Source organism: Candidatus Pelagibacter sp. (assembly GCF_052049855.1).
Classification (GTDB): Bacteria; Pseudomonadota; Alphaproteobacteria; order Pelagibacterales; family Pelagibacteraceae; genus Pelagibacter.
Map to the genome: position 1 here is coordinate 113,426 of NZ_JBNGZE010000001.1, position 57,671 is coordinate 171,096.

Annotated in this window: 61 protein-coding genes (2 of these 61 running past the window's edge); 31 read left to right on the forward strand and 30 right to left on the reverse strand. The window is 28.4% G+C overall.

Going from position 1 to position 57,671, the window contains the following annotated elements; all coding sequences use genetic code 11:
* The 3 genes in view from ACTT9X_RS00610 to ACTT9X_RS00620 are tightly spaced (at most 2 nt apart) and all read right to left on the reverse strand, a layout consistent with a single transcriptional unit that may run on beyond the window.
* On the reverse strand, positions 1-65 hold the 5' portion of the coding sequence (locus ACTT9X_RS00610) for a C40 family peptidase (RefSeq protein ID WP_440933766.1). It extends 682 nt beyond the left edge of the window; only the first 65 of its 747 coding nucleotides appear in the window; its start codon is at positions 63-65; the stop codon falls past the left edge of the window.
* On the reverse strand, positions 55-1,431 hold the full coding sequence (locus tag ACTT9X_RS00615) for an AmpG family muropeptide MFS transporter (RefSeq protein WP_440933767.1): 1,377 nt from the start codon (positions 1,429-1,431) through the stop codon (positions 55-57). Before ACTT9X_RS00615 ends, ACTT9X_RS00610 begins: the two co-directional genes overlap by 11 nt.
* A gap of 2 nt (positions 1,432-1,433) precedes the next feature.
* The gene (locus ACTT9X_RS00620; RefSeq protein WP_440933768.1) at positions 1,434-2,873 is read right to left on the reverse strand and encodes a TrkH family potassium uptake protein; all 1,440 of its coding nucleotides are present in this window, start codon (positions 2,871-2,873) and stop codon (positions 1,434-1,436) included.
* Positions 2,874-2,964: 91 nt separating this feature from the next.
* Here ACTT9X_RS00620 and ACTT9X_RS00625 point away from each other — a divergent pair, with 91 nt between their 5' ends.
* The 4 genes from ACTT9X_RS00625 to ACTT9X_RS00640 are packed head-to-tail and all read left to right on the forward strand — an operon-like array spanning position 2,965 to position 6,497.
* Positions 2,965-4,527: a lysine--tRNA ligase gene (locus ACTT9X_RS00625; RefSeq protein WP_440933769.1), complete on the forward strand. Its 1,563-nt coding sequence runs from the start codon at positions 2,965-2,967 to the stop codon at positions 4,525-4,527.
* Complete coding sequence (locus ACTT9X_RS00630) at positions 4,527-5,579, forward strand: quinone-dependent dihydroorotate dehydrogenase (protein ID WP_440933770.1); 1,053 nt, start codon at positions 4,527-4,529, stop codon at positions 5,577-5,579. The genes ACTT9X_RS00625 and ACTT9X_RS00630 overlap by 1 nt, the downstream gene beginning before the upstream one ends.
* A 52-nt stretch (positions 5,580-5,631) precedes the next feature.
* On the forward strand, positions 5,632-5,943 hold the full coding sequence (gene rpmB / locus ACTT9X_RS00635; protein ID WP_440933771.1) for a 50S ribosomal protein L28: 312 nt from the start codon (positions 5,632-5,634) through the stop codon (positions 5,941-5,943).
* Positions 5,943-6,497, forward strand: coding sequence for a queuosine precursor transporter (locus ACTT9X_RS00640; protein ID WP_440933772.1), 555 nt, complete (start codon positions 5,943-5,945; stop codon positions 6,495-6,497). The genes rpmB and ACTT9X_RS00640 overlap by 1 nt, the downstream gene beginning before the upstream one ends.
* Here ACTT9X_RS00640 and speB read toward each other — a convergent pair.
* From speB to ACTT9X_RS00655, 3 genes are read right to left on the reverse strand one after another with little or no spacing between them, the layout of a single operon-like run.
* A complete protein-coding gene (gene speB, locus ACTT9X_RS00645) occupies positions 6,494-7,369 on the reverse strand; it encodes an agmatinase (protein ID WP_440933773.1) in 876 nt (291 codons plus the stop codon). The two genes, ACTT9X_RS00640 and speB, sit on opposite strands and share 4 nt — an antisense overlap.
* A 2-nt stretch (positions 7,370-7,371) precedes the next feature.
* On the reverse strand, positions 7,372-8,415 hold the full coding sequence (locus tag ACTT9X_RS00650) for a 1,9-bis(guanidino)-5-aza-nonane synthase (protein ID WP_440933774.1): 1,044 nt from the start codon (positions 8,413-8,415) through the stop codon (positions 7,372-7,374).
* Positions 8,415-9,599: a type III PLP-dependent enzyme gene (locus ACTT9X_RS00655; protein WP_440933775.1), complete on the reverse strand. Its 1,185-nt coding sequence runs from the start codon at positions 9,597-9,599 to the stop codon at positions 8,415-8,417. Before ACTT9X_RS00655 ends, ACTT9X_RS00650 begins: the two co-directional genes overlap by 1 nt.
* Before the next feature lie 168 nt (positions 9,600-9,767).
* Between ACTT9X_RS00655 and ACTT9X_RS00660 the strand changes: the two genes are divergently transcribed.
* The gene (locus ACTT9X_RS00660; RefSeq protein ID WP_440928496.1) at positions 9,768-10,331 is read left to right on the forward strand and encodes an ActR/PrrA/RegA family redox response regulator transcription factor; all 564 of its coding nucleotides are present in this window, start codon (positions 9,768-9,770) and stop codon (positions 10,329-10,331) included.
* Here ACTT9X_RS00660 and ACTT9X_RS00665 read toward each other — a convergent pair.
* Positions 10,324-10,875 carry a biotin transporter BioY gene (locus ACTT9X_RS00665; RefSeq protein WP_440933776.1) on the reverse strand — a complete coding sequence of 184 codons (552 nt, stop codon included), beginning with the start codon at positions 10,873-10,875 and terminating at the stop codon, positions 10,324-10,326. The two genes, ACTT9X_RS00660 and ACTT9X_RS00665, sit on opposite strands and share 8 nt — an antisense overlap.
* Positions 10,876-10,989: 114 nt before the next feature.
* On the opposite strand from ACTT9X_RS00665, the gene polA reads away from it, so the two are divergent.
* From polA to ACTT9X_RS00700, 7 genes are read left to right on the forward strand one after another with little or no spacing between them, the layout of a single operon-like run.
* Positions 10,990-13,764, forward strand: coding sequence for a DNA polymerase I (polA, locus tag ACTT9X_RS00670; RefSeq protein WP_440933777.1), 2,775 nt, complete (start codon positions 10,990-10,992; stop codon positions 13,762-13,764).
* A gap of 50 nt (positions 13,765-13,814) precedes the next feature.
* The gene (locus ACTT9X_RS00675) at positions 13,815-14,522 is read left to right on the forward strand and encodes a response regulator transcription factor (RefSeq protein WP_440933778.1); all 708 of its coding nucleotides are present in this window, start codon (positions 13,815-13,817) and stop codon (positions 14,520-14,522) included.
* The gene (locus ACTT9X_RS00680; RefSeq protein WP_440933779.1) at positions 14,522-16,063 is read left to right on the forward strand and encodes a sensor histidine kinase; all 1,542 of its coding nucleotides are present in this window, start codon (positions 14,522-14,524) and stop codon (positions 16,061-16,063) included. Before ACTT9X_RS00675 ends, ACTT9X_RS00680 begins: the two co-directional genes overlap by 1 nt.
* Positions 16,064-16,105: 42 nt before the next feature.
* A complete protein-coding gene (gene ahcY, locus ACTT9X_RS00685) occupies positions 16,106-17,392 on the forward strand; it encodes an adenosylhomocysteinase (protein ID WP_440933780.1) in 1,287 nt (428 codons plus the stop codon).
* Positions 17,376-17,825 carry a tRNA (adenosine(37)-N6)-threonylcarbamoyltransferase complex ATPase subunit type 1 TsaE gene (gene tsaE, locus ACTT9X_RS00690; RefSeq protein WP_440933781.1) on the forward strand — a complete coding sequence of 150 codons (450 nt, stop codon included), beginning with the start codon at positions 17,376-17,378 and terminating at the stop codon, positions 17,823-17,825. Before ahcY ends, tsaE begins: the two co-directional genes overlap by 17 nt.
* A 16-nt stretch (positions 17,826-17,841) precedes the next feature.
* The gene (locus ACTT9X_RS00695) at positions 17,842-18,786 is read left to right on the forward strand and encodes a phosphotransferase (RefSeq protein ID WP_440933782.1); all 945 of its coding nucleotides are present in this window, start codon (positions 17,842-17,844) and stop codon (positions 18,784-18,786) included.
* A gap of 4 nt (positions 18,787-18,790) precedes the next feature.
* Complete coding sequence (locus tag ACTT9X_RS00700; protein WP_440933783.1) at positions 18,791-19,480, forward strand: sugar phosphate nucleotidyltransferase; 690 nt, start codon at positions 18,791-18,793, stop codon at positions 19,478-19,480.
* Here ACTT9X_RS00700 and ACTT9X_RS00705 read toward each other — a convergent pair.
* The gene (locus ACTT9X_RS00705; RefSeq protein ID WP_440933784.1) at positions 19,458-20,165 is read right to left on the reverse strand and encodes a 2,3-bisphosphoglycerate-dependent phosphoglycerate mutase; all 708 of its coding nucleotides are present in this window, start codon (positions 20,163-20,165) and stop codon (positions 19,458-19,460) included. The genes ACTT9X_RS00700 and ACTT9X_RS00705 overlap by 23 nt on opposite strands.
* A 421-nt stretch (positions 20,166-20,586) precedes the next feature.
* Here ACTT9X_RS00705 and ACTT9X_RS00710 point away from each other — a divergent pair, with 421 nt between their 5' ends.
* Positions 20,587-21,186, forward strand: a complete 600-nt coding sequence (locus tag ACTT9X_RS00710) for a transglycosylase SLT domain-containing protein (protein WP_440933785.1) — start codon at positions 20,587-20,589, stop codon at positions 21,184-21,186.
* Here ACTT9X_RS00710 and ACTT9X_RS00715 read toward each other — a convergent pair.
* The 4 genes from ACTT9X_RS00715 to msrA are packed head-to-tail and all read right to left on the reverse strand — an operon-like array spanning position 21,183 to position 26,563.
* A complete protein-coding gene (locus ACTT9X_RS00715; protein ID WP_440933786.1) occupies positions 21,183-24,305 on the reverse strand; it encodes an efflux RND transporter permease subunit in 3,123 nt (1,040 codons plus the stop codon). The genes ACTT9X_RS00710 and ACTT9X_RS00715 overlap by 4 nt on opposite strands.
* 4 nt (positions 24,306-24,309) lie before the next feature.
* Complete coding sequence (locus ACTT9X_RS00720) at positions 24,310-25,302, reverse strand: efflux RND transporter periplasmic adaptor subunit (protein WP_440933787.1); 993 nt, start codon at positions 25,300-25,302, stop codon at positions 24,310-24,312.
* Between the two features lie 3 nt (positions 25,303-25,305).
* The gene (locus tag ACTT9X_RS00725; protein ID WP_440933788.1) at positions 25,306-26,118 is read right to left on the reverse strand and encodes a sulfurtransferase; all 813 of its coding nucleotides are present in this window, start codon (positions 26,116-26,118) and stop codon (positions 25,306-25,308) included.
* 1 nt (position 26,119) lies between these two features.
* On the reverse strand, positions 26,120-26,563 hold the full coding sequence (gene msrA, locus ACTT9X_RS00730) for a peptide-methionine (S)-S-oxide reductase MsrA (protein WP_440933789.1): 444 nt from the start codon (positions 26,561-26,563) through the stop codon (positions 26,120-26,122).
* Positions 26,564-26,597: 34 nt separating this feature from the next.
* Between msrA and ACTT9X_RS00735 the strand changes: the two genes are divergently transcribed.
* Positions 26,598-27,479 (forward strand): DMT family transporter, encoded by an 882-nt coding sequence (locus ACTT9X_RS00735; protein WP_440933790.1) that lies wholly within the window; start codon positions 26,598-26,600, stop codon positions 27,477-27,479.
* Complete coding sequence (locus tag ACTT9X_RS00740) at positions 27,472-28,107, forward strand: DNA-3-methyladenine glycosylase family protein (protein ID WP_440933791.1); 636 nt, start codon at positions 27,472-27,474, stop codon at positions 28,105-28,107. Before ACTT9X_RS00735 ends, ACTT9X_RS00740 begins: the two co-directional genes overlap by 8 nt.
* A 9-nt stretch (positions 28,108-28,116) precedes the next feature.
* Here ACTT9X_RS00740 and ACTT9X_RS00745 read toward each other — a convergent pair whose 3' ends face one another.
* Genes ACTT9X_RS00745 through ACTT9X_RS00760 form a run of 4 tightly spaced genes read right to left on the reverse strand, consistent with a single transcriptional unit; the run spans position 28,117 to position 30,359 of the window.
* The gene (locus ACTT9X_RS00745) at positions 28,117-29,004 is read right to left on the reverse strand and encodes a hypothetical protein (protein WP_440933792.1); all 888 of its coding nucleotides are present in this window, start codon (positions 29,002-29,004) and stop codon (positions 28,117-28,119) included.
* Between the two features lie 44 nt (positions 29,005-29,048).
* Positions 29,049-29,729, reverse strand: coding sequence for an XdhC family protein (locus ACTT9X_RS00750; RefSeq protein WP_440933793.1), 681 nt, complete (start codon positions 29,727-29,729; stop codon positions 29,049-29,051).
* Positions 29,729-30,058, reverse strand: coding sequence for an XdhC family protein (locus ACTT9X_RS00755; protein WP_440933794.1), 330 nt, complete (start codon positions 30,056-30,058; stop codon positions 29,729-29,731). The genes ACTT9X_RS00750 and ACTT9X_RS00755 overlap by 1 nt, the downstream gene beginning before the upstream one ends.
* 13 nt (positions 30,059-30,071) lie before the next feature.
* Positions 30,072-30,359, reverse strand: a complete 288-nt coding sequence (locus tag ACTT9X_RS00760) for a DUF1330 domain-containing protein (protein WP_440933795.1) — start codon at positions 30,357-30,359, stop codon at positions 30,072-30,074.
* A 43-nt stretch (positions 30,360-30,402) separates the two neighbouring features.
* Between ACTT9X_RS00760 and ACTT9X_RS00765 the strand changes: the two genes are divergently transcribed.
* The gene (locus ACTT9X_RS00765; protein WP_440933796.1) at positions 30,403-30,726 is read left to right on the forward strand and encodes a c-type cytochrome; all 324 of its coding nucleotides are present in this window, start codon (positions 30,403-30,405) and stop codon (positions 30,724-30,726) included.
* Between the two features lie 8 nt (positions 30,727-30,734).
* Here the strand turns inward: ACTT9X_RS00765 and puuE are convergent, their stop codons facing one another.
* Genes puuE through uraD form a run of 4 tightly spaced genes read right to left on the reverse strand, consistent with a single transcriptional unit; the run spans position 30,735 to position 33,599 of the window.
* The gene (gene puuE, locus ACTT9X_RS00770; protein WP_440933797.1) at positions 30,735-31,634 is read right to left on the reverse strand and encodes an allantoinase PuuE; all 900 of its coding nucleotides are present in this window, start codon (positions 31,632-31,634) and stop codon (positions 30,735-30,737) included.
* Positions 31,631-32,122 (reverse strand): ureidoglycolate lyase, encoded by a 492-nt coding sequence (locus tag ACTT9X_RS00775; RefSeq protein WP_440933798.1) that lies wholly within the window; start codon positions 32,120-32,122, stop codon positions 31,631-31,633. The genes puuE and ACTT9X_RS00775 overlap by 4 nt, the downstream gene beginning before the upstream one ends.
* Positions 32,119-33,105 (reverse strand): allantoicase, encoded by a 987-nt coding sequence (gene alc, locus ACTT9X_RS00780; RefSeq protein WP_440933799.1) that lies wholly within the window; start codon positions 33,103-33,105, stop codon positions 32,119-32,121. The genes ACTT9X_RS00775 and alc overlap by 4 nt, the downstream gene beginning before the upstream one ends.
* The gene (uraD, locus tag ACTT9X_RS00785; protein WP_440933800.1) at positions 33,102-33,599 is read right to left on the reverse strand and encodes a 2-oxo-4-hydroxy-4-carboxy-5-ureidoimidazoline decarboxylase; all 498 of its coding nucleotides are present in this window, start codon (positions 33,597-33,599) and stop codon (positions 33,102-33,104) included. The genes alc and uraD overlap by 4 nt, the downstream gene beginning before the upstream one ends.
* A gap of 48 nt (positions 33,600-33,647) precedes the next feature.
* On the opposite strand from uraD, the gene uraH reads away from it, so the two are divergent.
* Genes uraH through ACTT9X_RS00815 form a run of 6 tightly spaced genes read left to right on the forward strand, consistent with a single transcriptional unit; the run spans position 33,648 to position 39,654 of the window.
* The gene (gene uraH, locus ACTT9X_RS00790; protein WP_440933801.1) at positions 33,648-33,998 is read left to right on the forward strand and encodes a hydroxyisourate hydrolase; all 351 of its coding nucleotides are present in this window, start codon (positions 33,648-33,650) and stop codon (positions 33,996-33,998) included.
* Positions 33,999-35,435: a xanthine dehydrogenase small subunit gene (gene xdhA, locus ACTT9X_RS00795; RefSeq protein WP_440933802.1), complete on the forward strand. Its 1,437-nt coding sequence runs from the start codon at positions 33,999-34,001 to the stop codon at positions 35,433-35,435.
* A complete protein-coding gene (gene xdhB / locus ACTT9X_RS00800; protein WP_440933803.1) occupies positions 35,436-37,745 on the forward strand; it encodes a xanthine dehydrogenase molybdopterin binding subunit in 2,310 nt (769 codons plus the stop codon).
* The gene (locus tag ACTT9X_RS00805; RefSeq protein WP_440933804.1) at positions 37,735-38,205 is read left to right on the forward strand and encodes a nucleoside deaminase; all 471 of its coding nucleotides are present in this window, start codon (positions 37,735-37,737) and stop codon (positions 38,203-38,205) included. Before xdhB ends, ACTT9X_RS00805 begins: the two co-directional genes overlap by 11 nt.
* Positions 38,205-39,113 (forward strand): urate hydroxylase PuuD, encoded by a 909-nt coding sequence (locus tag ACTT9X_RS00810; protein ID WP_440933805.1) that lies wholly within the window; start codon positions 38,205-38,207, stop codon positions 39,111-39,113. The genes ACTT9X_RS00805 and ACTT9X_RS00810 overlap by 1 nt, the downstream gene beginning before the upstream one ends.
* A gap of 16 nt (positions 39,114-39,129) precedes the next feature.
* Positions 39,130-39,654, forward strand: a complete 525-nt coding sequence (locus ACTT9X_RS00815) for a phosphoribosyltransferase (RefSeq protein WP_440933806.1) — start codon at positions 39,130-39,132, stop codon at positions 39,652-39,654.
* Between the two features lie 51 nt (positions 39,655-39,705).
* On the opposite strand, the gene ACTT9X_RS00820 is transcribed toward ACTT9X_RS00815, so the two are convergent.
* The 5 genes from ACTT9X_RS00820 to ACTT9X_RS00840 form a co-directional block, all read right to left on the reverse strand.
* Positions 39,706-40,776: a BMP family ABC transporter substrate-binding protein gene (locus ACTT9X_RS00820; RefSeq protein ID WP_440933807.1), complete on the reverse strand. Its 1,071-nt coding sequence runs from the start codon at positions 40,774-40,776 to the stop codon at positions 39,706-39,708.
* A gap of 76 nt (positions 40,777-40,852) precedes the next feature.
* Positions 40,853-41,773, reverse strand: coding sequence for an ABC transporter permease (locus ACTT9X_RS00825; RefSeq protein ID WP_440934025.1), 921 nt, complete (start codon positions 41,771-41,773; stop codon positions 40,853-40,855).
* A gap of 8 nt (positions 41,774-41,781) precedes the next feature.
* Complete coding sequence (locus tag ACTT9X_RS00830; RefSeq protein ID WP_440933808.1) at positions 41,782-42,846, reverse strand: ABC transporter permease; 1,065 nt, start codon at positions 42,844-42,846, stop codon at positions 41,782-41,784.
* On the reverse strand, positions 42,843-44,306 hold the full coding sequence (locus ACTT9X_RS00835) for an ABC transporter ATP-binding protein (protein WP_440933809.1): 1,464 nt from the start codon (positions 44,304-44,306) through the stop codon (positions 42,843-42,845). Before ACTT9X_RS00835 ends, ACTT9X_RS00830 begins: the two co-directional genes overlap by 4 nt.
* Before the next feature lie 30 nt (positions 44,307-44,336).
* The gene (locus tag ACTT9X_RS00840) at positions 44,337-44,927 is read right to left on the reverse strand and encodes a deaminase (RefSeq protein ID WP_440933810.1); all 591 of its coding nucleotides are present in this window, start codon (positions 44,925-44,927) and stop codon (positions 44,337-44,339) included.
* A 126-nt stretch (positions 44,928-45,053) separates the two neighbouring features.
* Between ACTT9X_RS00840 and ACTT9X_RS00845 the strand changes: the two genes are divergently transcribed.
* Positions 45,054-45,359 carry a hypothetical protein gene (locus ACTT9X_RS00845; RefSeq protein WP_440933811.1) on the forward strand — a complete coding sequence of 102 codons (306 nt, stop codon included), beginning with the start codon at positions 45,054-45,056 and terminating at the stop codon, positions 45,357-45,359.
* A gap of 129 nt (positions 45,360-45,488) precedes the next feature.
* Here the strand turns inward: ACTT9X_RS00845 and ACTT9X_RS00850 are convergent, their stop codons facing one another.
* Both ACTT9X_RS00850 and ACTT9X_RS00855 read right to left on the reverse strand, forming a co-directional pair.
* Entirely contained in the window at positions 45,489-45,935 is a 447-nt protein-coding gene (locus ACTT9X_RS00850) for an Hsp20 family protein (protein WP_440933812.1), read from the reverse strand.
* Between the two features lie 102 nt (positions 45,936-46,037).
* Positions 46,038-48,113: a S9 family peptidase gene (locus ACTT9X_RS00855; RefSeq protein WP_440933813.1), complete on the reverse strand. Its 2,076-nt coding sequence runs from the start codon at positions 48,111-48,113 to the stop codon at positions 46,038-46,040.
* A 15-nt stretch (positions 48,114-48,128) separates the two neighbouring features.
* On the opposite strand from ACTT9X_RS00855, the gene ACTT9X_RS00860 reads away from it, so the two are divergent.
* Entirely contained in the window at positions 48,129-48,632 is a 504-nt protein-coding gene (locus tag ACTT9X_RS00860) for a J domain-containing protein (RefSeq protein ID WP_440928532.1), read from the forward strand.
* Here the strand turns inward: ACTT9X_RS00860 and ACTT9X_RS00865 are convergent.
* Positions 48,629-49,591 (reverse strand): glycosyltransferase family 9 protein, encoded by a 963-nt coding sequence (locus ACTT9X_RS00865; protein WP_440933814.1) that lies wholly within the window; start codon positions 49,589-49,591, stop codon positions 48,629-48,631. The two genes, ACTT9X_RS00860 and ACTT9X_RS00865, sit on opposite strands and share 4 nt — an antisense overlap.
* 49 nt (positions 49,592-49,640) lie before the next feature.
* On the opposite strand from ACTT9X_RS00865, the gene ACTT9X_RS00870 reads away from it, so the two are divergent.
* From ACTT9X_RS00870 to ACTT9X_RS00885, 4 genes are read left to right on the forward strand one after another with little or no spacing between them, the layout of a single operon-like run.
* Positions 49,641-50,525, forward strand: coding sequence for a dihydrodipicolinate synthase family protein (locus ACTT9X_RS00870; RefSeq protein WP_440933815.1), 885 nt, complete (start codon positions 49,641-49,643; stop codon positions 50,523-50,525).
* Positions 50,526-51,716, forward strand: a complete 1,191-nt coding sequence (locus ACTT9X_RS00875; protein ID WP_440933816.1) for a class I SAM-dependent methyltransferase — start codon at positions 50,526-50,528, stop codon at positions 51,714-51,716.
* A gap of 27 nt (positions 51,717-51,743) precedes the next feature.
* The gene (locus ACTT9X_RS00880) at positions 51,744-52,931 is read left to right on the forward strand and encodes a hypothetical protein (protein ID WP_440933817.1); all 1,188 of its coding nucleotides are present in this window, start codon (positions 51,744-51,746) and stop codon (positions 52,929-52,931) included.
* 30 nt (positions 52,932-52,961) lie between these two features.
* Entirely contained in the window at positions 52,962-53,255 is a 294-nt protein-coding gene (locus ACTT9X_RS00885; protein ID WP_440933818.1) for a hypothetical protein, read from the forward strand.
* On the opposite strand, the gene ACTT9X_RS00890 is transcribed toward ACTT9X_RS00885, so the two are convergent.
* Complete coding sequence (locus ACTT9X_RS00890; protein WP_440933819.1) at positions 53,247-53,600, reverse strand: thiol-disulfide oxidoreductase DCC family protein; 354 nt, start codon at positions 53,598-53,600, stop codon at positions 53,247-53,249. The genes ACTT9X_RS00885 and ACTT9X_RS00890 overlap by 9 nt on opposite strands.
* An 85-nt stretch (positions 53,601-53,685) precedes the next feature.
* On the opposite strand from ACTT9X_RS00890, the gene ACTT9X_RS00895 reads away from it, so the two are divergent.
* From ACTT9X_RS00895 to ACTT9X_RS00905, 3 genes are read left to right on the forward strand one after another with little or no spacing between them, the layout of a single operon-like run.
* On the forward strand, positions 53,686-55,098 hold the full coding sequence (locus tag ACTT9X_RS00895) for a TldD/PmbA family protein (RefSeq protein WP_440933820.1): 1,413 nt from the start codon (positions 53,686-53,688) through the stop codon (positions 55,096-55,098).
* 6 nt (positions 55,099-55,104) lie between these two features.
* Positions 55,105-56,421, forward strand: a complete 1,317-nt coding sequence (locus ACTT9X_RS00900) for a TldD/PmbA family protein (protein WP_440933821.1) — start codon at positions 55,105-55,107, stop codon at positions 56,419-56,421.
* On the forward strand, positions 56,418-57,389 hold the full coding sequence (locus ACTT9X_RS00905) for an NAD(P)/FAD-dependent oxidoreductase (RefSeq protein ID WP_440933822.1): 972 nt from the start codon (positions 56,418-56,420) through the stop codon (positions 57,387-57,389). Before ACTT9X_RS00900 ends, ACTT9X_RS00905 begins: the two co-directional genes overlap by 4 nt.
* A 2-nt stretch (positions 57,390-57,391) precedes the next feature.
* Here the strand turns inward: ACTT9X_RS00905 and ACTT9X_RS00910 are convergent, their stop codons facing one another.
* Positions 57,392-57,671 carry the final stretch of a DUF6134 family protein gene (locus ACTT9X_RS00910; protein ID WP_440933823.1) on the reverse strand. The gene runs 401 nt beyond the window's last position, so only the last 280 of its 681 coding nucleotides appear in the window; the start codon falls outside the window, past its right edge; the stop codon is at positions 57,392-57,394.

Here is a 57,671-nt window from a genome sequence, read left to right on the forward strand (position 1 = left end):
GATTTTTTAGAAGGCTTTTTATAAATATTTGAAAAATTACCTACGAAATAAAAATTATTTTGCACCAATTTTAATCTTATTTTTTATCATCCATAAACAAATTAATGAAGGTATTACCATTATAGTTGTTAAAACAAAAAATGTTCCCCAATCTCCATTTAACCAGTCAACCAAAGCTCCAGAGGATGAAGCTAAAGTGGTTCGACCAGCAGTACCAATTGAAGCAAGTAGTGCATATTGTGTAGCTGTATAAGTTCTATCAACTAGTAATGATATAAATGCAACAAAAGCCACAGTTGCAAAAGCAGCTGTAATATCGTCAGCTATTACAGCAATTGCGAATAAAATTTCTGATTTTCCAGTCCATGCTAAAACTGCAAATAAAAGATTTGTTAAAGCCATTAGTCCTCCAGCAAAGAACATTGTTTTAATTGTTCCAGCTCTCATAGCCATTACTCCACCTAATAATGTAAAGACAACTGTTGTTATCCAACCAAGTCCTTTTGAATAAATCGCAATTTGACCCTTGGAAAATCCGATTTCTTTATAAAAGACAATAGACATTCTTCCCATGAAAGCTTCACCTATTTTAAACAAGAAGACAAAGCCCAAAATTCCTAGAGCAATAGCAAAACCATTTTTTTTAAAAAAACTGATAATAGGACCACCAATAGTTCCTGTAATATAAGCAATTAAGTTTGTAATTATATTGCTTGTACCAAGTTTTCCCTCTATCAATTTGTCTGTCTCTCTTTGTTTTGCTTGTCTATCCGTCTCTATTGGTTCATCAACAAACATTAAACCTATGTTCATTAAAATAATTAAAATACCTAAAACCAAAAAAGTAGCTTGCCAATAATCTGTAACACCTAGATTTTCAAAATATTCAGCTGTAAACAAAGCAACAACTCCTCCTAATTTATATCCTGTCCACCATCCAACAACAGCCATAGCTGCACCAGCAGCCATAGATTTTCCTTCATTTTCATTTATTTGTTCAATTCTTAATGCATCTACAGTTATATCTTGTGTAGCTGATGCAATAGCAATAATTAATCCAACTGAAATTAATAATGCTAAATTTTCTGTTGGATTTATTATGCTCCAAATTATTAAGCTTAGTAAAATAATAAGCTGCATCAAAACTATCCAGCCTCTTCTATGACCTAATTTTTTTGTTAGTATTGGAATTTGAATTCTATCTATAATAGGAGCCCACAAATAATTGAAGGCGTATACTCCAAAAATTAGTCCTGCCCATCCAATTGTTGATCTACTAAGACCTTCCTCTTTAAGCCATAAACTCAAACTGCTTGCAATTAATACCCAAGGGAATCCACTAATTGAACCTAATAAAAGAATTCTTACCATACGTATATCCTTGTATACTGATAGAGAGTCAAGCCATGATTGTTTTTTAATTTGATCCATAATTAATTTCTCCAAAAAGATGGTAAGAACAATACTAATATTGCAAATAACTCAAGTCTACCTAAAATCATACCTACAGTTAAGATCCATTTTGAAATATCTGGTAAAGCTGAAAAATCTCCATTAGGCCCAATAATGGGACCTAATCCAGGACCAACATTTGATATCGATGTTGCGGCTCCAGAAATAGCAGTAATAAAATCTAAACCAGTTAACGACAATAATGCAGCTAAAATAAAAAATATAACAAAATAAAAATAGATAAATGAAATAATTGATGCAATAAATTTATCATCTACTGATCCTTGGTCATATTTAATTACAAATACTCCCTTAGGGTAAATAATTTTTTTTAATTGATTTAATATAAATAAATATAATATTTGAATTCTGAAAATCTTCACTCCACAAGTAGTAGATCCAGCACATCCACCTATAAACATTAGAATAAGAAATATAGTTATGGGAAAGCTTCCCCAGGCATCAAATTCACCATTTACATAGCCTGTTCCAGTTAATATTGAAATAGTATTAAAAAAAATTGACCTTAAGCTAAAATTTTCGATGTTATTAAAAAACAAATAAATTGATAATATAATAATACTTATAATTATTATTTTTATAAATGTTCTAATCTGGATATCATTTAAAAATATTTTTTTATTTCCACTTATGAATTTAATGTATGCAATAAAAGGAATACTTCCTAAAATTATAAAAATCATTGAGGATATCTCTATAGGCACACTATTAAAATATCCTATTGACTGATTGTAATTTGAAAATCCACCAGTTGCTATTGTGGTCATTGAATGGGTTAAACTATCAAATTTTCCCATTCCAAATAACCAATATGAAAATGCGCATAGACCTGTTAATCCTGAGTAAATAAAAATTAGTCTCAAAGCTATTTCTTTTGATTTCGGAAGAATTTTTTCAGATGAGTCGTTGCTAGAAATTTTAAATAATTGCATACCACCAACATTCATTATGGGCATTAAAGTAATTGCCATTACAATAATACCAATTCCTCCCAACCATTGAAGTAATGCTCTCCATAATAAAATTCCTTTTGGTGTATTCTCTAAATTAGAAATAATTGTAGATCCAGTCGTTGTGATTCCTGACATACTCTCAAAAAAAGCATCAGTAATTGAAAGCTCCATAGTCGAAAATATAAATGGTAAAGATCCAAAAATAGCAATACTTAACCATGACAAGGCAGTTAATAAAAATGCTTGTTGCAAATTTAATTTTTTGTCGTGGTCTAGATTTGAAAGAAAAAATAATGATCCAAAAATTATAGTCACAATAGATGCACCGAAAAATGATGAATCTATTTCTGAATAAATAAATTGTGCAATTATAGGGATGAACATTGAGATCCCTAAAATTATTTGCAAAATTCCTAGTGTAAAAAAAACAGTTTTATAATTAGACATTTTGAAAGAACATTATTTTATGGTAAATAAATTTCAACTCTATAAGAATTAATAAAATCGCCAATTTAAGATTTTTATAAAAGATATATTCGTGATTAAAAAAGAAATTTTAGACAAAACAAGTGCTTGGCCTTTCGTTGAAGCCAAAAAAATGCTTCGTGAGAGAAAATTATTTATTGATAAAAAAGGGAAAATTACTCTTCAAACAGGATATGGTCCAAGTGGTCTTCCGCATATTGGAACATTTGGCGAAGTTGCGAGGACTTCAATGATGGTTAATGCCTTAAAGCAACTTACAGATCTACCAACAGAAATAATTACCTTTTCTGATGATATGGATGGTTTGAGAAAAGTTCCTGATAATGTTCCTAATCAGGAATTACTAAACGAAAACTTACATAAACCATTAACACAAGTTCCAGATCCATTTGAAAAATTTGCAAGTTTTGGAGAACATAATAATGAAATGTTAAAAGATTTTTTAAATAGTTTTAATTTTAAATATAGTTTTAAAAGTTCGACATCTTTATACAAAGGTGGTTTTTTCAACTCAACTTTAAAAATTATTTTAGAAAATTATGATGGTATAATGAATATTATACTTCCAACTTTAGGCAAAGAACGTCAACAAACTTACTGCCCTTTTTTACCTATTTGTCCAGATACTGGTCATGTCCTCGAAATTCCAGTTATAGAAATTGATAAAAAAAATTCTAAAATAATTTTTGATAATAAAGGTAAAAAATTAGAATCTAGTATTTTGGATGGTAATTGTAAATTACAATGGAAAGTTGATTGGGCAATGAGATGGTATGCTCTAGATATAGATTTTGAAATGTATGGAAAAGACCTTATTGAGAGTGCAATTTTATCAACTAAAATAATAAATTTGATTGGTAAAAGACATCCATCTGGATTTGCTTATGAATTATTTCTTGATGAAAAGGGTGAAAAAATTTCCAAATCAAAAGGAAACGGTATTACTATTGACCAGTGGTTAAAATATGCCTCACCTGAAAGCTTATCTTTATACATGTATCAAAATCCAAAAAGAGCAAAAAAACTTTATAAAGAAATAGTGCATAAAGCAGTAGATGAGTACCTAGATAATATCGAAAAATCAAAAAAACAAACAGAACAACAATTAGTGATGAATCCAGTTTGGCATGTTCATAATGGCAATATTCCAAAAGAAGAGATGATTATGACCTTTTCTATGTTGTTGAATTTAGTTGAAACAAGTAATGCTGATAATAAAGATTTATTATGGAAGTTTGTTAAAAAATATAAATCTAACATCTATGAAAAAAACTTTCCTATTTTTGATGGATTAGTTGGTTATGCGATTAAGTATTTTAATGATGTTATTAAAGCTCAAAAAAAATATAAAAATCCATCTGAAAATGAAAAATTGGCTTTACAAGCTTTAGTTAAAACTTTAGAAAAATGTAATGATCAGATGTCTCCTGAGGATATACAAACATTAATTTATTCAACAGGTAAAGAGAATGGGTATGCAGAAAACTTAAGAGATTGGTTTAAGTTAATTTATGAAGTGGTGTTTGGAGATGAAAATGGTCCCAGAATGGGTTTTTTTATAAGTTTTTTTGGTGTTAAAGAAACAAAAGAATTGATAATTAGTAAATTGAAATAATGTATTCAAATTTAAGATCTTTTATATTTAAAATAGATCCTGAAAGAGCACATTTTTTAGCAATTCAATCACTCAAACTCAATCTAGTTTCAAATATATTTGATGAAAACAAAAATGATCCTATTTTAAAAACAAAACTATTTAATCAAAATCTTGATAATCCCATAGGTATTGCAGCAGGTTTCGATAAGAATGCCGAGGTATACAACCCTTTATTTAAGTTGGGTTTTGGATTTGTTGAAGTAGGTACGGTTACACCATTAAAACAATATGGGAATGAAAAACCAAGAGTGTTTAGATTGGTAGAAGATCAAGCATTAATTAATAGGTTAGGTTTTAACAACCATGGATCAGATACAATATTAAATAGAATAAAATCTAATAAAAAACTAGGTATACTAGGTGTAAACGTAGGTCCAAACAAAAATTCTAATGATAGATTGAATGATTATCTAATTGGATTAGAAAAATTTTCTGAAGTTGCAGATTATATTACAATTAATATTTCTTCACCAAATACTGAAAATCTTAGAAATTTTCATGAAGAGAATAAATTGAAAGAGTTATTAAAATCTGTCTCTGAGAAAAAAAAACAATTAAAATCTGAAATTCCTGTAGCTGTAAAGATTTCACCAGATATAAGTGAAAATCAAATTGACTTAATTTCGGAAATACTTGTAGAAAATGAAATAAGTGCAATAATAATTTCAAATACTTCCGAAGCTTCTCGGGAAACACTTCAAAATATACAGAGACATCAAAAAGGAGGTTTATCTGGAAAACCTATTGAAAAAAAATCAAATCTTTTAATAAGTAAGTTCTACAATTTAATTAAAGGTAAAATTAAAATAATTGGAGTGGGCGGCGTTGACTCAGGTAAAGCAGCTTATGATAAGTTTTTATTAGGAGCAGATTATGTTCAGTTGTATACCGGCATGGTATTTCAAGGACCTAATATTGCTGGCATGATTAAAAAAGACCTAAAAGAATTACTAATAAGAGATGGCGTCAAAAATTTCACAGAAATTGTTGGAAATAAAACTATTTCTTAAATGTATTAAACTTGACGCTTTCAATATCTCCCCTTATATAGGCAATGTTATTATGTCAAAAAAATGCGAACTTACAGGTAAAATTCCAATGAAAGGTCATAATGTTAGTCATGCTAACAATAAGACTAAAAGAAGATTTTTACCTAACCTAAAAAAAGTAAAATTTACAAGTGAGCTTACTGGAAGAAGTTTAAAACTTACTGTAAGTAACTCAGGTGTAAGGTCAGTTGACAAAAAAGGGAGTCTGGATGAATTTTTAAAAACTGTAAAAAATAAAAATTTATCTCCTAGATTAAAAAAGTTAAAAAAAGTAGTTTTAATTAAATCTCCTTTTAAAAAGAAACCTGTAGCTAAATCAGCTTAATGAACAAATTATTTATCACCCTGTCAATAATGATGGGGATTGTTGTACTATCTTCTAATTATTTAGTTCAGTTTCCTATCAACTATTTTGGATTAAACGAGATTTTAACTTATGGAGCTTTTAGTTACCCAATAGCTTTTTTAATAACAGATTTAGCAAATAGGTCGTATGGAAAATTATTAGCAAGGCAAATTGTATATTTGGGCTTTTTAATAGGAATTATATTTACATTGTTATTCTCAACTGATTTTGCAGATTTAATCTCGGTTAGAATTGCAATTGGATCAGGGGTTGCATTTATTACTGCTCAATTGTTGGATATTCAAATTTTTGATCGATTAAGAAAAAAAGAGTGGTTTGTTGCACCACTTACTTCATCTTTGATTGGATCAACAGTCGACACATTTTTATTTTTCTCAATATCATTTTATGCAACAGGGGTGCCTTGGGTTACTTTATCTCTTGGAGATTTAGCAGTAAAAATTTTAGTTGCTATAATAATGTTGATACCATTCAGAATGTTATTGAAAATTATTAAACCAATTAAAGTTTAATATAAAAATTTATAAGACAAAATTTTATAAGCTAATTTCGCAACAAGAAAATTATAGGAATTAAATCCTTTAATTGGAGAAAGTTCATTAATATCTGCACCAACAATTTTCGAGTTTTTAGCTGCAATTCTTATTATATCTAATGTTTCGTCCCACAAAAGTCCTCCTGGTTCAGGTGTACCAGTCGCAGGCATAATACTTGAATCTAGTCCATCTACATCGAATGTTAGATAAACAGTTTTGTTTTTAATCAGTTTTTTAAATTTAGACAAATTCCATTTTTTTTTATCTTTTGCCCAAAAAATATTTATTCTTGAAGAATTTTTTTTTAAATATGGTATTTCACTTTCTGAGATATTTCTTATCCCAAATGAAATTAAAGAAACATTTTTATAATCTAGACATCTTCTGATTGCTGATGCGTGTGAAAATTTTTCTCCATTATAGCTTTGACGTAAATCTGCATGGGCATCAAAATGCAAGAGGCAAATATTTTTATATTTTTTAGTAAAAGGAACAATACACCCAGGAGTTATTGAATGCTCTCCACCTAAAGTCATTGGGAAAAGCTTTTTATCTAAAATTTCTTTATTAATATTTGAGATTTTATTAAGTGCTTTTTTAATATTTTTATCAATTTTAAATGGTTTTAAAGTTTTAATACCTATTTTTTTATAAGGTTCACAATTAAGTTCTTCATCATATAGCTCAACTTGATGAGATGCTTTTATGATTTCTTTAGGTCCATTTCTTGTTCCTCCCCCATAACTGACTGTTTTTTCTAATCCAAATGGAACAATCACAGCTTTTTCTTTAAAGCCAAATTTATTATCAATTCCTAAAAATCCGTTTTTATTTGATAGATATTTCAATTTTATTTAAAAATTTTTGTAAAGTTTTTTCTTTCTCTATTTTTCCACTCACCCTTATGATAAGCATCACTTGCTATTAATGGTAAAACACTAGTTGCCTCTGCAAACACCATCTGTTCTTTTGTAATATCTACTTTTCCCCATGAACTTGCTTCTTTTAATGTGGAGCTGCTACATGCTCCGTCTCTACTATCAGCAACAGTAATTTGAACAGCATATTTATGCATGTCTACATCTTTTCCTAATAGTTCAGCACAAATAACAGTATCTTGAATAAAGTTTTTAGGGACACCACCACCAATCATAAATAATCCAGAACCTTTAGATTTGATTTTAATTTCTGTTAGTTCTCTAAATTCTCTAACTGAGTCTATTGTGATATGTTTTTTTGGATTTTGTTCTTGATGCATAACTAATCCGAATCCTGCACTCGAGTCAGTAAAAGCAGGGCAGAAAATAGGAACATTGTTGTCAAAAGCAGTTTCAATTAAAGAGTTTTTTTTCTTTGAGTTATTTTTTAAATATTTTCCCATTTCATAAATGAACTCTCTTGAAGTATAGCTTCTCGCCTCAAGGTTATTAGCGATTTCACATATAATTTTATCACACATTTGAAGCTCTTCCTCATCTATGTAGGTATCGTAAATTCTATCTATGTAGTTGTCCCTCAGCTCAGTATCATCTTGAAATTGTGAACCTTGATAATGTTTAAAACCAAGAGCTTCAAAAAAATCCATATCTACTATAGAAGCACCTGTTGCAACAATTGCATCTACCATATTATATTTAACTAAATCTTTATAAATATTCATGCATCCTGCTGCTGAAGTAGAGCCAGCTAAGGTAAGGAAAATTGTACAATCTTTATCTTTAAGCATCTCGTTATAAATATTAGCAGCATTTGCTGTTTCTCTAGAAACAAATGACATTTTCTCCATTGAAGATATAATTTTTCTAGAGTCGAAAGAAGTTATATCGATGTGCTCAACAGGATTTTTTAAGAAATCTCTTTTACTGTTATGACCTGGATTTTTTTGACTTGACATTAAGCTACCATGTTAGCTTTATTAATGTCTTTATCATACATTGTCATTATTGGATTATCTTCAACTTCGTAAATTTCATTTGAGTAATAGCCATTAAACTGAGTTCTAAATGTCAATCCGTATGCTCCAAGTTGACCAAGTTCAATGTAATCATTTTCTTTTATATTATTTGGAAGCAAAAAAGGACCTTTCATATAATCCATGCTATCACACGTTGGTCCAAAAAAATCAAAAGCAGTTAATTTTTTTGAAATTATTTTATTAGAATTTTCTTTAATCATTCTAGATGGAAATACAATATTTGGTGTACCTGCATCAAAAAGAGTTCCATAGGTACCATCATTTATGTAAAGCTTTTGTTTTTTTCTTAAATTAACCCTTACAACTGTTGAACCACTTTCAGCAACTAAAGCTCTACCAGGTTCACAAATAATTTCTGGAAGTTTTTCAAGCTTTAAATTTTCTAAACTCTTATTTATCTCTTTAAAATAATTATCTAAAGATTGTGGAATTAAGTCAGGATAGATTGTAGGAAAACCCCCACCCACATTAATATAATCTGGAATAATTTTTGTCTTTTTAATTATATTTCCAATTTCACTAATACCTTTTGAATAAGAAATTGGATGCATACATTGTGAGCCAACATGAAAACTTAATCCAATCTTTTTAGCATGCTGTTTTACAAGTCTCAATAAACCTGTTGATTCAGAGGTTAACGCACCAAATTTTTTCGATAAATCAATTTCTGCATGTTCATTTGAAACAGCAACTCTTACAAATAATTCTAAATCTTTAGCGCTATTTGTACTTTCAATTATTTTAATTAGTTCATCTTTAGTATCTAAAGAAAAAGTTTTTACACCATAATTAAAATATGCCTCTTTAATACTTTCTCTACTCTTAATAGTATGCATGTAAGAGCATTTAGCTGTATTACTAAAAGTTCTAATATTTTTAATTTCTTCAATTGATGCAACATCAAATTGTTCAACTCCACTTTCTATGATTGTTTTGATTATCTCAGGGTGTGGATTAGTTTTGACTGCATATAAAACTTTACCTGGAAATTTGTTTAAGAAAAATTTAACAGCAGATTTTATGGAATTTTTTCTTATACAGTAGACCGGTTTTTCAGGTTTCAGTTGATTTACTAATTCTTCAACTGATTTAAATTTTTGCATTTTAAATGCCTCCAAAAAAAATTTAATAAAAAAAAGTCTTTTATAAAAAAAACTTTAATATTTTTTGGCATATAAAGTAAACACCACTAAAGTAAAGCAAATAATTCAAGCCTGAAATGCGTAAAATTCATATATTGTAATATCTCGAAGAGACCCCATATAAGGATCATGAAAGAGGAACCAAAATTACAGAATCTCAATAATTTTGAGAATAAGTCATTATTAATTGTCGATGATGATAATCCTTTTCGTGAGCGTTTAGCAAGAGCGATGGAAAAAAAAGGATTTGAGGTTTTTCAAGCTGAGAGTGTGCAAAAGGGGGTTGAATCTGTAAAGACTAAGAAACCTGGTTTTGCGGTTGTAGATTTAAGACTTGGAGATGGTAATGGACTTGAGGTTGTAAAAGAAATTCAGGCTTCAAATAGTGATAGTAGGATTATCATGCTAACTGGTTATGGAAATATTCCAACGGCAGTAGCTGCAATCAAAGAGGGTGCTATAGATTATTTAGCTAAACCTGCTGATGCAGAAGATGTTGAGAAAGCATTATTGGCAGATCCATCAAAAAAAGCTGCCCCACCAGAAAACCCAATGTCAGCTGACAGAGTTAAGTGGGAACATATACACAGAGTTTTTGAGCTGTGTAACAGAAATGTTTCAGAAACAGCTAGACGACTTAAAATGCACAGAAGAACTCTTCAAAGAATTCTTTCTAAAAGATCGCCTAGATAAATTTTTTAATTTTAATTATTTTCTTAGTCAAAAGAGCTAAAATCAAGATTTTAAAAATTTCAGCTAATAGAAATGGTTTTGCTCCTAAAGCGAAGATTGGCTTATCCCATCCAATCAATGTTCCAAGCCATATTAGACCCAAAATGTAGATTGTTGAAGTTGCGATAATTAGTTTAAATAAAACAACGAAAAAATTATCATCAATCTTTATTTTAGAAGCTAAGTAACAAGCTGTTAAAAAACCAATTAAGTAACCCATAGTTGGTCCTGTAAAATAAACTAATCCAATTCCTTTTTCAGGAGAATTTGAAAAAACTGGAAGCCCTGCAATTCCCTCAATTAAATACAAACCAATTGTAGCAAGTGCAATTTTATGCCCTAAACTTATTCCTAAAAACAACACAACAAATGTTTGCATAGTCATTGGAACCGGATAGAAAGGAATTTTGATCTTTGCTGATATTGTTAGTGCTATTGAACCAAGAACAATAACAACCAGAGATTTAAATAGTTTAGCTTGTGTGAGATTTTTTGTTAATTCCATTATTAAATAATACTCAAAATATTAAAAATAATCTACTTCTAATTGTTATAATAATTGAAAGTAAATTTTTTTATATACAGATTATGTTAGCATTGTAATATTTAATAATACTTAATGAATAAAATTCAAAAAACAGATCATTTTTATTTGATTGATGGCTCTGGTTATATTTTTAGAGCTTATTATGCTTTGCCTCCATTGAGTAGAAAAAGCGATGGACTTCCAACAGGTGCTGTAAGTGGTTTTTGCAGTATGTTATTTAAATTATTAGAGGACTCAAAATCTGATCAAAACTTATCAAAACCAACACATTTTGCAGTAATATTTGACTCAGCAAGAAAAACTTTTAGAAATGAAATTTATAGTGATTACAAAGCTAATAGATCAGAGGCGCCTGATGATTTAGCTCCACAATTTGAGTACATAAGAAAATCAGTCTTAGCATTTAATTTGCCATCTGTTGATCTTCCAAATTATGAAGCAGATGATTTAATAGCCACATATGTTGATCAAATCCTAAAAAAAGGTGCAAAGGTTACAATTGTTTCATCAGATAAAGATTTAATGCAACTTTACAAAAAAGGTGTTCGAATTTTTGACCCTATGAAAAACAAATTTATAACTGATGATGATGTTGTAAAAAAATTTGGAGTAGATGCATCAAAAGTTATTGATGTGCAATCTTTAGCAGGAGACAGTAGTGACAATGTCCCCGGTGTTCCAGGTATAGGTATTAAGACAGCTGCAGAACTTATTAATAAATATGGTACTTTAGAAAATTTACTAAAATCTGCTCATGAGATTAAGCAAAATAAAAGAAGAGAAACATTAATAGAGAATAAGGATAAAGCATTAATAAGTAAAAAACTTGTAACACTAGATCATAAATCTCCTGTTGATAGGGAGTTAAGTGAATTTAAATTGCAAAATATAGATAAGGATAAATTATATAAATTTTTAAGAGAAATGGAATTTAACAGGTTGTTAAGCTCTGCAATTTCTGCCTATGGAGAACCTGAGCTAGAAAGTAATAAGATTGAAACTCAAAATCTAGAAAAACAACAAACAGTTAATAACAAAAATTATTATTTAATTAATAGCTTAGATGAAATTGATAAATGGATAGAGGAGGCTGAAGAAGTTGGTGAAGTCGCTGTAGATACAGAAACTACTTCATTAGATCCTCATCAAGCAGATCTAGTAGGTGTTTCTCTTTGCTCTAAAGTTGGAAAAGCATGTTATATACCAGTTGGTCATAAGTCACCTAAGTGTCTTAAAAAAGACGAAGTAATTAAAAAATTAAAAAAAATATTAGAAGATCCAAGCATAAAAAAAATAGGTCAAAATATAAAATTTGATTTTATAGTATTTTATAAGTGTGGAATAACGCTTTCATCAATGGAAGATACGATGCTGATGTCTTATGTCTTAGATGCAGGAAAAAATAGACATAATATGGATACTTTATCTGAAATTCATTTAGGGCATAAAACTATTTCTTTTAAAGAGATGGTAGGCACAGGGAAGAAAGAAATTAATTTTAGTGAGGTAGAGTTAGATAAAGCAAAAGATTACGCTGCTGAAGATGCTGATGTTACTTTTAGATTATACAAGAAATTTATCAAAAATCTAAAATCAGAAAAAATGATAAATATTTATGAAATTTTTGAAAAGCCACTAATTAAAATTCTTGCATTTATGGAAATAGAGGGAGTTGAAATTGATAGTAAGTTTTTAAAATCTCTTTCATCTAAATTTGAAAAAAAAATTCAAAAACTTGAAAAAGAAGTATTTAAAATTTCTAAAAAAGAATTCAATATCGCATCTCCAAAGCAATTAGGCGAAATAATTTATAATGACTTGAAAATAGCTGGATTAAAAAAAACAAAAAAAGGAAGCTTTGCAACAAGTGCAAGTGTTTTGGAGGATTTAGCTTTCAAAGGTCATGAGTTTCCAAAATTAATTTTAGACTGGAGACAAGTTTCAAAATTAAAAAATACCTATTCAGATGCTTTACCTGAACATTTAAACCCAAACACAAAAAGAGTTCATACTTCGTTTTTGCTAGCCGCTACAACGACTGGAAGACTAGCATCTAGTGATCCCAACTTACAAAACATACCAATTAAATCAGAAGATGGAAAAGATATAAGGAAAGCTTTTACTGCAAAAAAAGGGCACCTATTAATTTCTGCGGATTACAATCAAATTGAGATGAGAATTTTAGCAGACCTGGCAGATGTAAAAGAGCTGAAAAAAGCTTTCAAAAATAAAGAAGATATTCACTCTTTAACAGCTAGCCAAATATTTAATATTGATATTAAAAAAGTTAATCAAGATCACAGACGAAAGGCTAAGGCTATTAATTTTGGAATTATTTATGGAATTTCACAATATGGATTAGCTAAGCAAATAAACGTTTCTAACTATGAGGCAGAGGAATTTTTGAATTCATATTTCGCTAAGTTTCCAGAAATTAAAGTTTATATGGATAATACAATTAAATTTTGTAGGAAAAGTGGATATGTTAACAATATTTTTGGACGAAAATCTCACTTTAATGGAATAAATGACAAAAACTTTAATGTCAGAAATTTTCAAGAACGTGCAGCAATTAATGCTCCCATTCAAGGTTCTGCTTCTGAAGTAATGAGATTAGCTATGATAAGTTTGGATAAGAAATTATCAGAGGAAAAAAATTCTAATTCAAAAATGCTATTGCAAATTCATGATGAATTAATTTTTGAAATTCCAAAAAAAGATGAAAAAGTAATGATTAAATTAATTGAGAAAGAAATGACCAGTGTGGCTCAGAGTGATTATCATTCTTTTTCAACTCCTTTAACAGTTGATATTAATGTTGGAGATAATTGGGGCATGTTACATTAAATTTATAACATTGCCCAAATTAGGACAATTTAGTATTTTTAAACTACTTTATGCAAAAACAAACAATAGCTCTGATAGATGACGATAGAAATATTTTAACAAGTTTGAGTATCGCATTAGAAAAAGAGGGTTTTAAAGTTCAAACATACATTGATGGTGAAAGCGCGCTAATTGGTTTAACCAGAATGCCACCCGACTTAGCAGTCATAGATATAAAGATGCCAAAGATGGATGGAGAAGAATTACTAAAAAAACTTCGAAAAAAAACTTCCTTACCAGTAATTTTTTTAACATCTAAAGATGATGAAATTGATGAGTTGTTAGGTCTAAAGCTTGGTGCAGATGATTTTGTAAAAAAATCAGGAGGTTTTTCTATAAAAGTTTTGATTGAAAGAATTAGAGTTCAGTTAAGAAAAAAAGATTCAAATAATATTCTAGAGGAAAATAAGAGCCTGATATGTCATGGAAGATTAAAATTAGATCCATCACAACTCGAGTGTGAATGGAATGGAAAACAGCTACCTGATAAATTGACAACAACTGAGTTTTTAATCGTGAAAGAATTAGCAAAAAGACCTGGTATAATCAAAGAAAGAGCTCAGCTTATGGATATAGCTTACAGAGAGGATACAGATATTGAGGATAGAACTATTGATAGTCACGTAAAACGAATTAGAAAAAAATTTAAAAAAGTGGACCCTGATTTTTCAGCTATTGAAACTAGATATGGTAGTGGATATAGATGGAATGTTAGCTAATGTTTAGTAAATACTTAAAAACTCTTTCTATATTAAAGAAATTTTTGTTTATAAATTTTGTAATTTTTACGATTATTGGATTATTTACGTTTATTTATCTGAATAATATTCAGCCAAGTTTAATAAAAAAAAAATCTCAAAATCACGCAAACATTATTAACAACACTATTGATAATATTTTAAGGCTAAATGTAAAATTTCAATCTGACGATATTAGAAGATTTTTATTTTCTACAAGATTTATTTTTCAAAATTTAGATAGAGTAATATTTTTTGATGATCAACTCAACCTTATTGGAGACACTGATACTTTAGATCTTGATCCAAGATCATTCTCTACAAGACTTGATAAAATTGAATTTGAAAGTTTAGATAATGAGGAAATAGAAAAAACTATTGAGGAAAAAAATATAAAAATTGATGAAAAAAGACCTCTTTCATTCAAAGATATATTAAAAAATTATTCTATTTCTGAAAATTTAGGATCTCCTTACACATTTACTCAGGAAGATTTTAACCAATTTAATGTAACAACAATTAAGAATGTTACAAAGAATGAAATTAATCTTGGTTATGTAGCTATTACAGAAAATGCTAATGAAATAAAGACTGCGATAGATGAGAGAAAAGCATTTGTAATAAGAACAGCTATATCTGTAGGATTTGTAATATTAATTTTTTCTTTTGTTTTAAGCAGATATTTTATTAAACCAATACAAAATCTCGTTGGATATACAATTCGTGTCAAAGAAAAAAGTCAAGTTAAACCAGGTATTGAAAATTTAAAAAAAAGAAATGACGAATTAGGACTTTTATCTAATTCTTTAGAGGACATGACAAATGAGCTTCAAAATAGAGTTACACATGCTGAAAATTTTTCTACAGATTTAGTTCATGAAATAAGAAATCCATTAGCATCTTTAAAAAGTGCATCAGAAATTTTACAAGACACAAATGATAGCGAACAAAGAAATAGATTATTGAATATACTTAGTCATGACGTTCAAAGAATAGAAAGATTAATTACTGATTATTCGCAAATGTTAAAGGATGAAGTTGCTTTAAGTAAAGAAAAAATGAAAAAAATCAATATTGAACCTATCATTCAATCTGTTGTTGATGATTACAATAATATTCATCAAGTGAGAAAAGGAATTAAAATTAAATATAAAAATGACGGAAAAGATAAATATTTAATAAATGGTATAGAAAACAGAATTGAACAAATCATTGCAAATTTGTTAGATAATTCAATATCATTTAGTAAAAATGGTACTAATGTTTTTGTTGATGTTTCTGTTAATGGAAAAAATCAAATATCAATTAAAATTATTGATGAAGGACAAGGATTTAAAGAAAAAGATACGTCAAGAATATTTAAAAGATTTTATAGTAATAGACCTGAAAAATTTGGAGAACATTCAGGTTTGGGTTTAAATATTGTAAAAAACTTGGTTGAACTCCACGATGGTGAAATTGTAGCATCTAATCGTATTGATAAAGAAGGAGCAATGATAGAGATAAGATTTCCCAATGTTTAATCATATCTTGATAAATAAATACTTAGCTGTATAAAGCTTGCCATGGAAGATTATAAAGTAAAAGACATAGCTCAAGCTGAATTTGGTAGAAAAGAAATATCAATAGCCGAAAGTGAAATGCCTGGTTTAATGGCTTTACGAGAAGAGTATTCTAAAGAAAAACCATTAAAAGGTGCAAGAATAATTGGATGTCTACATATGACAATACAAACAGCTGTATTAATTGAAACTTTAGTTGCATTGGGTGCTGAAGTGAGATGGTCTTCTTGTAATATTTTTTCAACTCAAGATCATGCGGCTGCAGCCATCGCTAAAGCTGGGATTTCTGTTTACGCATGGAAAGGTGAAACAGAAGAGGAATATTTATGGTGTATTAAACAAACTATAATTGGAAAACCTGATTGGAAACCAAACATGTTATTAGATGATGGTGGAGATTTAACAGCTATCATGCACAATGAATACCAGGATTTAATGAAAGATATAAAGGGAGTTTCAGAAGAGACTACCACTGGAATTAAAGCACTTAATAAAATGGAAAAAGATAAATCGCTTTTAGTTCCAGCAATAAACGTGAATGACTCTGTTACAAAATCAAAATTTGATAATTTATATGGATGCAGAGAAAGCTTAGTTGATGGAATTAGAAGAGCTACTGACGTAATGATGTCTGGAAAAATTGCAGTTGTTGCTGGTTTTGGAGACGTTGGAAAAGGAAGTGCTGCATCTTTAAGACAAAGTGGTGCTAGAGTTTTAGTTACTGAGGCAGATCCAATTTGTGCTCTCCAAGCTGCAATGGAAGGTTATGAAGTGGTATTAATGGAGGAGGCCATAAGTAGAGCGGATATAGTTGTAACAGCTACAGGTAACAAAGATATTGTTACAGCAGACCATATGAGAGATATGAAGGATAGAGCCATCTTATGTAATATTGGTCACTTTGATAATGAAATACAAGTTGAGGCTCTTAAGAATTATAAGTGGACTGAAGTAAAACCTCAAGTGCACGAAATAGAGTTGCCTAATGGTAAAAGAATTATTCTTTTAGCTGAAGGAAGACTGGTTAATCTTGGTTGTGCAACTGGACATCCAAGTTTTGTAATGAGCGCATCATTTACTAATCAAGTTATTGCTCAAATAGAACTTTGGCATAATCATAAAAATTATGAAAATAAAGTTTATGTACTTCCAAAACATTTAGATGAAAAAGTAGCAACTTTGCATTTAAAAAAAGTTGGGGCAAAACTAACAAAATTATCAAAAGAGCAAGCAGATTATATAAGCGTTGGAACAGAAGGTCCTTTCAAACCAGATGCCTATCGCTATTAAAGATAGCACAATTGATATCACTTCAGAGAAGTTAACTAAAGAATTAGCTAAAGAATTTACAAAACATCTTAAAGGCGGCGAGTTTGTTTTTTTATATGGAGAGATGGGCGTTGGTAAAACAACTTTTGTAAAATATTTTATAAATGAGTATCAAAAAATAAATAATTTAACACAATCAGAAATTACAAGCCCTACATTTAGTTTATTAAACGAGTATCAGGTGCAAGATATAAGAATAAAACATTATGATTTATTTAGAATTAATAGGAAAGAAGACATTAATAATTTAGACATTTTTGAGAAAGATAATAAATTAATCACACTTATAGAATGGCCACAATTGATAGCTGACAAACAAGATATAAAATTTATAACTTTAACATTTAATTATTTAAATCAATTAAATGATAGAACTGTAGATATAAAAGTTTAAATTACAACCTATTTTGATGAAAAGCTTAGCAAAATTGAAAAAAATAAAAGGTGACGCATCTTTTAGAGAATTTTACAGAAACAGAGAAAACAAATCTATTATTGTAATATCCAAGAAAGAAAAGTTAAAAAATCTTTTAATTTACGATGCTATAAATAAAATTTTAATTAAAAATAAAATTTTAGCTCCAAATCTAATAAGTGAGAATTACATTAATAATTATATAGAAATAAATGACTTTGGAGATCAAACTTTGTTTAAAATTTTAAAAAACAAAAAAAATAATAAATATGTCATTTTTAAAAAGATAATAAAAATTTTAAATAAAATACAACTAATAAAAGATAAAAAAGTAAAAAATTTTAAAAAGAAATTATATAAAGTTAAAGAATATAAATACAAAATTTTGTTTGATGAAACTAAACTTTTTTGTGACTGGTATGCACCAAAGGTATTGTCTAAATCCAAAAGTATTCAATTCAAAAAAAAATTTAGATTAGAGATAAAAAAATTATTATCAAAATTAAATTATAAAAATATTACATTTGTTCATAGAGATTTTCATGTTTCAAATTTGATGTATCATAATAAAAAAATTGCAGTAATAGATAGTCAAGATGCATTAATTGGCAATAGAGCTTACGATTTAGCGTCTTTAATTGATGATGTAAGATTAAAAACACCCAATCAATTAAAAGAGAAAGTATTTAGGTTTTACGTCAAAACAAATAAAAAAATTGATTTAGAACAATTTAAAAAAGATTTTGAAATATTATCTGTTTTAAGGAATTTAAAAATAATTGGTATATTTATGCGATTAGCTATAAGAGACAATAAAAAAAAATATCTTAAATTAATTCCTAACGCTTGGGAATTGATTAATCATAGAATTAAGGAGCAAAATGAATTCAATAATTTGTTTATGCTATTAAAAAATAATTTTCCAAAATTTATAAGGTAAAGTTATGAAAATAAATACAGCTTTAATTTTATGCGCAGGTTTTGGTAAGAGATTAAACCCAATTACTTTAAATACTCCTAAGCCCTTATTAGAGATTAAAGATGTAAGTATGCTGGAGAGATGTATTAATTTAATCAAAAAACTAGGTATTCAAAAAATCTTAATAAATACTTTTTATTTAAAGAATCAATTTTCAGTTTTATTAAATAGTAAAAATTTCAATATTGATATCAAAATAATCGATGATGGTGATTATATTTTAGATACAGGGGGAGGTATTCAAAATATGATTAAACACTCTAATGAAAAGGATTTTATAATTTTTAATCCAGATACAATCTGGAATAATGATTACAAAGATGAGATATTGAAAATGGAAAAAATGTATTTTTCTGAAAAATTAGAAAACATTCTTCTTTTAGTAAATAAAAAATTTAGTTTTGATAAAAAGTTAAAAGGTGATTTTAATTTAAAAAATAATTTAATTAACAAAGAGGCTGAAAAAGAATTTATTTACATCGGATGTCAAATAATTAATAAAAAATTATTTATTAAAGAGAAAATAGAAAATTACTCAATTTTGGAAATTTGGAATAATTTATTAGATCAAAAAAAGTTATTTGGTTATGAAAGCCAAAAAGACTTTTATCATTTAACTGATCTGGATATATTTAAAAAACTAAAAGATCTTTAGCTCGCGCTTGATCAAGATATTTGCATTTAGAAATTTTGCTGTTTTCTAATTCAATTAAAAGTGGATTTCCTGTTGGAATTTCAAGTTTAGAGATCTCATTGTTATTTAAATTAAACAAATATTTGCAAAGAGCTCTAATGGAATTTCCGTGAGCAGAAATAAGAATATTTTCATTTGATTTGTGTTCTATCTCATTACTATAAAAATTTATTACTCTTTCATATGTATCTTTCAGTGACTCGGTATCAGGAATTTTTTCTAATGGAATTTTTTTGTATGTTTCAATATTTAGTGGGTGATATGAATTTTTTTTATCTAAAGGGTCGGGTCTAAGGTCCCAAGAACGTCTAAATTGATGAACTTTTTCTTCTCCAAGTTTTTTTTTCATTTCATCTTTATTTAAACCTGTCAGAGCTCCATAATGTCTCTCGTTTAGTTCCCATGCATTCTTTACTTCTTTAAAATCTTCCAATTCTTCTTGTATTATTTTTAAAGTATTTTTTGCTCTTAATTGAAATGAAGAATAATAAAGATTAATTTCAATATTTTCTTGTTTTATTAGTTGGCCAGCCTTTTTGGCCTCAGATTGCCCATTTTCTGTTAAATCTACATCGACCCATCCAGTAAATTTTTTTTCTAGATTCCATACACTTTGACCATGTCTAACTAAAATTAAGTAACTCATTTGTTTATCTTTTAGATCAATTTGATAAATAAAACTATATTATTAATGATTAATTTTTTTTCGAAATATAAATTTTTTTTTTATTTATTCAATTTCTTTTTGATACTATTATATTTATATCCTGGTAGTTTACTTGGTTGCTTTCTATACGATGATTGCAAATTACAACCACAAATAACAGCAGATTTTATAGTCTCGACTAATCACTTTTACGCGTTTGTTCTGTTTTCTATTATTGGCTATTTAACATTTAATAAATCGTCTCAATTTATATTTCTTACTTTTTATTTAATATTTTTATCAATAATGCTTGAGATACTGCACTACGTTATACCCGAAAGAAGTTTTGAAATTTCTGATTTATTTGGAAATTTTATAGGTGTTATTATAATAACAATTATTGTTTATTTTTTTAACAAAAATGAAAACATTAAAAATTAATTTTTTATTTTTTTTAATTATATTAATTTCAGGCTGTTCATCTGTTCCTAAAAATACAGCAGATAGCTGTTCTATATTTAATGAAAGATACATGTGGTACAAACACACAAAAAAAGCTGAAAAGAAATGGGGAACTCCAGTTCATTTACAGCTTGCAATTATAAAAATGGAATCCAGTTTTGACTGGTTAGCAAAACCTCCTAGACAGAAATTATTTAAAATAGTGCCATACAAGAGACCATCAAGTTCTTTTGGGTATTCTCAGGCTGTAAAAGGAACTTGGAAACAATACAAAGAAGAAACTGGGAATAAGCTTGCCGTCAGAACAAGATTTAAAGATAGTGTAGATTTTATTGGTTGGTATACAAACAAAACTGAAAAAATTCTAAAAGTTTCAAAAAAAGATGCTTTCAAGCAGTATCTAGCTTATCATGAAGGATGGGGTAACTTTAAAAATTATAAAAACAATAAAAAAGTAATTAATTTAGCTAAAAGAGTTGAGAAGCAATCAAATATTTATAAGCAACAATTATCAGAATGTAAAAATTCTTTATCAACGTCAAAATATATTATTTTTTAATTTAATTGTTTTTTTAATTCAATATCAACTGCATCAATACGCTTCGTATTTTTTGCAAGAGCTAAATACATTGTTGGAGTAACATATAAAGTAAAGAAAGTTGAAATGATCATACCTCCTAAAATTGTAGAACCCACAGCTAATCTAGAGCCTTCACCTGCACCTGGACCAATATTTCCAATAACTAATGGAAGCATTGCTATCATTGTACTAAGTGAGGTCATTATGATTGGTCGAATTCTAAGTTGACAAGCTTTAATTATTGCATCCTGGATTTTAACACCGGTGGTTCTTATCTGGTTTGTGTAATCTACAATCAAAATACTATTCTTTGTGGATATACCAATGAGTATTATTAAAGCTATTTGAGAAAAAATATTTACTGAACTATTTAAAAATAAAATAAATACTAAGCCACCAAATACAGCTAATGGAACTGTTAAAATAATAATAAATGGATGAACAAATGAGTTAAATGTTGCTGCCATAACCAAATAGGCAGTTAACAAAGCAAGGGCAAAAATTAAGTATATTTCATTTGTTGTTTCTTTTAACTCTTCAGATTTTCCTTTCCATGTGATTTGATTTTGAGGAGCAACTCTAATCATGACATCTTCTAGGTATTTAATTGCTTCTGTTAGAGTATAATCTTCAGCAAGGGCAGCAGAAATTGTAACAGCTCTTTGACGATTATACCTTGGAAGCGTTTCAGCAGTGCCTTTTTCATTAAATTCAACTAAACTTGCAACAGATACAAGTTCGCCAGTGGTTTCAGATCTAACAAAAATTTTTGATAACCCATCTTTATCTCTTCTGTCACTCAAATATTGTTGTAAAATAATTGGGTATTCTCTTCCATCTTTACTGAAATTTGTTACCCTTTTTCCTCCATAAAGAGTTTCTAAAGTTCTACCTATATTTTCAGTAGAAACCCCTAAATCATTTGCTCTGTTTTTGTTTGTGATTAATTTAACCTCAGGTTTGTTTTTTGTATAATCACTTTCAATTCTGAACATATTTCTATTTTTTCTTAATTCTCTTAAGACACTATTTTGAATTTCCTCTAATTCCTCATAGCTAGATCCATATATGACCATTTGAACAGGTTTATTGTAACTAGATACTCTTATTGATTGTGGAGAAATTGGAAAAGCAAAAGTTTCAGGTACAGATACTACTTGTCCGATAGCTTCTCTTAGTATTTGTTGACTACCTTTTTCTCTATTTTTCCACTCATCAAGTAATGCAATAATTATAAAACTGTTATAAGATGTTGCAGATTTTCCAAAACCAGGAACTCTCATTATTAGTCTTGCATATGGACTGTCTTCTGCCTTCAATAATCTTAATATTCTTCCTTCAATTATTTGCGCTTTTTCTTGGGTATATTCAAATGAACTTCCTTCATCAGTTGACCCAATAATTAAATAAGCACCCCTATCTTCAATTGGTATTAATTCTTTTTTTGAAAAACTAAACAAATAAGCTGAGGCAGCAATAATTAAAATTATAAATATTGAAATAGTTTTTTGTTTATTGACCCAATATTTAAGTGAATTTAAATAAAATCCTGTAAAAGATTTAAATCCATAGTTAAATTTTTTTACAAAGAAATTGACTTTTTGTTTTTTGGTTAAAAATTTACTTCCTAGCATTGGAGATAATGTTAATGCGACAAAAGAAGATACAACAATTGAAAATGATAAGGCTATTGCTGTTTCTTTAAACAAAGTTCCTGATATCCCTTTAATAAAAATTAAAGGTAAAAATACTGCTATAAGAATTAAAGTTGTTGCAATAATTGCAAATGTAATTTGTTTAGAACCTTTGTATGCAGCCACTAAAGGTGTTTCACCATTTTCAATTCTTGTATAGATTGCATCAGTCATAATCACAGAGTCATCAGTGATTATACCAATTGCTAGAATGAAACTTAGTAATACGAAAATATTAATTGATAGATCAAATATATATAACCCTAGAAACGATCCAATAAGACTTACTGGTAAAGCAACCGCAGGAACTATTACTGCTTTAAAGTTACCTAAAAAAAGGTAAATAATCAAAACAACTAATACAAATGCAATTACTAAACTTTTATATACTTCTTCTATTGCAGCACCAATGTAGGTTGCTCTGTTAAATGCTATTTCTAACTTTAATCCATCAGGTAAGGATTTGTTAAGTTCTTTGATTTTAGTTTTTATCTGTTTAGAAAGCTCTACCGTTGATGCACCACTTTTAGCATAAATACCAATACCAACAGTTTTTAAATTTTCTGCATTTTTTCTTTGTGCTTTAAATAAAGTTTTTTCTGAAACAGGTCCTAACTCTATATTAGCCACATCAGATAAAATGATAACCTTTTCTTTTTTTTTCTTAAGTGGCAATTGTTTAATTGTATCAATATTAGTATAAGATTTATCAATGTTTAAAGTTAAGTCTTTATTATTAGCTTCTAAGGTCCCAGCTGGGAGATTTATATTCTCATTCCTAAGAGCTCTTTCAACTTCTTGAATTGTAAGATCGTTTGCAGCTAATTTTATTGGATCTATCCAAACTCTAACACTAAGCTCTCTTAACCCACCAACTAAAATTCGACCTACGTTTGGTACACTTGAAAACGCATCTATTAGATATCTTTCAGCATAATCTCCAAGATCTAAATCATTCCAAGTTGGAGATGATAAAGCTACCCACATTGTAGTTGTAAAACCTGCTGCCTGTTTTAAAATTTGCGGAGGGTTTGATTCACTTGGTAAATTATCTACAACCCTTGCAACTCTTTCCCTAATATCATTAGCAGCATCATCTAAATCAATGTCTGTGTTGAATTGAATATTAATCCTACTTCTTCCATTGAGAGAACTTGATTCAATATTTTTGATACCCTCAGCTCCTCCAATTACATCCTCTAATTTTTGAGTTATTTCTTCATCAACAATTTCGGCTGAGGCAGATTTATAATCAGTTTGAACTTGAACTACCGGAGGCTGTATACCATCAGGAAGTTCTCTTACTGGCAATTCTAAAAAGACAAAAATACCAAAAATAATTAATATTAAAGACATGACCCAAGCTACCACAGGTCGTTTAATGCTAACTTCAGTTATATACATTTAATTATTTTTTCTCTTTATCTGATTTTTTAAAAATATTTTTCAACCAATCAAATTTACCTTTTTTTTCTTCAGCTTTTTTTGACTTTTTTTCACCCCAGCTAGAATTTCCTTGTTTTTTTTTAGCACCTTTCTCTATAGGTCTGATTGTTAAATTTGGTCTTACTTTTTTTGTTCCTTCCGCAACAATTTTATCTCCATTATTTAATCCATCTAATATTTCTACGAAGCCTAAGTATCTATCACCAATGGTTACTTTTGTTTTCATTACTTTATTTTTTTCATCTACTTTATAAATAAAAACATTTTCACCCTCTACAATTGTACTAGTGTCAGGAGCACTTAAGCCATTTCTTACATCATATTTAATTGATATTTCTAAAAATGAGCCAGGTAATATTTCACCTGATGAATTGTTCATCTTAATTCTTGTTGCCAAAGATCTTGTATCTTCACTTATCCTGCTAGCAAAAGAGTCTACTTCACCTTTATAAATTTTATTTTTATATCCAGAAAATTTAATATCAACTGGCAGGCCAACCTTAATAAATGGTACAAAAATTTCAGGTATATCTACGTCACAATATATTGAGCTAGTATCTTCAACATTAATTAATATTGAAGATTTTGAAACCTCTATATCTTCCGAAAATTCTCTTTTACCAATAACACCATCAAATTGAGCAATTACTTTTCGATTTTTAAGCTCAGCAATTACGTCACCCTTTTTAACTTTTTGATTAAATTTTATAGGTTTTAATATTTCATATTTTTCAATTTTAAATGATTGTGTTTGAATCGGAGTTGCGGTCCCATAGGTACTAACAATATTTTCAAAAACTCTTTCTTGAGTAGTAGTTATTATTATTCCAGGAGGTGGTCTTTTACTAAATTTTTTTTTGAAATGATTTCCAATCATTGTTCTTCCAATGATCACTGTTGCAATGATTAAGAAAAATATTATTACTATACTTGTTATTTTTGTAGATGTTTTCATAAGTTAATTTTTTCCGTATTCAGCCCAAGAGCCATCGTAAATTGTCGGCATATATTTAGCATTTATTAAAGAATAAGCTAGTGCCAATACACTTGCGGTAACCCCAGAACCACATGAAAATACTATATTCTTATCATGATCAAATTTAAATGACTTAAATTTTTCAATTATCTTATCTTTACTAACGAAGGTATGGTCTTCATTTATTAATTCAGAAAAGGGTAAACAAAAAGAATTTTTAATTGAACCACTTCGGAGACCTTTTCTGGGTTCAGCAACTTTGCCTTCAAATCTTTCTCTACTTCTTGCATCAACAACATTAAATTCATGTGAATTAATATTTTCATCTATTTGTTTTTTATTTTTAACTAGTTCTATATTTTCTTTACATATATAATTTGAAGTTTGATTGGTTACTTTTTTATTATCTGTAGATTTATTTTCTTTTTTCCATTTTTTTAATCCACCATCCAGAACATGGACTAGTTTAGGATCATGTCCATAATAAATTAAATTGTACCAACATCTACAAGAACTAATCACATCAGAATTATCATAAATTACTATTCGATCATTATTTTCTATACCCATGTTTCTCATTATTTTTTCCCAAGATTTAGGATCAGTAAGCATATGTGGTAAATCAGTATCTAATTTAGAATTTTTATCTAAATCAAAAAAAATAGCATTTGGAATATGTTCCTCTATATATTCCTTAAAACCATTTCTTTGTGTTTGAGGCATGTGCCATGAGCAATCAATAATTTTTACTTTATCAATGTTATTTTCTAACCAACTTGTATCAACTAAAGACATTTTATCTTTTTTCCAAATATCTTTGATGATACTCTTCAGCAGGACAATAATTTTTAACTAAAGAAGTTTTTGTTACTACTTTTCCCGATAATTTGACGTTTTCTTTTTCTATCATTTTTTCAGCAGTAATTTTTTGGTGATCATTTAAATAAAATATTTCACTTCTATATTGGGTTCCAAAATCTGGTCCTTGAGAATTTAAAGTTGTCGGATCATGAATTTCAAAAAAATATTCAAGAATTTTCTCATATGATATTACTTTAGGATCAAAATCTAATTTTACTACTTCTGCATGATTTGTTGTGCCTGTGCATACTTCTTTATAATTTGTTTCAGCATTATGACCTCCACAATAACCTACTTCTGTTTTTATAACTCCATCAAGTTTACTAAACTTAATTTCTGGTCCCCAAAAACATCCCAATCCTAAAATTGCTATTTCCATTGATAATTAACTTAATTAATCTAAAGTTAATCATATGCTATCAAAAAATCAATTAGGCTTTTTTTACATGTTCATATCGGTATGTGCATTTTCACTTATGGACGTGATTGTTAAATGGTCTGATGATTATCCTGTTGGACAAGTATTATTTTTCAGAGGATTTTGTGGAATAATTCCTATTTTATTTCTTATTCCTAAAGACAGATATTTAGATTTTTATAAAACAACTAGACCATTTCTTCATTTTAAAAGATGTTTAGCAGGATTGATTGCTTTGGTTTCAATATTTATAGCATTAAGAAATTTGCCTTTAGCAACAGTTGTAAGCATTTCTTTTGCTGCACCAATATTTATAACAATATTTTCAATTTTTTTGTTAAAAGAAAAAGTTGGTATTTATCGTTGGCTAGCGGTCTTAGTTGGATTTGTTGGTATAATTTTTATTACTGAACCAGGTTTTAGCTCTTTAAATTTATATTATATTTATCCAATAATTTTTTGCTTAGGTTTGTCTTATGTTGCTATTGCTATAAGAAAATTATCTTCAACTGAGCCTCCTTGGTTAATTAGTTTTTTCTTTTCATTCTCAATAATGCTTCTAAGTTTTTTATCTCTTTATCAGGGGTGGATTTTACCAAGTTTACTTGATTTATTTTTGTTATCCATGGTTGGTATATTAGGTGGTCTTGCTAATTTATGGTTATCACAATCTTACAAATATTCAGAAGTAAGTTTAGTTTCCCCTTTAAAATATCTTGGATTAGTCTTTGCTATAATTTTTGGATTTTTTATTTGGAACGAAATACCAACTTATAAAACATTATTAGGTGCTTTATTGGTCATTATTTCATCTATTATTATATTTAGAAGAGAAATGTATTTGAAAAAAAAGCTATCTGTTTCACGACATGAGTAAAACCCCATCATATTGGAATAAAGCAAAAAAATATTTATCAAAAAAAGATAAAACTATGTCTAATTTAATTAAAAAATATAAATCTCCATCAGAAACAGTTCTTACCTCAAGAAAAGATGTTTTTTTCTCCCTTTGCAAAAGTATTATCGGTCAGCAAATTAGCGTTGCTGCTGCTAATTCAGTTTTTTTTAAATTTAAAAAAAAATGTAAAAATAAGATTAATGCAAAAACAGTGATTAAATTATCTACTGCTCAATTAAAAAGCTGTGGTTTAAGTAGACAGAAAGTTAAAGGAATTAAAAGTTTAGCCAAACAAGTATTGAACAAGGAATTTAATCCAAGACTGATTTCGAAAATGTCTGATGAAGATGCCATAATTTATCTTTCTCAATTAAGACAAATTGGGAGATGGTCAGCAGAAATGATTTTGTTGTTTACTTATAATCGTCCTAATATTTGGCCAATCCAGGACATTGGTTTATTAAGAGCTATTTCTAAAAATTTTAATAAAAAATATCTACCACCAGAAAGTTACGTTAATTATTTAAATAAAAAATTTTCACCATATTGTTCAGTTGCTACTTGGTACTTGTGGAGAAGTATAGACCCAGAACCTATCCAGTACTAAATCATTATATCAATCTATCCATTCTTTATATTTCTCTAAATTATCAATTAAAAAGTTAGGTAAATTTTGTAGGGGATAATTTTCTAATTTGTTTCCACCTAATTTATTTTCTCTTTGATCTGCAAATAAATCATAAACTGCAATTTTATCTTTAATTATTTCATTAATTTGACTAGTTGTTAGCGGATTTTTATCAAATTCAATATGATGAAGATATGATTTTAATTTATGTTCTATTTCTTCAGCTGTTTTAATATTAGTAAAATGCCATCCACCATTTTTAATAATCTTGCAGTTAATAAATTTTTTTTCAGAAAAAAATGCATCTATCCTATAAAATGGGTATTTACGGTCTTTTATATTTCTTAACCACTGAGGATTTTTAAAATGTTTCTTTCTACAGCCCCTAGATCCTTTCCATGATAAGTTAGGTAATTTTAAATTAAATTTGTAATAAAGCATATCTTGTTCAAACAAAAAAATTTTTTGATTTATTTGATTAAAATCTAAATTATTTAGGTTTGGAATTTCATCTACATCTGAAATCAAAATTATATCTTCACTTTCAGCATCTTTTAAACCCTTTGTAATAAAATTTCTTTGACCATTCTCCCTAAAAATTGCATTCATAATTAATTTTCTTGATTTCTCTTTCTCAGTATCTTTTGCATTGATATGTTCTATATCCTCTGGAACTTGATCATAAATGAGATAAATAATTTTATCTTTAAAGTGTTCAAACTTATTTTGATTAAATTTTAGTTCTCTCTTCTCTCCACGATGAGTGAATGTACTTTCTACTATTACAAAATAATCAACGTATTTATCTAAAATATTTAGCCTAAGCTCTAAAATCATTTCTTCATCAAAATACATAAAGCAATCAAATATCTTCATAATCTTTTTTATATATTAAAAATTTACTATAGATAAATATACAATCAAAATTTGTTTATCTCCGATACTAACTGGGCAACAATTGATAAAGCTATTTCAGGAGCAGATTTTCCTCCAAGTTTAATTCCAATTGGCCCATGTATTGAGGCGATTTCTTCATCGTTAAATCCATCTTCATTCAATCTTTTGCATCTATTCTCGTGAGTTTTTTTACTTCCCAAAGCACCTATATAAAAAAATTTTTGTTTTAAAGCATGTTTTAATGCTGGGTCATCAATTTTTGGATCATGAGTTAAAGTAATTAAAGCCATGTTAGAGTTTGTTTGAAAATTTTCAAAAGCTTCATCGGGCCATTTATTTATAATTTTTATATTTTGAAATTTTTGTTTACTTACGAAATATTCTCTTGGATCTATAATTGTAATATTAAAATTAAGGTGTTTTAAAAACTCAATTAAATATTGAGCAATATGTACAGCACCCACAATTATAACTTCGACTGGTTTAATATAATTTTGAATAAAAATTTCGGTATCATCAATGACACCACTTTTTTTTAAATTATAATAATTCTCTATTTCATCTTTATAACTTATAAAATTTTTACTTAAGGGTGTTCCAATTTTAAATATTTCAGAGGATCCGTTACTTAAATTAGTTAAAACCGTAAACTGTTCATTGGATAATTTTTTTTCTATTATTTCTTTAAGTGTTTCTATTTTCATTAATTTACCTTTTCTATAAAAACAGTCATTTCTCCTCCACATGCAAGACCAACATTCCACGCACTTTCATCAGTGACTTTAAATTCTATTTTCTTAAAAGAATTCTTATTTTTCATTAATTCCATACATTCGTTAATTACGCTTGCTTCGACACAACCACCCGAAACTGATCCTAAAAAATTACCATTATCACTAATTATCATTTTACTTCCAACTTGAAACGGAGAGGATCCCCAAGTTTTAATTACAGTCGCAAGAGCTACTTGTTGATCAGCCTCAATCCATGAAATTGCCTCTTCTAAGATTGTATCTTTTAATGATTGTGTCATTTGATTTATAATTTTACATTCCTTCAAAAATTATATGCTCTCTAACAGCATTATTTTCTAAATGTTTTCTAGCCTCCACATATTCCTTAGAGTTGTAACAATTTTTTGCTGTTTCAATATCTGGAAATTCGGCAAGAGCTACTCTAACCATTTCCCTACCTTCTAAAGTCAGGTTATTTGCACTTCTAGCAATAATTTTTCCAGAATATTTTTCAACCGCTTCTTTAGCTTTAACGGCATATTTTTTAAGTCTTTCGTCATCTTTTATTTCAGTGTAATTCGCAATCCAATAAGCTTTCATAATTCTCCTTTTTAAATTTTTTTAATTATGATACCAAATTTAGGTGAAAAAATTATTTTTAAATTTCTTTGGTACATCTTTATTTTTAATATTTTTATCACTAACGCAAGTTTATGCTGATGAATTGTTTAATAAAGGAAAAGAGGTTTTTCTAGGAGCTGGTAATTGTGCAGCATGCCATATGCTCTCAGATGCTGGTTCGAACTCAATGGTTGGTCCGAATTTAAATGAAATCAGACCTGATATTCAAAGAATTATAATGGCAGTTAGAAATGGTATTGGAGTAATGCCTGCAATGGAAGGTATACTTACTGATGAGGAAATAGAGGCAGTTGCTCACTATACTTCTATAGCTGCGGAACAATAATAACAATTTTAACTATAATTTTTTATCCAGTGTTTAGCTATATCTACTCTTTTGCAGACCCAAATATCTTTAAATTTTGTGATGTAATTTAAAAATTTTTTAAGGGACTGTATTCTACCAGGCCTTCCAATTAATCTACAGTGCAAGCCAACTGACATCATCTTTGGTGAAGTTTTTCCCTCCTCATAAAGAGCATCGAAACTATCTTTTAAATAATTATAAAATTGTTCACCTGAGTTAAATCCTTGATTGGTTGCAAATCTCATATCATTGTTATCAAGCGTATAAGGAACCATGAGTTGTTTTTTATTACCTTTTTTAATCCAATAAGGAAGATCATCACTGTATGTATCGCTACAGTATAAAAAATTACCATTATCAATTACTAAATCTAAAGTATTTATACTACATCTACCAGTGTACCAACCAGCAGGTTGAGTTCCAAAAATCTTTTTTATAGATTTTACTGCAAGTTTCATGTCATTCTTTTCTTTTTTCTTTGATACATTTTGATAATCAATCCATCTCCACCCATGACAAGCAACTTCATACTTTGCTTTTTTGATAGCTGTACAAACTTCTTTATTTCTCTCTAAGGCCATACCAACTCCAAAAATAGTAAGTGGAATTTTTCTTTTATTAAATAGATCATGAATTCTCCAAAACCCTCTTCTTGATCCATATTCATAAATTGACTCCATGTTTAAGTGTCGACCTTTAATTGGTTTTGCTCCTATTATTTCTGATAAAAATACTTCTGAAGTTCTATCACCATGAAGAGTACAATTTTCTGCTCCTTCTTCATAATTTAGTACAAATTGCAAAGCTAACTTAGCATTACCAGGCCACCTTACTTTGATTGTTTTGGAACCATATCCTACCAAATCTCTTGGATATTTTTTTTTCATTTTTTTAAAATAATTTTATCTTTTTTAAATTTATAAATTACAAGATTGTTACCTTTTCCCTTTCTATCAACAATTAGAAAATTCATATTTTTCACAGAAATAAGTGGAAAGTGCCAAATACCGGCATTGTAATTAACTCCAGTTTGTTTGGGGACCACAAAGGATTCAATTTTATTTATATCCGGTTTATCTCCTTTCGGCGCCACAAATACTAAAAATTTTGTATCTTCCATTGGTATAAAGGCTTGGCTTCCTAAAGGGTGTTTTTCCATCATATCAATTTTCATAGGAAACTTTCTTTTTTTCGCTTTGAAAATACTAACAATTGCTTTCCCTTTATTTTTAGATGCATCTAAATTTATTAAATTATCAAATCTTTTTGCATATCCATCATTAATATTTATAGGATTTTTTTTTGACGTATCTATTAATTGACCAAATTTAAAAAATTTTTTTTTAGTAATTTTTTTTGCTTTTATTACTTTCATTTTACAAAATTTCCAAATGCCCTTATTCTTGAAATTCCTCCGTCTGGATAAATATTTATTTTAAGATAATTTTCCTTACTTCTTTTAATTAAGAATTTTTTAAAAATATGTTTCTTGTGAGCTGAAAGTTTTGACTTATCTAAAATAAACTTCCAATTTTTTGAATTATTGATAATTGATTTATTAGAGATTTCTTTTGTAATATTTGCAGTTTGAATTGAACAACTATCGGGATAGTTTCCTTTAAAATGATGGGTATCTATTTCTAATTTTTTTATTAATCCTGGATTTCCAAATTTTATTATAAGCCAATCAGAGTTTTTTCCTCGACTTCTTCTTGTTTCCCAACCATCTCCCATATTTTTCCCTTTACCAGGTGCTATGATATTCTCAGCTCTGCCAAAATGTTCGTTATTACAACCAATAATTGAAGCACCATTTAAAACAGATGTAAGGTTGATAATTTTATTATCTAAAAGGTTTTTTTCCATTTCAATTTTTCCGTAAAGTCTCAGTCTTGCAATTCCACCATCTGGAAAAATGTTTAGTTTTATATAATTAAAAACAGATTTGTTTTTTGATTTGAAACTATGGTTTGTGCTTGGTCCAAGTTTTTTTTTGTTCAGTAAAGAACTCCATTTAGTTTTCTTATTAGGTTTTGTTTTACTTAAGCAACCTTCTATTGAAGCATGTGTGGGTTGGTTTCCATTGAAGTGTGTTGTGTCAATGTCTATATTAAATATCTTTCCAGGTTTACCAAGTTTTAAAATCAAATAATCAAAACCTTTTGACCTTCTTCTCCTTGTTTCCCATCCATCCATCCATTTACCATGTTTGTCAAATAGTCCATCTTTAAAAACTGGAGTTTCAATTTTTAAAATTCTATGAGCAGCTGCAAAAAAATCATCAGTCTTAAATATAATTTTAGTTCCAATTCTTGGATCTGCCAGGTTTATCATTTTTGTACTTATAAATCTTTTCATTTTTTATTTATTTCATTTAAACGAAAGGTTGCAATTTTTTTAACTTGTTTTTTTGCTTCAAGGAATTCACTTTCTACATCACTTTGTATTCTTTGTCTAAAATTATTCAAAATTTCATTTTTATTTTTACCTTTTACAGCAATTATAAATGGAAAATTAAATTTTTTTTTATATTCTATATTTAATTTTTTAAATTCCTCATATTCATCATTAGAACATTGATTTAACTTTGCAGAGGTTTGTTCAGATATAGATTCTGAGGTCATTTTTTTTGCTACAGCAAGCTCCGGATGAGCATTAAAAATTTCTAAAATTTTATTTTTTTCATAATTTTCATATATATCAAGCATTTTAGACATAATATCTTCGAAGTTTTTAAATGGTTTTGACTCAAAAGCTTCTAGAGCAACTGATTCAGTTTTTTCAAAAACATTACCAAATACAGACAAAAAATCAGACTTGTTAAGATCGTTAATGTTATCTATTGTTCTCATATAACTTTAAAAAAATTTAAGTTTGAAATTAAATGATACTATAATTTTATGACAAAGCTAACAACTCATGTTTTAGATGTATATTCTGGTAAACCTGGCAAAGGTATATTAGTTGAGTTATTTCATATTAGTAATTCAGAACGAAAAAAATTAACCTCAACAAAACTTAATGATGACGGTAGAGCCGACTCTCCATTAGCTGAGGGAGATATTTTTGTAAAGGGTAAATATGAATTAGTTTTTTATATTGGTGATTATTTTAAAAATACATCTGCAGCTAGTGATGTTCCATTCTTGGATGATGTTGTTCTCAGATTTGGTATTTCAGATCCTTCAAAACATTATCATGTCCCTTTACTTGTTTCACCTTGGAGTTATTCTACTTATAGAGGTAGTTAAGTGATATCTAGCTCTGTAAAATTTTTATTAAATGATAAGCTTATAGTAATCAATAATCCTGATCCAAATCAAACTTTACTTAATTATATTAGAACCGAATTAAAAAAGACTGGAACCAAAGAAGGATGTTCAGAGGGTGGTTGTGGTGCGTGTACAATTGTTTTAGGCGAATTAGTGGATAATAAGATTATATACAAAGCAATTAATTCCTGTATTTCATTTGTCCCATCATTAAATGGTAAACAACTTTTAATTGTAGAAGATTTAGTTTCTAAAGATGGTAAACTTCATCCTGTGCAAGATGCGATGGTAAAATTCCATGGCTCACAATGCGGTTTCTGCACCCCAGGATTCGTCATGTCTTTGTTTTCAATGTTTAAAAATAACAAAAATTTAAATAATGAATTAATAACAGATTCTATATCAGGTAATTTATGTCGTTGCACTGGTTATAGACCCATAATAGATGCTGCAAAAAGTTTAAATAAAAAAAACAAAAATGATCAATTTAGTAAAAATAATAATAAAGTTATTCAATTATTAAAAAAAATTAAACCAAAAAATATTTATATTAAAAAAGATGATAAAATTTATTTTTCACCAAAAAATGTAAAGGATTTAAAAAATATAATTAAAAAATATTCCAATTTTAGTTTTCTTGCAGGTGGAACTGACTTATCTTTAAAAGTTACAAAAGAAAGAAAAGAAATTCCATTTATAATTGATTTAAAAGAAATAAAAGAATTAGACTTTATAAAAGTAAATAAAAATTACTTGGAGGTTGGAGCCTCCACGCCTCTAATAAAATTTGAAAAAGAAATTAAAAAACATTATCCAGATTTTTATTTAGTTCTTAAAAGATATGGTTCTGTTCAAATTCGAAATGTAGGAACTATAGGCGGTAACATTGCAACAGCATCTCCTATAGGTGATACATTACCAATTTTGTTATCTTTAAATGCAGAAATTTTGATCGAAAGCTTCGATAAAAGAAAAGTTATTCCTATAAATAATTTTTTCCTTGATTACAGAAAAACTAAATTAAAAAAGAATGAATTTATTCACTCAATAAAAATACCATTATTTAAAAAAAACATTTTTAAAGCATTTAAAATATCAAAAAGATTTGATGATGACATTTCATCTGTTTGTGGATCTTTTAATTTTGAAATTGATAAAAATAAAATTAAAGAGGTTTTTATTGCTTTTGGAGGTATGGCAGCTGTACCAAAAAGAGCTAGGGCCTGTGAGAAAGTTCTTAAAAATAAACCTCTTAATTTGAGTACTTTTAATCAAGCCAAAAATTATCTTGATAAAGACTTAAGTCCTATAGGGGATATGAGAGCAAGTAAGGAATATAGACTAGAGATAGCAAAAAATTTATTGATGAAATGTTTTGTAGAAATGGATTCTAATAAGCTAACAAGAGTTAATTAAATGAGTAAAGAGAACTATATTAATGATGTAAGACCACATGACAGTGCTTATAAGCATGTAAGTGGATATGCTGAATACACCGACGACATTAATGAACCAAAAAATACAATTTATGGTGCTATTGGTTTAAGCAAAAAAGCGCATGCAATAATCAAAAAAATAGACCTAAGTGATGTAAAAAAAAGTGAAGGGGTGATATCAGTAGTTACTAAAAGTGATATCCCGGGAAGGAACGATGTAGGTCCAGTTTTTGATGGTGATCCAATATTTCCAGATAAAAAAGTTGAGTTTTTTGGACAACCATTATTTGCTGTTGCTGCTACAACTACTGAACTTGCAAGAAAAGCAGTATTAAAGGCCAAAATAACTTACAAAGATTTAAAACCAGTTATCACAATAAAAGATGCTTTAAATAAAAAACAGTTTTTGTTTAAGCCTAGAAAAATTAAAAAAGGGAACCCTTCTAAGAAAATAGAAAATTCAAAAAATAATTTGAAAGGAAATTTTACAACTGGAAGTCAAGAACACTTTTATTTAGAGGGCCAGGCAGCGTTTGTAATACCTAAAGAAGATGATAATTTTTTAGTTTACAGCTCAACACAACATCCTTCAGAGACGCAACAATTAATTGCAAAAATGTTTAATCAAAAAAGTAATTCAATAAATGTCGAAGTAAGAAGAATTGGAGGTGGATTTGGAGGGAAAGAGACAAATTTCATGACTGCATGTATTTGTGCGTTATTGGCAAAAAAAACGGGTCAGCCTGTAAAATTAAGACTAGATAGAGACGATGATATAATTTTGACTGGTAAAAGGCATGAATTTTTATCTGAATACGAAGTTGGTTTTAATGATGAAGGAATTATTGAAGGATTAAAAATTAACTTATCATCAAATTGCGGAATGTCGCCTGATTTATCGGCAGCAATAAATGAAAGAGCTTTGCTTCATATAGACAATGCATATTACATATCTGATATTGAGGTAACAAATAATTTATGTAGGACAAATATTCCAACCTCAACTGCATTTAGAGGCTTTGGTGGAAATCAAGGAATGATGGCTATAGAAAATGTTATAGATAATATTTCAAGATATTTAAAAATAGATCCTATTGAAGTTCGAAAGAAAAATTTTTATCAAAAAAATAAAAAAAATGTAACACACTACGGAATGACTATTGAAGACAATGTGATTAATGAAATATTTATAAGTTTAGAAAATAAATCTAATTATAAGAAAAGATATTTAGATATAAAAAAATTCAATGAAAAAAATAAATTTAAAAAGAAGGGTATAGCTATTACACCATTAAAATTTGGGATTTCGTTTACAACAATTCATTTAAATCAAGCTGGTGCTTTAGTACATATTTATACAGATGGAAGTGTGTATTTGAACCATGGTGGTATAGAAATGGGTCAAGGAACTCATACAAAAATAGCTCAACTAGTGGCTAATTCTCTAGGATTACCATATAATTTAGTACACATTTCATCAACAAATACAGCAAAAGTTCCAAATACTTCAGCTAGTGCTGCATCTTCAACCACAGACCTTAATGGTGCTGCAGCATTAAATGCAGTAGCAAAAATTAAATTAAATTTAGAAAAATTTATTAAAAAAAAATATAAGATCTACAATCAAGAAGCAATTTATAAAGATCAATATATAATATTTGGAAATAGACAGTTTGAATTTAAAAGCATTATTCAAGAAGCATATCTAAATAGAGTTTCTCTTTCATCTTCAGGTTTTTATTCAACACCAAAAATAAACTTTGATAAAAAAAAATTCAGAGGAAGACCATTTTATTACTTTTGTTATGGTGCCGCTGTTTCAGAAGTAACTATAGATACATTGACTGGTGAAAATATCCTAGAAAGAGTTGATATTTTGCATGATGCAGGAAAACCAATAAACCCATCACTTGAATTAGGTCAGATCGAAGGTGGTTTTGTTCAAGGACAAGGTTGGTTGACAATTGAAGAACTTAATTGGAAATCAAATGGCCAGATTACAACTTTCTCTCCATCAACCTATAAAATACCTGCTGTAAGTGATATTCCAAAAAAATTTAACGTAGAAATTTTTAAAGAGGGAATAAATAAAGAAAAAGTTGTTAATAAAGCAAAGACAACCGGTGAACCCCCTCTAATGTTGGCTATGAGCGTTTTTTATGCAATTAAAGATGCAGTTGCTTCAGTTGGAGACTATCAGTTTGCACCAGCACTTAATGCACCTGCAACACCTGAAAGAATTTTAATGAGTATTAACAAAATTAAAAATAAAATAAAAAATGGAAGATAAAAAAAAATTTATGGCAAAAGCCATTGAACTTTCAATAAAAAGTGCCAGTACAACAGGGGGTCCTTTTGGAAGTATTATAATTAAGGATAAAAAAATAATTGCAGAGGGCTCTAATAAAGTTACTTCTACAAATGATCCAACTGCTCATGGAGAAATAGTAGCAATTCGAGAAGCCTGTAAAAATTTAAATACTTTTGATCTTTCAGGATGTGAAATTTTTACATCTTGTGAACCTTGTCCGATGTGTCTTTCAGCTATTTATTGGTCAAGATTAGATAAAATATATTACGCAAACACTAGAGAAGATGCAAAAAACATAGATTTTGATGACTCATTTATTTATACAGAAATTCCAAAAAAGATTGATGATAGGAAAATTAAAATGGTACAAATGCTTAGAGAAGAAGCTTTAAAAGCATTTGAAATTTGGGATAAAAAAGTAGATAAAATAAAATACTGATGGAATTCTTACCTTATACAATTAAATGGTTAGAGGTTATTCTAAGATGGGGTCATGTAGTATTTGCAATATTATGGGTAGGTAACAGTTTTTTATTTAATTACTTAGACAATAATTTAAATAAAAATATAACAAGCGATGATGTCGATGGAGAAGGATATCTGATGCATTCAGGATTTTTTTATAAACTTACAAGATTAAAAACCTCACCACCACAAGATTATTTAAATAGATTAGTAATATTTAAATGGCAAAGTTACCTAACTTTTGTAACAGGAATGTTGCTCTTAGTTGTAATTTATTATTATAACGCTAGTGTATTAATGGTTGATAAACGTGTCCTGTTGATGCCTCCTAGTTACGCTATTATTATCTCACTTTTATCATTAATTATTTTTTGGTTAATATATGATCTATTGTGTAAATCAAAATTGATTGAAAATAATGTATTGTTTATATCTACCGCAATTATTTTATTAGCAGCTGTTTCCTTTGGTTTAACAAAATTGTTTGGACCAAAATTTGCAATTTTGAGTGTTGGATTAATTATAGGAACCAATATGTTTGGTAATGTTTTTACAGTAATTATACCCAATCAAATGAACATTATCAGCAGTAGTGAAAGAGGTGAAAAATTTGATATGAGTCTATCTTTAGCAGCAAAACAGAGATCAATTCATAATAATTATTCCACTTTTTTAGTATTGTTTATAATGCTTTCTGGGCACTCAAGTTTCTTAGTTTATCATCAATATAATTGGTTAATATTATGTGCATTAGCAATCATTACTGGAGTAGCACGACATTATTTTAATTTAAGAGGAAGAAACATTCATAGGTTGTATATTTTAGTATCTTCAATATTTGCACTTATCGTTCTTGCAGTTTTAGTTTTATTATTTAAATAAATAGATATTAAAAATTATGACAGAAAAAATGATTGTTAGTTGGGACGAGTACAACAAGACTGTTGAAAAGCTAGCAATTCAAATTGATGAAAGTGGATATAAACCAACAATACTCATTGGCATAATGCGTGGAGCAGCTCCAATGATAGATGTATTAAGTAGAATATTTAAATTAAAATGTGCCTATCTTGCAGTTGAATCTTATAGTGGTAAAGGAGTAGAAGACGAGCAGGGTGATATTGTTTTTTCAAGAGAAATGAGTTCTATAGCACCTAATATGGGTGGTAAAATACTTTTATGCGATGATTTATCTGATACCGGAATAACTTTCAATAAAAGTATAGACTGGTTAAAAAAATATGAACCGATAAAAGATAAAATAGAAGATATTAAAACTGCTACGTTGTTTAAAAAAAAAAAATCAACATTTGAGCCAGATTTTTGTGCAAAAAAACTTACTGGTAATCCTTGGATCGTGCAGCCCTTCGAAATTTATGAAGAATTAAGAATTGATGAAATAAAAAAAAAACATCAAGTATAAAAAAGGCCAGTTAAAAAAACCGGCCTTTTAAATTTTTATAAGTTTAAAAGTTTACTTAGGTATATCTCCTTCAACACCTTTAACATAAGTCATCATACCTGCTAGCATACCATCATCTGCAGTTTTCCCTTCTGCAACCATTAAATTCCCTTTTTGGTCATAAATTGGTCCAGTGAAAGAATGAACTTTACCAGATGCTAAATCTGCTTGAAGTTTTTTAACTTTTGCTTGAAGGTCACTAGGCATTTGAGAGTCTAAACTTGAAATTACCACCATACCGTCTCCTATACCGTGCCAAGTGTCTTTTTGATTCCATGTACCATTTGCAACAGCTTTAACTCTATCGACATAATATGGTCCCCAGTTATTTTCTACTGAAGTCAACACAGCCTTTGGTGCAAACTTATCCATATCACTTGCTTGTCCAAAAGCATATACTCCTGCTTTTTCAGCCATTTGAACAATAGCTGTACTATCTGTATGTTGAGCAATTACATCAGCACCTTGATCAATTAAAGCTTTTGCTGCTTCTGCTTCTTTGCCTGGATCGTACCAAGTGAAAGCCCAAACAATTTTAGTTTTGATATTTGGGTTAACTTTTTGCGCTGCTAAAGTAAATGAATTGATACCTCTTATTACTTCAGGTATTGGAAAAGATGCAACATAACCAATTACATTAGATTTAGTCATAGTTCCAGCAATTGTTCCCAAGATAGTTCTGCCTTCATAGAATCTAGCTGCGTAAGTAGCAACATTTGGATGCTCTCTTTTATATCCAGTAGCATGTTCAAATTTTACATTTGGAAACTCTTTTGCGACTTTGTTAGTAGGATTCATGTATCCAAAGCTAGTTGTAAAGATTATGTCATGACCAGAATTAGCTAATTGTCTAAGAACTCTTTCAGCATCAGCACTTTCTGGAACACCTTCCACGTATGTTGTTTTAAATCCGGCAGCTTCAACAGCTTTTCTACCTACATCATGCTGATAAGTCCATCCATGGTCACCAGTTGGACCAATATAAACAAATGCTGCTTTCACATCTTTTGCAATTGCAGCCACAGTTAATGTAAATAATAAAACTAAAGAAGAGACGAAAGAACGAATTAAAAATTTATGCATAAATTATTTCCCCTTTTGATTTTTTTATTAATTAAATTTAAATTAAATTATCTAAAAAAAAATGATTATTTTAAAATTAATTGTCTTTATGAAAAGATTTCCCCAAGGAACTAGGAGTACTAAGTCTTATTTTTCTACTGTCACGAGAAATTACAACTAAAACTATAATTGTTACTATGTAAGGTAGAGCTGTTAAAAATTGAACAGGAATTCTTACTCCGATTGCTTGCATATGAAATTGAATAATGGTCAATCCACCAAAAATCATCGCACCGATTAAAATTTTAATGGGGTTCCACGTTGAGAAAACCACTAAAGCAAGTGCAATCCAGCCCCTACCACCCGTCATATTTTCAATCCACTGTGGAGTATAAATCATTGACAAGTAAGCACCTGCTAGTCCACACATTGCGCCTCCATAAAGTATACAAGCGTAACGAACTAACCTCACATTTATTCCTTGATTAGAGGCAGATACGGGAGAGTCTCCCACAGCTCTAACAATCAATCCTATTTTGGTTTTTTTTAAAAAGTAGCTAGTTATGAACGGTAGGGCAAAAGCAAAATAAAAAACTATTGAATGACCAAATAATATTGGACTTAAAAGTGGTATGGTATCTTTTAAACTGTCAAACATAATAGGAAATTCTTTTCCAGGAATACCCACAAAGTTTTTTCCAATCATTGCAGAAATTCCTATTCCAAAAATAGTGAGAGCTAATCCAGTAGCGACATGATTTGTAATTAATGTTTGGGTAAGAAATGCAAAAATTGTTGAAATTAAAACTCCAGCTAACATTGCACCAAAAACTGCTATAATTAAACTTCCAGTAACCGTCATTAGCGCAAAGCCCGAAATAGCTCCAATGATCATCATTCCTTCAACACCAAGATTTAGAACTCCCGATCTCTCTGTAATTAGTTCACCACAAGACGCCAAAATTAATGGAACTGCAGAAGCCATTATTGATGCAATTATTAGTCCTACAAAATTTATATCTACGATCATTTTTTTGAACCTATAAATTTAAATTTGAAAAAGAGTAAATAGTCCGAAGCAAGAAGAAAAAACAAAATCATCCCTTGAAAAACCTGACCTGTATATTTAGGTATTTGCATAAATATTTGTGCTGTTTCAGCACCTAGATATGTAATTGCAACAACTAGAGATGCAAAAATTATTCCCACAGGATGTAAACGACCTAAAAATGCTACAATAATTGCAGTAAATCCATAATCTGGAGATACTTCCCTATGAAGCTGTCCAATAGGTCCAGTTATTTCTCCTACTCCTGCAAGACCCGCACAGGCTCCACTTATTAAAAAAACCAGGATAATCATTTTTTTACCTTTGTAGCCGGCATATTTTGCTGTCTTTAAACTAAAACCCGAAACTTTCATTTGGAAACCCAAATAAGTTTTATAAAAAACAAACCAACTAATAACTACTGCAGCTAATGCTAAAAATATTCCTGCGTGAATTCTAAGTCCTTCAAACAATAAAGGAAGTCTTGCAGACTCGCTGAACTGTCTAGTTTCAGGAAAATTAAATCCCTCTGGATTACTCCAAGGACCTACAACAAGATAATCTAAAATTAATTTTGAAACATACACCAACATAAGACTTACTAATATTTCATTTGTATTGAAGTATGTTTTTAATATTGCAGGTATTGACGCATATATTATACCACCGATTGCACCAGCTAATATTACTATTGGTAGAATATAGAAACCTTCTTGATCATAAAATAACAAAGCAACTCCACCAGAAACTATAGCCCCAAAAGTTAATTGACCTTCTGCTCCAATATTCCAATTATTACTTTTAAAACAAAAAGATAAACCAATTGCTATTAAACAAAGTGGTGTAGCTTTTAATAGTAATTCGCTGAAACCATACTTATCTGCAATTGGAACTATGAAAAAAAATTTAAGAGCTTCAAATGGTTTAAAACCTAAAATAAAAAATATTAGACCTCCCGCTACTAATGTGAGAAAAATAGCTAGGACTGGTGTAAAGAAAAATATAGTTTTTGATGGCTGATCTCTTTTTACAATTTTAATCAATTTCCTCCCCCCATAAGTATCCCAAGTTTCTCAGAGGTAACCTCTTCAGCATTCATTATTTTTGATAATTTTCCTTTATGAATCACTGAAATTTTATCACTTAATTTTAGTAACTCATCTGTGTCTGTTGATATTAATATTATGGATTTATCTTGTTCATTTATATTGATTAATGTTTCATGGATATAATTAATGGCGCCAACATCTAGACCCCATGTAGGATTAAAACAAATTAACAAATCTGGGGATGTTATTAATTCTCTTCCAATAATTAATTTCTGTAAATTTCCTCCAGATAAGAATTGGCTTTTTAAATCTATGTTATCAGTATTTACATTAAAGTCTGAAATTATTTTTTTCGAATGCTCTTTAATTTTGCTTTCATTTATCAATCCATTATTAAAAAAATTTGAGGATTTAAAGTTGTTTAGAGCTACGTTTTCAAAAATTGCCATCTGTGGAATAGCAGCCTGTTCAAGTCTATCCTCTGGAGAGAAGGCCATTAAATATTCTCTTCTCTCTTGAGGATTTAAGTCTCCAATATAATTTTTATTAAACTCTATAGAATTCTTATCAGATATAATTTCACCACTTAATACCTGAAATAATTCGCTTTGACCATTTCCTGATATTCCAGCAATTCCCAAACATTCACCTCGATTAACAGAAAAATTAATACCACTTAAATTTGTTTCAAAAGGATCCTCGCTTATAAAATTAAGATTTGTAATCTTTATTAGTTGTTCCGAAGAAGTTTTTTCTTTTGTTTTCTTTATAGTTTTTAAATTTTGACCTACCATTTTGTTAGCGAGTGACTCTATATTTTCATTCTTGATTTGGCTTACAGAAACTAACTTTCCTCTTCTCATAACAGCAACTTCATCACAAAGCTGCATAACTTCCTTTAATTTATGGGTTATATAAATAATTAAAATTCCTTCTTCAGAAAACTGTTTCAAAGATAAGAACAATTCACTTGTTTCTTGTTCTGTTAATACAGATGTGGGTTCATCCATAATTAAAACTTTTGGGTTCCTTATTAGACATCTTATGATTTCTACTTTCTGTTTTTGACCTGCTGATAAATTTAGAACAGGAATATCAAGATCAATTGAAAAATTGTATTTTTTCATAATTGCATCTATTTTTTCTCTTAAACCTTCTCTTTTTTCATCTGAGTCTATTATTAAGTTTTCAAATACAGACAAAGTTTCGAAAAGGTTAAAATGCTGAAATACCATTCCAATATCATTTTTTTTTGCATCTAATGGGGAATTAAGCTTTAAATTATTTTCGTTTAAATAAATTTCTCCTTCGTCAGGAATGATGACTCCTGATAGAATTTTAACTAATGTAGATTTTCCAGCTCCATTTTCTCCAAGAAGAGCATAAATTTTACCACTGTTGAATTCGAGTGAAACTTTGTCGTTTGCAACGCACCCAGGATATATTTTGGTCACATTTGAAATTTTGAGGTTCGTATTCATTGCTTAATTTAATGGTATAGAATTTCCATCCTTATTTTTTTGATATTGATTTGATAAAATTAGATATTTTTTTTTGATTTCATCTAATTGATTTAAGATTATTTCTTTTTTTGAAGTTGATAAATTTTCAATAAGTAAGTTTATATTTTGACTTTTCCAATAGTAGTTTTCTTTATTATAGTCTCCATCATTAATCTTAAAAACTTCTTTAAGTATATTTAGATCGTGAGGGATATTAAATTCATTATTGGTATCAGCGTATGGAAACAGATAATAAAAATTATCAAATCCAGCAAAAGTGATTGCACTTAAGCACATACTACATGGTTCATGAGAGCTTAAAAACATACAGTCTTTTTCATCAGGTCTTTTGTTTCTATCCATTTCGTAAAATTTTTTAAGTGCATGCATCTCTCCATGCCACAATGGATTTTCTATTTCATTATTTGTTTCTGCAAGTACAAGTGATAAATCATTTTTTTTAATTATAGCAGCCCCAAATATTTTACTACCTTTAGCAACACCTTTTACTGTAAGAGGTAAAACTTCTTTTAAAAATATATTTAATATCTTTTCTAAGCCTTTTTCATTCATATGCTTGAACTATCAAATAAAGAACACAATTGTTACTATAATTAAGTCTAAAGTAATAAGAAATAAATTAATTATACAACTTAAAAGTTAATAATTTATTAAACAAAAAAATGTTAGTTTGAAAATATGTTAAAATTTAAATCAGTATTAAGTCTTTTAATCCTCATAGTTTTTTTTTCAGGGTGCCAAACTGTAAAAGATAAAACAGATGCTATAGTTGAAAAGGAAAATGAAAAATTAAGTAAATTTCTTGGAAAATCAGCTAGCGAACTTCAGATGGAGCTTGGAAAACCAGACGAAGACTTTAAAAATGCCAAAGGAAATTTTGAGCTAGTTTATAATAGTAAAAAATACCTCGTTCCTTGCGAACGAAGGTTTGAGATAAATTCAAAGAACATAGTTGTTGGTTTTGTATCCAACGGGTGTTTCTAAAATTTGTTGTTTAAACAAATCTGCTCATTATAGGTTTTTTAGTAATACAAAACAATCTTGTATAAATTAATCATTTTTAGGATTTATTCATACTTGTGGGGAGAAGTCCCCACAAGCAAGGTTTAAGACTTATTTAATCTCGATAAGCTTCTTTTTTTTGTGCTCTGGAATTATTCTTTCACAAGATATTGTTAAAAGACCATCTTTAAGTTCAGCTCCATTAACTTTTACATCGTCAGCAATAGTGAATGATCTTGCAAATTGTCTTTGAGAAATACCTTTATGAATAATTTCTCCATTAACATCACTGTCCTCAGACTTATTAATTTGTTTTGTTCTTACAGTTAATAAATTGTCCTCGAACTCAACCTCAACATCTTTTTTGCTAAAGCCAGCCAATGCTACTTCAATTGCATAGTTGTCTTTGCCTGTCTTTCGGATGTTGTAGGGTGGATAATTTGACTGCATTGTCAAATTCCCATTTCCTAACATATTTTCAAATTGGTCGAACATATCATCAAAACCAATTGAAAAAGGTCTTAGTGAGTTAAATATAGATAGATCCTTACTTGTCATAATATCCTCCTTTGTTAAGCAAGTTTATTTTTGCAAGCCCCATTAGGCGACTTACTAAACATATATGGTAATTAATTTGTTTTTTTCAAGATTTAAAATGTACTAAATTTTTTTAGAAATCTTTAATGCAAATGCATAGTCAATAGCAATTTCTTCTATTGCCCCATCCCTTCCAGATTTTCCACCATGACCAGCATTCATTTCGGTTTTTAAAAGAAGTAAATTATTATCTGTTTTATAGTCTCTGAGTTTTGCTGCAAATTTTGCAGGTTCGTCAAATAAAACTCTATTATCACTTAAACTTGTTGTAATAAAAATATGTGGATAATCCATTTTTTTAATATTGTTGTAGGGCGCATATGAAAAAATATAATCAAAGTGTTCTTTATTTTCTTTTGCATTTCCAAATTCATCAAATTCTCCAACAGTTAAAGGTAAAGAATGATCAAGATTTGTTGTTAAAGAGTCCACAAAAGGAACAGCCATTATAATTCCTAAAAATAATTCAGGAGATTGATTGACTACAGCTCCCATTAATAATCCTCCAGCTGATCCACCCATTCCAATAATATTTCCTTTTGACGTATAATTTTTTTCGATCAAATATTTTGCTGCGTATATATAATCTTCAAAAGTATTTTTTTTGTTTGTTAATTTTCCTTCTTTCCACCATTTCATACCTTTTTCCATACCACCCCTGATATGAGCTGTAGCCCAAATTATATCTCTATTGATAAGACTTAATCTTGTGGAAGAAAAACTTGGGGACATAGAATTTCCATAAGACCCATATCCATACAATAAAACATTTGCAGACCCATCAATTTTTGTTTTTTTGTGTCTAGTAATTGTTAATGGAACCATTCTTCCATCATGAGATTTAAACTCAACTCTCTCAACAATATAGTCATCTTTGTTATGACCAGATGGGATCTCTTGTTCTTTAACAAGTTCTTTAGATTTTGTTGCTAAATTATATTTAAATACTCTAGAAGGAGTTTTAGGTGATGAGTATCCTAAATGAACTTCATCAGTATTTCTATCTTTTTGAGTTAAGCTTACTCCAGGAACATAAACAGATTCATCAGAAAAAATTAATTCTTCTTCTATATTTGTAGAAATATTTTTGATAAATAACTTATCTAGTGCATCTGATGTTTCACCACGAATAATCCAATTTTTAAGGAATGTTAATCCACCAATTAAAACTTCATCTTTTGCTGAAATATATGTTTTCCAATTTTGATTTTCTAAATTTTCACAAATATCAATTTTAAAGTCTTCAGCATTTTTATTTGTATGATTATAAAATTTACCATCCCATGAATTAACAGAATAGAGAACACCTCTTTCTCTTTTAATAATAAGTTTTGGAGATGGATTTAATTCATTTGATTTAAAGTAATATTGCTCTGAAGTATTATGGTCTGAGGTATTTATAAAGAAATATTTTTCATCTGAGCTTTTTCCAATTCCTACTGTAAAAGCCTCACTTTTCTCCTCAAATATTAATTCATCTTTGCCCTCGAAATCACCTATTCTGTGCCTGTATATTGTTCTTGCTCTATGATTTTCATCAAGTTTAGAATAAAAAATATATTTATCATCCAAACTAAATGTTATTCCCCCGGATGTCTCTGTAATTTCTTTTGAAATAATTTTGTTTGTTTTTATATCTCTTAAATAAATTGTATAATATTCAGATCCTTTAAGATCTAAAGAGTATCCTAGATATTTATCATTGTTACTTACTTCTAAATCTCCAACCCCAAAATATTCAGTTTTAAGTTTTTCTTTTTCTTTATCTCCATTCCATATTTCCTCAATATTTTCTGAACCAATTTTTTTTCTAAGTTTTATGGAATAATTTCCTTTTTTTGTAGTTTTTGTCCAATACTCATAGGTATGATCTTTATAGGGCAAAGATTCGTCATCTAATTTAATTCTTCCTTTAATTTCATCAAATAATTTTTTCTGGATATCTTTTGTGTCTTTAAGATGATGTTCTGTATAAGCATTTTCATCTTCTAAATATTGTTTGACTTCAGGATCTAATTTATTTTTATCTTTGAGAACTTCTAAAATATTATCTTGATGAATCCAGCTATAATTGTCTTCCCAATCAATATTGTGACAAGTTTTTATCTCTAGTTTTTTTTTAAGTTGTGGTACTTTCATTTAAGTAGGAAATATATGAATATTATTATTTATCTAGTTGTAATATTAGTCATTTTATATTTTTTATTGAGGTGGTGGTCAAATATTTCTCCAAAAAAAATGTCTAAAGGAGTGAGGCTGGTAACAATTTTATTATTGGCCTTATTAGCTGTTTTATTTGCTATTGGGGGAAAATTTTTACTTACATTGCCATTAACTCTTGCAAGTCTAGCTTTGGTTAAACTTAAAGGTTTGTCGCTGATCCAATTACTCTCTCTTTATAGACTTATTCAAACTTTAAGAAATTCTGGAAGATTTTCTTTTAATCAGCATCAAAATAATAACTCTTCTACATTATCAATATCTGAAGCATATAAGATTTTAAATTTAGATATTAATAAAAAACCAACTAAAGAGATAGTGAATAAAGCTTACCAAAAAATCCAAAAAAAAATTCATCCTGATATTTCTCCAGAGACCTCAAGATTATCAGCCATTGTTAATGAAGCCAAAGAAATAGTTCTTAAAGATATTTCTTAATTAATTATTGATATTAGTTTTTCATAAATTTTATCTGAATTAATTTTATCTTTACCGAGTGTATTGTGAGAAACTGTTTTTTCTCCATCAGGAATTATTGGATACATATTTGTGCTGTATGAACCATAAATTAATGGTGTATCAGCCATTAATGTAATTGTTTTGACTCCTAAAGCTGAGGATAAATGTGAGAAACTTGTATCATTGCAGATTGCAACATTACAATTTTTAATAATTGGCAGCGTTTCTCTTATATTAAGATTATCTAAGGTAACGCATTTTTCTTTAAATTTTGAATTATATAATTCTGTTAAAATCTTTTGTTCATCATCATTTTTGCCTGTTGCTAAAAAAAATCTACATTTTTTAAAAGTTTCTAATTTTTCCATTACTTTTAAAAAAGTTTTTGAGGGTATTCTTTTAGTTGGACCTGAACCGCCAATACCTAACAAAACATTCAGTTCATCATTATTTATATTATATTTAAGAAGTGATTTTTGAACTAGATCATTATCAATTTGAATTTCTGGATTATCATTAATTTCAATATCTAAATATTTTTTAATAATAGCTTTAGCCGGCTTTGTAATGTGTTGATTTTGTTTTTCAAACAATGGGTATTGAAATATTTCTTTAATACCCGCCAATCTAGAAATTAAGTTATATCTTAAAGAAGAATTAAATATAAAAACTTTATTGAAATTATATTTTTTTATATCACTTGCTAATCTGAAAAATCCTTTTAAACCATCATGCTTTTGATTTATTTTGTTGTCTCTTTCCAAGTGAATTATTTCATCAATATAATTTGTATAACTTAAAAATTCATTAGCTCTCGAACTTTGTTTTACAAGTAAACTTACGGGCACATGAAATTTTTTTGAAATAGCTTTAATAAAAGGCAGGAAAATCACCGTATCACCTATACCCATCTTGCTTTGAATAGCTAATATTTTCATGTTTAATTTATAAACTTTACTAATTAATATTTTTATATAAATTTTTACAATGAGTAAAATTAAAGGCATTTATGCGGCTTCAATGTCGATCTTAAATGATGATTTGACGCTCGATATTAAAAAAACCATTCTGCACGCAGAAATGGTTATAGACAATGGTTGTCATGGAGTGGCTATATTTGGTAGCACTGGACAGGCCCAACTCATACCTGTTTATGAAAAAATTAATTTGTTAAATCATCTGACTTCAAGCAAACATAAAGAAAAGTATATTATTGGCACTGGTTTAAATTCTTTGGGTGAAACAATTAATTTGATGAGAGTTTCAAAATCTTTGGGATTTAATAGATTTTTAATTATGCCACCTGCTTATTATAAATATGGAGATAAAGAGGTAATAGAATTTTATAGTAAAATAGTAGATGTAATTTCTGATTGTGAAATAGTGCTATATAATTTTGAAAAACTATGTGGTTATAAGTTCAGTATTGAGTGTATTGAAGAGTTAGTAAAAAAATATCCAAAAAATATAATTGGACTAAAAGATAGTTCTTATAATCTTTTTGAAAACTTAAAAATAGATAATTTTTCAGTTTTACCTGGATCTGAAACCAAATTATTTAAAGGACTTCAAGTAGGTTGTTCTGGAATTATTACAGCAACATGCAATGCTACTTCTACACTGGCAAGAAAAGTTTATGATGATTTTAATGATGGAAACGAACAGACAGTAAATCAAAATCTTTGTGATGTAAGAGCAGAATTTGAAAAATATAATTTGATTTCAGGTTTACATACTTACTTTAGTAAAAAAGAAATATATTATAAAAATCTTTTGCCACCACTAAGTATTTTAAACTCTAAAGAGGAATCAGATTTGATAACAAATTTAGAGAAATTAAATTTTTCATTAAATAATACTAAGGCAGCTTAGATGCAATTAGCTAGATTTTTAAATAATGTTTTTAAAAAAGATGGATTTATCTTAATTGATGCTAATTCTAAAAGCTATATTATTGGTAACCCAAAAAGTGAAAATCCTATTAAACTGAAAATATTAAATAAAAACCTTCATTACAAATTATTATTTCATCCTGATTTATATTTTGGTGAAGCTTACACTGATGGAGAAATAATTATAGAAAATGGAACATTAACAGATTTTTTAGATCTTTCTTTAATGAATTTTGGTAGAGGTGAGATAAATTTTTTTAGTTCTTTAATCAATAAGTTAAGAGGTACTTATAGATATTTCACTAATTTTAATTTTATAAAAAAGTCTAAGATGAACGTTTCACATCATTATGATATTTCTGATGATCTTTATGATCTGTTTTTAGATCCTAAAAGACAGTATTCATGCGCATACTTTAAAAACGAAACAGATACACTTGAAACAGCACAAAATAATAAAATCCAACATATAATTAAAAAACTTAATATAAAACCAAATCAAAAAGTCTTAGATATCGGGTGTGGATGGGGATCTTTAGCAATTGATATAGCGAAAAGTGCAAATTGCGAAGTTACGGGAATTACTCTTTCTGAAAATCAATTTAATTACTGTAAAAAAAGAGCAAAAGAACTTAATTTAGAAAATCAATTACATTTTAAATTAATTGACTATAGAGAGCTAAATGAAAAATTTGATAGAATAGTAAGTGTTGGAATGTTTGAGCATGTAGGAAGAAAATTTTATAGAAAATTTTTTTCACAAGTCGAAAAACTTTTGAAAGATGATGGAGTATCTTTAATTCATACAATAGGATCAGTGAACCCCCCAAGAGACCCACATCCCTGGATCACAAAATATATTTTTCCCGGTGGATATACTCCAAGTTTGAGTGAGGTAAGTCCTCATATTGAAAAGTCTGGATTGATCGTTGCAGATATTGAGGTTTTAAGGCTTCATTACATGCACACTTTAAGACATTGGAAAGAAAATTGTCTTAAAAACAAAGAAAAAATAATTCAAATGTTTGATGAAAGGTTTTTTAGAATGTGGGAATTTTATCTTGCAGGTTGTGAGATGGCATTTAAATGGGGCGATCAAGTTGTATATCAATTTCAATTAACAAAAAATTACTCTTCAACACCGGTCACAAGAGACTATATTTATCAATAAATTATTGATAGATATAAATTTCCTTAAATGAAAAAAAAGAAAAAAAGAACTAAAAAAAATTTTTCTAAAAATAAAAAAAAATCCAAAAAAGCTTTAAAAAGAGTCAAGAAAAGCAATATTAAAAAAGTAAAAGTAAGACAAAAAAAAACTTCTAAAAAAAGAAAAGTTAAAAAATCGAAAAAAGTAATAAAAAAATATAAATCTATTGAATCAAAACAGTCAAATTTTCTTTTAAAGGTAATTAATTTTCAAAATTCTATAAAACCTGAATTAAAGTTTAAATTTAATTTTGGTTTTGAAAAATATATCCAGGCATTTTTTGATAAAATAGCAGAGACAATTTCACAGTATAAAATTTTAAAAAAAGATGAAGCAAGAAGATTAAAATTAGAAAAACAAGAAAAAGAACGATTAGAAAAGATTGAAACTGCAAAAAAAAAGCAAAAAGAGGCTGAATTAAAAGTTAAATTAAAAGAACAAGCTTTAAAAGATGAAATTAGATTAGAAAAGCAAAGAACAAAAGAAATAAAATTATTCTTAAGAAAAGAACAAGCTCTTTTAAGAATTGAACAAGCAGAAAAACAAAAGCAATTTTTACAACAATTAAAATTAGATAAGCAAATTGAAAAATTCAGAGTTAGAGAGGTTAAAGAATTAGAGAAATTGGAAAAAATTTCCTTAAGAGAAAAGAGAGAGGATTATGCTGGCTTACAACAAAGAATAGAAAAATTAAAAGAAAAATATCGAATTATAAGAGATCAAAAAATTAGAGAAAGAGTAGAGGCTTTAGGAGTTAAAATTCAAGGAGATGAGGATAGAGAAACACTTTTACAAAAAGAAAAAGAATATACTTTAGCTAGACAGAAAATTGAGTTTGCTCTCGAAAGTTTTTACAGAAGTGCTAGCAGTTTAGTATTTCAATTAAACAAAAGACACATAACAAGACATATGTCTATTTTTAGATGTATAGACAGAAGATTTGAAACAGGAGAAATATTTGTTAAATGGGATGAAGCCTCAGATGAAGAATGGCTTTTATTAATTTATATAAAAAATAATTCTCCAGATGAAGGAATAGTTATTGAAGACAAAACCAATCCGGAAAAAAATATTTCTCATGAGTTTAAAAATAATGAAATATTTAAGGCCTCAGATACTATGGTTGATGCTCTTACGCAGTTAATCGCGAGAAAAAGAGCCAAAAATATTAATTAAATTATCACACATAATTAAGTATCATTAAGAATGTTACTTTCTTCAATACTAATGTTTATTTTGTATCTAGTATTAAAATATGTTCTTGCATGGATAAGGTATTTTAACAGTCTCGACTCTAGATTAGGCCAATCTACATGGCGATGGAGTTATGATTATCCCGTAGTTGGTGAAAGGGATATTTCAGATCTAGATGATAAAACTTTTGTTAGACTGAGGAGAAAAAGAAATAGAGTTATAACTGTTATGTATTCAATTTTATTAATTATGTTTTTATTATCTATGTCTTTACTTAGTGAATTTTTAATATTTTTTTTAACTTAGTTTTTTAAGTTGTTTTTTATTTTTTAAATATAAAAAAAAAGCAATTATTTCATAACCATATTTAAAGATTGTGAAAATTATTGGTAGTTTGAAAAATTTATATAAAAATTTATATTTTGGGATTTTTTTCCAAACATAAAGAAATGCCTCAGCTCCTTGAATAATTTTACCATTCTCCTTAACATGCAATCTTCTTAATAATTCTTTATCATTTCTAAATGTTTCTTTTTCAGCATCTGAGTTATTTGTTATATCTACCCAGTCAATATCTTTAATATTTTCTTTTTTATATAAGTTAATTTCTGATCTACAGATTTTACAAGAGTTATTAAAAAATACTTTCATTTGATAATCATTAACTTTTAGTAAGAAATTGTACATGCGTAAAATGATCAGTTGAAAAATATCAACAAACCACTATTTAAGATGAATGAGTAATTTCTTTAATAAGTCTGATTTAACAAGACAGGATGCAGATAAATTAGTATCTGAAACATTAAATAGTTGTGATGATGGTGAGCTTTATTTAGAGGAGTCTAAATCAGAATCAATTTTGTTAGATGACAACAAAATAAAAAGCTCGAACTATAGTTCTGATTTAGGATTTGGTTTTAGAGCTATTTCAAACGAGGTTGTTGCTTATTCGTATTCAAACGAAATATCAAAAGATTCACTAAAAAATTCTTCAGAAAATCTTAAATCAACTCTCAAGTCTATTAAAGGCACATATAATCATGAAATTCCAAAATCTAATAAAAAATTTTATAAAGATATAAATCCAATTGAACAAAAAACTTTAGATTCAAAATTAGAAGTATTAAATAAAGTAAATGAATTTTTAAGAAAAAAAGATGGATCAGTAAAACAAGTAACAGCTAGTTTTGCTGGTGAGCAAAAATCAATAGAAATTATTCGATCTGGTGGAGAGTCGCTTACTGATGTACGTCCGTTAATTAGATTTAACGTCTCAGTGATGTTAGAAAAAAATGGAAGAAAAGAAACAGGTGTATATGGAATTGGTGGTAGACAATCTTATGATGATTATTTAAAAAATGACAATTGGAAAAATGTTTGTGAAGAGGCTTTTAGAATAGCATCAGTAAATTTAGAGAGTAAACCAGCACCTGCTGGTGAGATGAAAGTAGTCCTAGGACCTGGTTGGCCTGCCATCTTAATTCATGAAGCGATTGGTCATGGTCTAGAAGGGGATTTTAATAGAAAAAAAACATCAGCATTTCATAATCTTATGGGCGAAAAAGTTGCAAGTGATGGGGTAACAATTGTTGATGATGGTACGATAGATAATAGAAGAGGCAGTTTAACAATTGATGATGAAGGCACACCAACCGAGCGAACAGTTTTGATTGAAAATGGTATTCTTAAAAATTTTATGCAAGACAGGCACAATGCAAGATTAATGAATACAAGATCTACTGGATCTGGAAGAAGAGAAAATTATAGACATATTGTTTTGCCAAGAATGAGAAATACTATGATGTTAAGTGGTAATCAAACTCAAGATGAAATGATCAAATCTGTTGATAAAGGAATTTTTGCAGTAAGTTTTGGAGGTGGCCAGGTAGATATTACATCTGGAAAATTTGTATTTAATTGTACTGAGGCTTACGAAATAAATAATGGTAAAATTGGATCTCCAATTAAAGGCGCAACACTAATTGGTGATGGACCATCAATACTTAAGGAAGTATCGATGGTAGGAAATGATATGATGTTAGATCCAGGAATAGGAACTTGTGGAAAAGCAGGACAAGGAGTTCCTGTGGGAGTCGCTCAACCTTCAATTTTAATCGATAAAATGACAGTTGGTGGAACAAAACTTTAAAGTATTATGGTTAAAGATCAGGAATTTTTAAAATCTAAAGCTTCATATTGTTTAGATTTGGCAAAAAAAATGGGAGCAACTGATGCAAGTGTTACAGTTGGTCACTCAATCTCAGAAACAGTTAATTTTAGAAATAAATCCCTAGAAGCGTCAGATAGATCAGATGGATTGGCATTAAGTATAGAAACTTATTTAGGTAAAAGAAGATCATCAATTTCATCATCAAATTTACTAGATGAAAATATTAAAACTTTAATTGAAAAGTGCTTTGAAACTACAAAAATTACACCAGAGGATGAATTTAATTCTTTGCCGGATAAAAATTTATTAGCCAAACAAATTAGTAGCCTTAATTTGTATGATGAAACAAGATTCGAAAACGATAAAAAAATAAAATATTTAAAAGATTTAGAGGAATCTGCATCGTCAGAAAATCAAATCATAAATACAGAATCTAGTTTCACTGAAAATAAATCAAATTTTATATTAGCTAATAGTGATGGTTTTTGTGACGGTTATAAAACTTCTTCTTTTACTGCTTCTTGCGTAACAGTTGCAAAAGATGAAAATAGCATGGAAAGAGACTACGAATTTTCTAGCAAACGTCATTTGCCTGATATTAAGCAAGCAACAGATCTCGGAAATAAAGCTGCTGAGCAAACTATAAGAAAATTGAGTCCAAAAAAAATTGGAAGTGAGAAGATAAGCATAATTTTTGATAAAAGAATTTCAAAGGGAATGTTAAGTGTTTTTGCAAGTGCAATATCTGCCTCCGCAATTGCAAGAGGTACTTCATTTTTAAAGGATAAAATTGATGAACAAGTTTTTGCTGATTCGATAAATGTAATTGATAAACCAGATATTATTAAAGGAATGGGTTCTCAAAATTTTGATTCAGAGGGTGTAAATTCATCTACATTACAACTCATAGAGAATGGAATACTTAAAAATTATCTTGTCGACACATACAATGGTAAAAAATTAAATTTAAAATCAAATGGAAGAAGTGGTGGAACTACCAATTTATATTTTGAAAAAGGAAATATAAGCTATGAGGATCTTTTAAAAAAAAATTCAAGAAGTCTTTATATTACCGAAACTATTGGTCATGGGTCTAATCTTGTAACTGGAGATTATTCAGTAGGTGCAACTGGTTTTTTAGTTGAAGATGGAGAATTTAAATATCCTGTTAATGAAATAACAATTGCTGGTAATTTCAAGGATATGTTTAAAAATATTATTTTAGCTAATGATTTAGAATTCGAATATTCAGTCAATTCACCAACTATGATGATAGAGGGTATGACTGTTGCAGGAAAATGAGTAGTTATTGTGTAATTGGCTCTGGAATTTCTGGAGCAACAATAGCTAATTTGTTAAGTAAAAAAAATTCTGTACATATTTATGATAAAGCTCGGGGCCCAGGTGGCAGATCTTCTTTTAAAAGATTAAATAAGTCAAAAGGATTTGATCACGGAGCACAATATATTTCTCCAAAAACAATTCAATTTAAAAAATTTATTACAAATTTATGTAAAAAAAAAATTTTAAAAAAATGGAGTGGCAAACATATTTTTTTAAACAAACTAAAAAAAGAAAATAAAAATCATATTAAAATAATTGGTTGCAAAGGCAACAACGATATCAGCAAACATTTAATAAAGAATATAAATTTTAATTTTCAAAGTGAATTAGAGAAGATTAAATTTGTAAACAAAAAATGGAAGCTAGTCTTTAAGAACAATAAAACAAAATATTATGATAAATTAGTATTAACTTGCCCATTCCCACAATTAAAAAAATTATCAAAAAAATTTATTAAGGATCCATTCATTAACCAAAAAATCAAAATGGATGCAAATATTACAGTCATGATCGAAATTAAAAAAACAAATAAAAACATATCAAGTTATTTATTTAACGATAAAATTTTAGGATGGGCCGCTAAAGAAAATAGTAAAAAAAGATTTAAAAGTAAAAATGATTTATGGACTTTACAGAGCACAAACCTATGGGCAAATAAAAAAATAAATAAAAATAGAGAAAATAAAGAAAAAAACTCAAAGATTTTAATTGATCAATTTTTTAAACTTACTGGAATTAAAAAAACAAAAATATTAACTTCATTAAATCATGGTTGGAAATATTCTTCAAATTCTAGACCTTTAAAAATTAAAAGTTATTGGAATAACAAATTAAATTTAGGAGTATGTGCAGATTGGTTTGTAGGTCCGAGAGTCGAGGCTGGATGGATAAGTGCAAACGATCTTTTTAAAAAAATAAATAAATAATTTTATTCAAGATTTTTTAAGCGATATTCCCAATTTCCCATTCTCTCATATGTGATTTTAACAATCACTGAAGTTTTTTTATCAAGCCAAATGTCAAAATTTAATTTTTTATCTTCAGGAAGAGACATATCTTTAGATGTAAGTTTGAAATGATCTGTTTCGTATTGTTTACCATTAATTGAAATGTTTTCCTTGCCAATAAAAGTAACAATTTGTTCTTTAATACTTCCAGAAATAGGACTTATTTGGCTTTCTGCTTGTAATATTCTATGACTCCACCAA

Bases quoted from the DNA above. Each gene is read 5' to 3' on its own strand.
- ACTT9X_RS00655 (WP_440933775.1), bottom strand. From the start codon at position 9,599: ATGCAAAAATTTAAATCAGTTGAAGAATTAGTAAATCAACTGAAACCT.
- ACTT9X_RS00885 (WP_440933818.1), top strand. From the start codon at position 52,962: ATGTTACTTTCTTCAATACTAATGTTTATTTTGTATCTAGTATTAAAA.
- polA (WP_440933777.1), top strand. From the start codon at position 10,990: ATGAATAAAATTCAAAAAACAGATCATTTTTATTTGATTGATGGCTCT.
- ACTT9X_RS00860 (WP_440928532.1), top strand. From the start codon at position 48,129: ATGAATATTATTATTTATCTAGTTGTAATATTAGTCATTTTATATTTT.
- ACTT9X_RS00900 (WP_440933821.1), top strand. From the start codon at position 55,105: ATGGTTAAAGATCAGGAATTTTTAAAATCTAAAGCTTCATATTGTTTA.
- ACTT9X_RS00850 (WP_440933812.1), bottom strand. From the start codon at position 45,935: ATGACAAGTAAGGATCTATCTATATTTAACTCACTAAGACCTTTTTCA.
- ACTT9X_RS00880 (WP_440933817.1), top strand. From the start codon at position 51,744: ATGAAAAAAAAGAAAAAAAGAACTAAAAAAAATTTTTCTAAAAATAAA.
- tsaE (WP_440933781.1), top strand. From the start codon at position 17,376: ATGCCTATCGCTATTAAAGATAGCACAATTGATATCACTTCAGAGAAG.
- ACTT9X_RS00895 (WP_440933820.1), top strand. From the start codon at position 53,686: ATGAGTAATTTCTTTAATAAGTCTGATTTAACAAGACAGGATGCAGAT.
- ACTT9X_RS00745 (WP_440933792.1), bottom strand. From the start codon at position 29,004: ATGAAGATATTTGATTGCTTTATGTATTTTGATGAAGAAATGATTTTA.
- ACTT9X_RS00845 (WP_440933811.1), top strand. From the start codon at position 45,054: ATGTTAAAATTTAAATCAGTATTAAGTCTTTTAATCCTCATAGTTTTT.
- ACTT9X_RS00865 (WP_440933814.1), bottom strand. From the start codon at position 49,591: ATGAAAATATTAGCTATTCAAAGCAAGATGGGTATAGGTGATACGGTG.
- ACTT9X_RS00855 (WP_440933813.1), bottom strand. From the start codon at position 48,113: ATGAAAGTACCACAACTTAAAAAAAAACTAGAGATAAAAACTTGTCAC.
- ACTT9X_RS00680 (WP_440933779.1), top strand. From the start codon at position 14,522: ATGTTTAGTAAATACTTAAAAACTCTTTCTATATTAAAGAAATTTTTG.
- ACTT9X_RS00740 (WP_440933791.1), top strand. From the start codon at position 27,472: ATGAGTAAAACCCCATCATATTGGAATAAAGCAAAAAAATATTTATCA.
- ACTT9X_RS00760 (WP_440933795.1), bottom strand. From the start codon at position 30,359: ATGAAAGCTTATTGGATTGCGAATTACACTGAAATAAAAGATGACGAA.
- ACTT9X_RS00735 (WP_440933790.1), top strand. From the start codon at position 26,598: ATGCTATCAAAAAATCAATTAGGCTTTTTTTACATGTTCATATCGGTA.
- ACTT9X_RS00640 (WP_440933772.1), top strand. From the start codon at position 5,943: ATGAACAAATTATTTATCACCCTGTCAATAATGATGGGGATTGTTGTA.
- ACTT9X_RS00710 (WP_440933785.1), top strand. From the start codon at position 20,587: ATGAAAACATTAAAAATTAATTTTTTATTTTTTTTAATTATATTAATT.
- ACTT9X_RS00905 (WP_440933822.1), top strand. From the start codon at position 56,418: ATGAGTAGTTATTGTGTAATTGGCTCTGGAATTTCTGGAGCAACAATA.
- msrA (WP_440933789.1), bottom strand. From the start codon at position 26,563: ATGGAAATAGCAATTTTAGGATTGGGATGTTTTTGGGGACCAGAAATT.
- ahcY (WP_440933780.1), top strand. From the start codon at position 16,106: ATGGAAGATTATAAAGTAAAAGACATAGCTCAAGCTGAATTTGGTAGA.
- xdhB (WP_440933803.1), top strand. From the start codon at position 35,436: ATGAGTAAAGAGAACTATATTAATGATGTAAGACCACATGACAGTGCT.
- ACTT9X_RS00820 (WP_440933807.1), bottom strand. From the start codon at position 40,776: ATGCATAAATTTTTAATTCGTTCTTTCGTCTCTTCTTTAGTTTTATTA.
- ACTT9X_RS00805 (WP_440933804.1), top strand. From the start codon at position 37,735: ATGGAAGATAAAAAAAAATTTATGGCAAAAGCCATTGAACTTTCAATA.
- ACTT9X_RS00720 (WP_440933787.1), bottom strand. From the start codon at position 25,302: ATGAAAACATCTACAAAAATAACAAGTATAGTAATAATATTTTTCTTA.
- ACTT9X_RS00695 (WP_440933782.1), top strand. From the start codon at position 17,842: ATGAAAAGCTTAGCAAAATTGAAAAAAATAAAAGGTGACGCATCTTTT.
- alc (WP_440933799.1), bottom strand. From the start codon at position 33,105: ATGAAAAGATTTATAAGTACAAAAATGATAAACCTGGCAGATCCAAGA.
- ACTT9X_RS00665 (WP_440933776.1), bottom strand. From the start codon at position 10,875: ATGGAATTAACAAAAAATCTCACACAAGCTAAACTATTTAAATCTCTG.
- ACTT9X_RS00630 (WP_440933770.1), top strand. From the start codon at position 4,527: ATGTATTCAAATTTAAGATCTTTTATATTTAAAATAGATCCTGAAAGA.
- rpmB (WP_440933771.1), top strand. From the start codon at position 5,632: ATGTCAAAAAAATGCGAACTTACAGGTAAAATTCCAATGAAAGGTCAT.
- ACTT9X_RS00700 (WP_440933783.1), top strand. From the start codon at position 18,791: ATGAAAATAAATACAGCTTTAATTTTATGCGCAGGTTTTGGTAAGAGA.
- puuE (WP_440933797.1), bottom strand. From the start codon at position 31,634: ATGAAAAAAAAATATCCAAGAGATTTGGTAGGATATGGTTCCAAAACA.
- uraD (WP_440933800.1), bottom strand. From the start codon at position 33,599: ATGAGAACAATAGATAACATTAACGATCTTAACAAGTCTGATTTTTTG.
- ACTT9X_RS00660 (WP_440928496.1), top strand. From the start codon at position 9,768: ATGAAAGAGGAACCAAAATTACAGAATCTCAATAATTTTGAGAATAAG.
- ACTT9X_RS00870 (WP_440933815.1), top strand. From the start codon at position 49,641: ATGAGTAAAATTAAAGGCATTTATGCGGCTTCAATGTCGATCTTAAAT.
- ACTT9X_RS00810 (WP_440933805.1), top strand. From the start codon at position 38,205: ATGGAATTCTTACCTTATACAATTAAATGGTTAGAGGTTATTCTAAGA.
- ACTT9X_RS00650 (WP_440933774.1), bottom strand. From the start codon at position 8,415: ATGTCAAGTCAAAAAAATCCAGGTCATAACAGTAAAAGAGATTTCTTA.
- ACTT9X_RS00890 (WP_440933819.1), bottom strand. From the start codon at position 53,600: ATGAAAGTATTTTTTAATAACTCTTGTAAAATCTGTAGATCAGAAATT.
- ACTT9X_RS00675 (WP_440933778.1), top strand. From the start codon at position 13,815: ATGCAAAAACAAACAATAGCTCTGATAGATGACGATAGAAATATTTTA.
- ACTT9X_RS00705 (WP_440933784.1), bottom strand. From the start codon at position 20,165: ATGAGTTACTTAATTTTAGTTAGACATGGTCAAAGTGTATGGAATCTA.
- ACTT9X_RS00755 (WP_440933794.1), bottom strand. From the start codon at position 30,058: ATGACACAATCATTAAAAGATACAATCTTAGAAGAGGCAATTTCATGG.
- ACTT9X_RS00620 (WP_440933768.1), bottom strand. From the start codon at position 2,873: ATGTCTAATTATAAAACTGTTTTTTTTACACTAGGAATTTTGCAAATA.
- uraH (WP_440933801.1), top strand. From the start codon at position 33,648: ATGACAAAGCTAACAACTCATGTTTTAGATGTATATTCTGGTAAACCT.
- ACTT9X_RS00750 (WP_440933793.1), bottom strand. From the start codon at position 29,729: ATGAAAATAGAAACACTTAAAGAAATAATAGAAAAAAAATTATCCAAT.
- ACTT9X_RS00715 (WP_440933786.1), bottom strand. From the start codon at position 24,305: ATGTATATAACTGAAGTTAGCATTAAACGACCTGTGGTAGCTTGGGTC.
- ACTT9X_RS00840 (WP_440933810.1), bottom strand. From the start codon at position 44,927: ATGAATGAAAAAGGCTTAGAAAAGATATTAAATATATTTTTAAAAGAA.
- ACTT9X_RS00875 (WP_440933816.1), top strand. From the start codon at position 50,526: ATGCAATTAGCTAGATTTTTAAATAATGTTTTTAAAAAAGATGGATTT.
- ACTT9X_RS00615 (WP_440933767.1), bottom strand. From the start codon at position 1,431: ATGGATCAAATTAAAAAACAATCATGGCTTGACTCTCTATCAGTATAC.
- ACTT9X_RS00725 (WP_440933788.1), bottom strand. From the start codon at position 26,118: ATGTCTTTAGTTGATACAAGTTGGTTAGAAAATAACATTGATAAAGTA.
- ACTT9X_RS00815 (WP_440933806.1), top strand. From the start codon at position 39,130: ATGACAGAAAAAATGATTGTTAGTTGGGACGAGTACAACAAGACTGTT.
- ACTT9X_RS00775 (WP_440933798.1), bottom strand. From the start codon at position 32,122: ATGAAAGTAATAAAAGCAAAAAAAATTACTAAAAAAAAATTTTTTAAA.